We start from the raw sequence: 55,271 nt of genomic DNA, 5'->3' as shown, positions 1-55,271 counted from the left end.
CGGCCCCCTCTGTCGTCTCGGCGGGCGAATCCGCGCCGGCCTGCGCCTACAGCGCCGGCAGGTTCTTCCGCAGCTCGAACGCCGTGACCTCCGAGCGGTACTCCTCCCACTCCTGCCTCTTGTTGCGCAGGAAGAAGTCGAAGACGTGCTCGCCGAGGGTCTCGGCGACCAGGTCGCTGCGTTCCATCAGGGTCAGGGCCTCGCCGAGGTTCTGCGGGAGGGGTTCGATGCCCATCGCGCGGCGTTCGGCGTCGGAGAGGGCCCAGACGTCGTCCTCGGCGCCCGGCGGGAGTTCGTAGCTCTCCTCGATGCCCTTGAGGCCGGCGGCGAGGAGGAGGGCGTAGGCCAGGTAGGGGTTCGCGCCCGAGTCCAGGGAGCGGACCTCCACCCGCGCCGAGCCGGTCTTGCCGGGCTTGTACATCGGGACGCGGACCAGCGCCGAGCGGTTGTTGTGGCCCCAGCAGATGTACGAGGGGGCCTCGCCGCCCGCGCCCGCCGTGCGCTCCGCGCCGCCCCAGATGCGCTTGTAGGAGTTGACCCACTGGTTGGTGACCGCGGAGATCTCCGCCGCGTGCCGCAGCAGGCCCGCGATGAAGGAGCGGCCCACCTTCGAGAGCTGGTACTCCGAGCCCGACTCGTAGAAGGCGTTGCGGTCACCCTCGAAGAGCGACAGGTGCGTGTGCATGCCGCTGCCCGGGTGCTCGGAGAACGGCTTCGGCATGAAGGTCGCCTGCACGCCCTGCTCCAGCGCCACCTGCTTCATGACCAGGCGGAACGTCATGATGTTGTCGGCCGTGGAGAGCGCGTCGGCGTACCGCAGGTCGATCTCCTGCTGGCCCGGGGCGCCCTCGTGGTGGGAGAACTCGACCGAGATGCCCATCGACTCCAGCATGGTGATCGCCTGGCGGCGGAAGTCCATGCCGACGTTCGTCGGGGTGTGGTCGAAGTAGCCGGAGTTGTCGGCGGGCGTGGGACGGCTGCCGTCCAGCGGCCGGTCCTTCAGCAGGAAGAACTCGATCTCCGGGTGGGTGTAGAACGTGAAGCCCAGGTCGGAGGTGCGGGCCAGGGCGCGCTTGAGGACGTAGCGCGGGTCGGCGAAGGACGGGGAGCCGTCCGGCATAAGGATGTCGCAGAACATCCGGGCCGTGCCCGGGGCCTCCGCACGCCAGGGCAGGATCTGGAAGGTCGAAGGGTCCGGCTTGGCGATCATGTCGGACTCGTAGACCCGGGCGAAGCCCTCGATCGCGGAGCCGTCGAAGCCGATGCCCTCGTCGAAGGCCTGTTCCAGCTCGGCCGGGGCCACGGCGACGGACTTGAGGAAGCCCAGCACGTCCGTGAACCACAGGCGTACGAACCGGATGTCGCGCTCCTCCAACGTCCGGAGCACGAACTCCTGCTGCTTGTCCATCTTCCGCTTCCCCATCCTTGCTGGTCAGGCCGCCTTCTCTTCCGTAGCCGGGAGGCGGTCGGGCACGTGAGCATCCCACCACACCACCATTTCGTACGCGTTGCGCACCATGATCGCCCGGCCGGCCCGGGGCCGAACGCCTCACGTACGGCAGGTGAACTGCTCTTCTGCCCATAGTGCCTGTTCGCGGCGACATCCGTAACGGCCGGTCCGCTTCGCCGCCCCACCCAGTTAATTTGCATCTCAGATGCAACTTTAAATACGGTGCGCGCAGTCGAGCACCGAGGAGCCCCGATGCTGTCCGAGCAGTCCGCCGCCACCGTCCGCGCCACACTCCCCGCCGTCGGCGGGGCCCTCGGCGCGATCACCGAGCGCTTCTACGCCGGCCTGTTCGCGGCCCGTCCCGAGCTGTTGCGGGACCTGTTCAACCGGGGCAACCAGGCCGCCGGCACCCAGCGGCAGGCGCTCGCCGGTTCCGTCGCCGCCTTCGCGACGCACCTGCTGGAGCATCCGGAGCGGCGGCCGGACGCGATGCTGCACCGCATCGCCCACAAACACGCCTCGCTCGGCGTCACGCCCGAGCAGTACGACCTCGTCCACGAGCACTTGTTCGCCGCCATCGCCGAGGTGCTCGGCGACGCCGTGACGCCCGAGGTCGCCGCCGCCTGGGACGAGGTCTACTGGCTGATGGCGAACGCCCTGATCGCCGTCGAGAAGCGGCTGCGCGAGGAGAGCGGCGGGCCCGGCTGGCGGAGCTGGGAGGTCGTCGAGCGCGTCACCGAGACCGCGGACGTCACCACCTTCCGGTTGCGGCCCGCCGACGGCTCTCCCGTGCGGGACTTCCGCGCGGGCCAGTACGTCTCCGTCCGCGTCGCCCTCCCGGACGGCGCCCGGCAGATACGGCAGTACAGCCTCTCCGGTGCGGCGGGACCACTCCGGCAGATCAGCGTGAAGCGCGTGCACGGGGACGGCGCCCCCGACGGCGAGGTCTCGAACCACCTGCACGCGCGCGTGCGCGAGGGCGACGTCCTGGAGCTGTCGGAGCCGTACGGCGACCTGGTCCTGGAGGCCGGCCCCGACACTCCGCTGCTGCTGGCCTCGGCGGGCATCGGCGTGACCCCGATGACCGCGATGCTGGCGCACCTCGCCGGCTCGGGACACCGCGCCCCGGTCACCGTCGTACACGGCGACCGCTCACCCGCCACCCACGCCCTGCGCACCGACCACGAGGCCTACGCGGCCAAGCTGCCGGACTCGGCCGTCCACCTCTGGTATGAGCAGGACGCCCCTGCGGGCACCCGCTCCGGGCTGGTCGATCTCACCGGCGTCCCGGTCGCGCCGGGCACGCGCGCGTACCTGTGCGGGCCGCTGCCGTTCATGCGGGCGGTACGGGCCCAGCTGATCGCGAAGGGCGTGGCCCCGGCCGGCATCCACTACGAGGTGTTCGGGCCGGACCTGTGGCTGGCGGGACGGTCGTAGGGGCGTCGTAGGGCCTGCCCGGCGCCGGCCTCTAGCTTCCCCGGGAGATGCCCAGCAGCAGCGCCCCGGTCGGCTCCGCCACGATGTCGCGGACGGTGACCGGGTCCAGCGAGGCGAAGAACGCCTCCTGGGCCCGGCGCAGGGCGCCGCGCAGCCGGCAGGCGGAGTTCAGGGGGCAGGGGGTGGCGCCCTCGCAGTCGACGACGTCGCCGTCCCCCTCGAAGGCGCGCACCACGGCGCCCACCGACGCCGTGCGGCCCTGCTCCGTCAGGGTGAGGCCGCCGCCGCGGCCGCGGCGGGCGTCGAGCAGCCCCATGTGCTGGAGCTCGGCGACGACCTTCGCCAGGTGCGTGTACGGCACGTCCATGCCGTCCGCGACCTCCCGGGTCGTCGGACTCGACTCGCCCGCGACGGCGAGCCGCATGAGAACCCGCAGGGCGAGGTCGGTGGAGCGCAGCAGCCGCATGCACGCAGCGTAGGTAATGGGAATCTGCGGTTCAAATTATCCGGAGGGGCGAGTGCGGAACGGACCCCCGAAGCTGTCGGGCACCTGTCGGTGCCGTATCGATTCAGCCCATTCCCTCCGCCGCTCTACGAGGCGCCCTGTTCCCCCCATTACGATCAGCTCACCCGACCGTCCCACCTTTCCCACGAAGGACACCTCATGGGCTCCGCCAACAAGAGCAGCACGGCACGCAAAGCGCGGATAGAGGAGATGCGGCGCGCCGAGCAGTCCCGTGAGCGTCGCAACCGGATCCTCGTCATCGCGGCCAGCGTGGTGGTCGTCTGCGGTCTCGTCGGCGGCGGCGTCGTGCTCGTGCGGTCCCAGTCCGGCGACGGTGGCAGTGACACCGCGGCGGCCGACTCCTCGGCCAAGGGGAAGTTCGTCACGGGCAAGGACGGCGTGAAGACCTGGGAGGGGAAGCTGTCCCGCAACCACGTCACCAAGGCCGTGAAGTACGCCTCCGAGCCGCCGGTCGGCGGCGACCACAACCAGGCCTGGATGAACTGCAACGGGGACGTCTACACCAAGCAGCTCGACAACACCAACGCCGTGCACTCGCTGGAGCACGGCGCGGTGTGGGTGACGTACAACGCCGACGCGAAGAAGGCCGACATCGACGCGCTCGCGGCGAAGGTGAAGAAGACGCCGTACACGCTGATGAGCCCGATGGACGACCAGAAGGACCCGATCATGCTGTCGGCGTGGGGCCACCAGCGCGCGGTGAAGGGCGCGAGCGACCCGGACGTCGACGCGTTCTTCGAGAAGTTCGTCCAGGGCGAGCAGACGCCCGAGCCGGGTGCCGCCTGCACCAACGGGCTGTCGCAGTGAGGCACGTCGGTCTGATCGCCGGGGCCGCCGTGACGGCGCTCGTCGCGGCCGGTGCGATCAGCTACGCCGTCGCCGGGGACGACGGCAGCAGCCGGACCCCCTCCGCCGAGTCCGCGGACGCCGGGTTCGCGCGGGACATGGCGGTGCACCACCAGCAGGCCGTGGAGATGTCGTACATCGTGCGCGACCGCACGAAGGACGAGGACGTGCGGCGCCTCGCGTACGACATCGCGCAGACGCAGGCCAACCAGCGCGGCATGATGATCGGCTGGCTCGATCTGTGGGGGCTGCCCAAGGTGTCCTCCGAACCGATGGCCTGGATGGACATGGGAGGCATGGCCTCCGGCAAGGACGGCGCCCTGATGCCGGGCATGGCGACCAACACCGAGCTGAAGAAGCTCGGCACGCTGAACGGCAGGCAGGCGGAGATCTTCTACCTCCAGCTGATGACGGAGCATCACAAGGGCGGCGTCCACATGGCCGAGGGCTGTGTGGAGAGGTGCACGGTCGGCGTCGAGAAGCGGCTCGCCCAGGGCATGGTGGAAGCGCAGCAGTCGGAGATCGGCCTGATGGCGGACATGCTGAAGGAGCGGGGCGCCGCGCCGCGCTCGTAGCGCACGGATCCCTTGGGGCGTAAGCCTCAAATCGCCCTGCCTTGCGGCGCCTTGGGCACTTCTTGGCCTGCGCAGGGCGCTTCTTGGGTTTCGCATTCCCCTGACATGAACGGTTCGTCGCGAGAGTGGCGACCGTCGAGTGATCACTCGCGACGAACCGCACAGGGGGTTCCATGAGATCCAACCGCGCCAAGGCGCGCGCCGGAGTGAGCATCGCGGCGACACTGCCGATGCTCGCCGGTGCGCTGGCGCTCGGCATACCCGCGGCGCACGCCGCCGACCACCCGCTCCGCGACCTGCTGGCCGGGACCCGGCCCGCGTGGGCCACGGCCAAGGCCGACAAGGGCGCCACCTCCGACGGCGCCCGGATGTCGGCCCGGGTGTATCTCCGAGGCCGCGACGCCGCCGGTCTCGCCGCCTACGCGAAGGCCGTGTCCGACCCGGCGTCGGCCTCGTACGGCAAGTATCTGACCGCCAAGAAGGCGCAGGCGCGCTTCGGCGCGACCAAGGCCCAGGTGGCGGCGGTGACGTCCTGGCTGACGGCTGCGGGCCTGAAGGTCACCGGGGTCACGCGGCACTACGTCTCCGTGACCGGTGACGTGGCCGCCGCCGAGAAGGCGTTCGGCACCCAGCTGCACGACTTCGCCAAGGGCGCGAAGACCTACCGGGCCCCGGCGGGCACCGCCTCCGTCCCGGCGGGCCTGGCCGACGCCGTGCTGACCGTCACCGGCCTGGACAACGCGCCGCACATGGTCACGCACGACGACCAGCTGCCGCCGCCGGACACCGTGTTCCGCAACGCCGGGCCGTTCTCCTCGTACTACGGCTCCAAGACGGCGAGCACGCTGCCGGACGCCTACGGCACGAAGATCCCGTACGCCGTCAAGGGCTACACGGGCAAGCAACTGCGGGCCGCCTACGGCGCGGGCGAGCGCACCGGCAAGGGCGTCCGGGTCGCCATCACCGACGCGTACGCCTCGCCGACCATCGCCTACGACGCCGGCACCTACGCCAAGCGCAACGGCGACGCGGCGTGGAAGACCGGCCAGCTGCACCAGGTGCTGCCCAAGCACTACACGAACACCAAGGACTGCTCGGCCTCCGGCTGGTACGGCGAGGAGACCCTGGACGTCGAGGCCGTGCACGCGGTCGCGCCCGCCGCGGACGTCACCTACGTGGGCGCCGCGTCCTGCACCGACGCCGACCTGCTCGACGCGCTCGGCAAGGTCGTCGACACCCACCTGGCCGACATCGTGTCCAACTCCTGGGGTGAGGTCGAGGCCGCGCAGACTCCCGACCTCGCGGCGGCCTACGACCAGGTCTTCCAGCTGGGCGCGGTCGAGGGCATCGGCTTCTACTTCTCCTCGGGCGACGACGGCGACGAGGTCGCGAGTTCCGGGACGAAGCAGGTCGACTCGCCGGCCAACTCGGCGTGGGTCACCGCCGTCGGCGGCACCTCACTGGCCGTCGGCAAGGGCGACCAGTACCTCTGGGAGACCGGCTGGGGCACCGAGAAGGCCAATCTGTCGGCCGACGGCAAGAGCTGGACGGACTTCCCCGGCGCCTTCACCTCCGGCGCGGGCGGCGGCACCAGCAAGACGGTGGCGGAGCCCGGCTACCAGCAGGGCGTCGTACCGGACGCGCTGGCCAAGGCCGAGAACGCGGCCGGCAACCGTGTCGTCCCCGACATCGCGGCGATCGCCGACCCCAACACCGGCTTCCTGGTCGGCCAGACGCAGACCCAGCCGGACGGGAAGACGCAGGCGTACAGCGAGTACCGCATCGGCGGCACCTCGCTCGCCGCGCCGACCGTCGCGGCCGTCCAGGCCCTGGCCCAGGAGGCCCGGGGCGGCGAGCCGATCGGCTTCGCCAACCCGGCGATCTACGCCAAGGCCGGCTCGAAGGTCTACCACGACATCACCGACAACCCGACGGGCTCCGGCCTCGCCGTGGCCCGCGTCGACTTCGTGAACGGCTACGACGCCGCGGACGGTCTGGCCACGTCCGTGCGCAGCCTGGGCAAGGACAGCTCGCTCGCGGCCGTGAAGGGCTACGACGACGTCACCGGCGTGGGCACGCCCGCGAGCGGCTACGTCGAGTCGTACCGGCGTCGCTGATCTCCGACAGTGGACGGGTGGTGTGGGGTCACTCACACCACCCCATTGCGTCGCTCTGACGATTACACTGGGCCCGTGCCTCAACTACGTCTCGCCCTGAACCAGATCGATTCGAGCGTCGGCGACCTCGCCGGGAACACCGAGTCGATCGTCCGCTGGACCCGGCACTCCGCCGAGCAGGGAGCGCATCTCGTGGCGTTCCCCGAGATGGTGCTGACCGGGTATCCCGTCGAGGACCTGGCCCTCAGGTCGTCCTTCGTGGAGGCCTCCCGGGCGGCGCTGCGCGCTCTGGCCACCCGCCTGGCCGACGAGGGCTTCGGGGAGCTGCCGGTGATCGTCGGCTATCTCGACCGCAGCGCGACCGCCCAGCCGAAGTACGGCCAGCCGGCCGGCGCGCCGCAGAACGCGGGGGCGGTGCTGTACGGCGGCGAGGTGGTCCTGAACTACGCCAAGCACCACCTGCCGAACTACGGCGTCTTCGACGAGTTCCGCTACTTCGTGCCCGGCGACAGCATGCCGGTGCTGCGGGTCCACGGCGTGGATGTCGCCCTGGCCATCTGCGAGGACCTCTGGCAGGACGGCGGCCGCGTCCCGGCCGCGCGCTCGGCGCGGGCGGGCCTGCTGGTCTCGATCAACGCGTCCCCCTACGAGCGCAACAAGGACGACACGCGTCTGGAGCTGGTCCGCAAGCGCGCCCAGGAGGCCGGCTGCACGACCGCGTACCTGGCCATGATCGGCGGCCAGGACGAGCTGGTGTTCGACGGCGACTCGATCGTCGTCGACAAGGACGGCGAGGTCGTGGCGCGGGCGCCGCAGTTCGACGAGGGCTGCGTGGTCCTGGACCTGGACCTGCCGGCGGCGTCGGCGGACGCGCCCACCGGTGTCGTCGACGACGGCCTGCGGATCGACCGGGTGGTCCTGTCGGAGGAGCCGCTGGCTCCCTACGAGCGGGAACTGCCCGGTGGCTACGCGGACCGCCTGGACGACGACGAGGAGGTCTACTCGGCGCTGGTCGTGGGCCTGCGGGCGTACGTCGCGAAGAACGGCTTCAAGTCGGTCCTGATCGGCATGTCGGGCGGCATCGACTCGGCGCTGGTCGCGGCGATCGCCTGCGACGCGGTGGGCGCGCAGAACGTGTACGGCGTGTCGATGCCGTCGAAGTACTCCTCGGAGCACTCCAAGGACGACGCGGCGGAGATGGCCCACCGCACGGGCCTGAACTTCCGGACCGTGGCCATCGAGCCGATGTTCGACGCGTACATGGGTTCGCTGGGCCTGACGGGCCTGGCGGAGGAGAACCTCCAGTCACGCCTGCGCGGCACGCTCCTCATGGCCATCTCCAACCAGGAGGGCCACATCGTCCTGGCCCCCGGCAACAAGTCGGAACTGGCGGTCGGCTACTCGACGCTCTACGGCGACTCCGTCGGGGCGTACGGCCCCATCAAGGACGTGTACAAGACGTCGATCTTCCGCCTGGCCGAGTGGCGCAACAGGGCCGCCCGGGAGCGCGGCCAGACCCCGCCGATCCCCGAGAACTCCATCACCAAGCCGCCGAGCGCGGAACTCCGCCCGGGCCAGGTCGACACGGACTCGCTCCCCGACTACCCGGTGCTGGACGCGATCCTCGATCTGTACGTCGACCACGACAAGGGCGCGGACGAGATCGTGGCGGCCGGCTTCGACCGGGAGCTGGTCACGAAGACGCTGCGCATGGTCGACACGGCGGAGTACAAGCGGCGCCAGTACCCGCCGGGCACGAAGATCTCGGCGAAGGGCTTCGGGAAGGACCGACGGCTGCCGATCACGAACGGGTGGCGGGAGTCGGTCTGACCTGGTGGGGGTCCGGTTTCACAGCGCGGACTCCCCCAGCTCAGCCGAAGATGAGCCCGACGTCCTTGTCCAGACAGAGTTTCATGACGACGATCAGTTGGCGGGTGTCATCGATGCGCCGCTGGAGGACCGGGTCGCTGCCCCCGTGTTGCCGCTGGTCGATGATCGCTTCCAGTCGGGGCGGCATGGCAGCGCATTGAGCGGGCGTGAGGTCGGGCCCGTCGTCGTCGGGATGGTCGAGCAGCGGTGCCGGCGTCGTGGAGACGCTGCTCCACGGACGGTCTCCGCCGAAGCCGTGCATCTCCGCGAGGGTGAATCCCTCGGCCTGGGCCAGCCACTCCCTGCACATGCTGAAGCCGGTGCAGGACCGGGAAATGTCCGGACCGGCCACGTCGCCGTCCCCAGGTCAGAGCATGAGCCCCATCTGTCCTCCTTGACTGCCCGGCCTTTCGCGCGGCCGCGTCGGTCGGACAGCGTCTCGTCTCCGAGCCCGATACGCCGCCGCCTTGACGCGATTGCCGCACTCCTCCATCCCGCACCAAGCGCGCCGCGCACCCCGTGAGCGGTCGAGGTAGACGCGGGTGCAGGCAGGGCGGCCGCACTCCTTGAGGCAGGCGTGGGGGTCGGCCAGCAAAGTGATGCCGCTTCGGGCCAGTTGGGACAGTGCCGCGGGGAGGTTCCCCGATACGCGCAGGCCCCGGTCGCTGAGTTCGAGCGCGCAGGCCGGCCCGGCAGCCGTGCCATTGACGATGTCGAGACTGCCGGGGTCGAAGGGGCGCTCGAGCACGCGGTCGAGGGCCAGTCGGTAGAGCGCTTCTCGCAGGGAGAGTGCCGACTCGAAGGTCGTCGCGTCGGCCGACACCCGGTCCGGGAGCCCGGCACACGCGGCCACCCACCGCTCCAGATCTGCGGGCGCTGACAGGAGGTCGACGGGCTCGTCTCGGCGGGACAGCACGGTGCCGGTCAGGTCGAGGGCCGGGTCGCCGCTCACGAAGGTGAAATCCACGTCACCATCTTGACCGGTGACGAGGCAGGTGGGCAATATCGTCACCTGCTGAAGTGGTGACGACCGAGCCGAGGGCGGGAGAACGCATGGGCGAGATCCGTGGCGTCGAGGCCGTCGTCTTCGACGTCCTCGGAACGCTCGTCGATGAGTCCAGCGGGCTTCGAGCGGCGATTCGCGAAGCAACTCCCGCGTCCGACGAGGCGGCTGTCGGCGACCTGGTCGCCCTGTGGCAGCAGCACGGTGAGCTGGAGGGGCGACGCATCCAGCAGGGGCACCGCCCCTACGCCAACACCGAGGTCATCGACGCGGAGGCCGCCCGGCGCGTCGCCGAGCAGGCCGGGATCGACGATCCGGCGGTCATCGAGCGGCTGGCCACGGCGGGGCAGCGCCTGCCCCCGTGGGGCGACTCCGTCGCCGGTCTCGGGAGGCTCGCGCGGCGGTTTCCCGTGATCGGGCTCTCCGACGCCAGTCGCACCGCCCTGCTGCGGCTCAACGCGCATGCGGGGCTGCGCTGGCATCAGGCCCTGTCCGCCGAGGCCGTACTCGCCTGCAAACCGGCGCCGGAGGTCTACCGGCTCGCCGTCGAGACCGCCGGATGCCCACCGGAACGCGTCCTCATGGTGGCCGCCCACGCCTGGGACCTGCGCGGAGCGCGGGCGGTGGGCCTGCGGACCGCCTACGTCCATCGACCGGTCGGGGATCCGCCGACGAGCTCCGACGACTTCGACGGACGGTTCGACGGACTCGATCAACTGGTCGGCGCGCTGACAGCGGGTCAGGTGGCGTCAGGCTCACCCTGACCATCAGCACCAGCCGGGTCGAGACCAGCCCGGACGGGCATCACGCGTGCGGGCCGCCGAGCCAGTCGACGAGAGCGCGAGACACACGCGACGGCGTTTCGACAGGGGCAAGATGCCCGACCTCGCCCAGCAGGGTCACGGGGGGACTTCCGGGGAGCAGGTCTCGCAGGCGAGCTGCCTGGTCGACAGGAAGCCAGGGGTCCTGCTCACCCCAGCCGATCGTCACCGGGCAGCGCACCTGCCGCAGGCGTTCCGCGACCGGGCGAGTGTGTTCAGGCCGGAGCGCGGCGATCTGACGGTAGAACGCCGGCTGACCCGACGCCCCCAACCACGGCTGAGTCAATGCGTCCACCCAACCGGCTGTCATCTGGTGACGTGCCGCGCCGGCGATGTACTCCCTGACCAGGGCCGTGTGGAGCGCGGCCGGGAGTTCCGCGAACACGTCGGCGTGGTCGGCGACCAGACGGAAGAACGGCGACCCCCAGGGATCGAGTGTCAGCGCGTCCCAGAGAAACAGACTCGCGTACTCACTGCCGTGAAGCAGGTGAGACCCGAGTGCCACGGCTCCTCCGATGTCGTGTGCGACGACGTAGGGCCTGTCCGAGCCCCAGTACGTGAGCAGCTGAGCGAACCGTGACATCTGGGAGGCGAGATCGACCGGCACTGCCGGATCCTTCGGCGATCGGCCGTAACCAGGCATGTCCCACAGGAACACCCGATGACCGCTGCTCAGGTGCCGTGCGGCGTCCGCCCACACCTGTGACGACCACGGCGTGCCGTGGCAGAACACCACGTCCCCCAGCGGAGCCCGCCCCTCGGGAGCCAGTACGTAGGTCGCGACGCTTGTCCCGTCGACGGTGACGTGGACGGGATCCGGCAGCTGCACATCACTCGTGTTCATACGGTGAAGCTAGAACCTCAGGTCGACCTGAGGTCAAGGGGGGACAATGGCCTCATGAAGATCGGAGAGGTCGCTCACCGTCTTGGAGTGGCGGTGCATGTGCTGAGGCACTGGGACGACGTGGGCGTCGTCGTGCCCGACCGCACACCATCGGGCCTGCGCGACTACAGCGAGGAGCATCTCCACCGCTTGCGGGTCCTGCGGGCATGCCAGGGCGTCGGCATGAGCCTGCCGGAGATCCGGCAGGTCCTGCACCGAGGTGAACCCGAGCGGCAGGGCGCGATCGAGCGGCAACTCCACCGGATCCGGACGCAGCGAGCGCAACTCGAGGATGCCGAACGCTTCCTCGTGCACGTGATCAACTGCGAGCACGATCTGCTCACCAGATGCGATGCGTGCACGAGCTACGCCGAAAGCGTCCCCCTGCACGAGAACGAGCACGCGACGCCGTCAACAACGCCCTGACAGTTCACGGACACACAGAGCGGCAGCCCGTGGGACCAACCCCACGGACTGCCGCCCGAGTCACAGCACCGGCGTACCGGCAACCGTCAGTAGTGCACCGCCTCCGCCTCCTGCGGGACATGGCTCGCCACGATCCGCTCGCGTCCGGCGGTCGGCGCCCTGCGCCGGTCCACCGTGTAGGCCAGCGCCGCCACGGCCAGGCCCAGGACGGCCAGGGCCGCGCCGGCCAGGGCCGGGGAGGTGACCCCGAAGCCCGCGGCCAGGGCGAGGCCGCCGATCCAGGCGCCGCCCGCGTTGGCCAGGTTGAAGGCGGCCTGGTTGGCGGAGGAGGCCAGGGACGGGGCCGACGAGGCCTTCTCCATGACCATCAGCTGGAGCGGGGAGCCGGTGGCGAAGGCCGCCATGCCGAGCAGGATCACGGCCACGGCCGCGGTCAGCTCCGTACGCATCAGCAGCGGGAAGAGCGCCAGCACCACCACGAGGGAGGCCAGGCCGCCGAACAGCGTGCCCCGCAGGGAGTGGTCGGCCAGGCGGCCGCCGAGCAGGTTGCCGGCGGTCGCGCCCACGCCGAACAGCGCCAGCAGCAGGGTCACGCTGGCACCGGCGTAGCCGGCGGCGTCCGTGAGCATCGGCGTGATGTAGCTGTACGCCGAGAAGAGGGCGCCGAAGCCGGCGACCGTCGTGCCGAGCGACAGCCAGACCGGGAGGGAGCGCAGAGCGGCGAGTTCGCCGCGCAGGCCCTGTGCGGTGGTGTGCTCGTGGTCGTGCGGGATCAGGAACGCGAGCGCGGCGATCGCCGCCAGGCCGATGGCGCTGACGCCGAGGAAGGTCGCCCTCCAGCCGAGGTTCTGGCCCATGAGGGTCGCCACGGGCACGCCCGCGACGTTCGCGACCGTCAGGCCGAGGAACATCAGGGAGACCGAGCGCGCCTTGCGCTCGGGCGCGACCATGTTCGTCGCGACGACGGCGCCCACACCGAAGAAGGCGCCGTGCGGCAGGCCGCTCAGGAAGCGGGCCGCCAGCAGCCAGCCGTTGTCGGGCGCGAGGGCCGACAGGGCGTTGCCCGCGACGAACAGCCCCATCAGGCTGATCAGGACCGTGCGGCGGGACATCCGGGCGGTGACCGCGGCCAGCAGTGGGGCGCCGATGACGACGCCCAGCGCGTACGCCGACACCAGATGGCCGGCGCTGGGTATCGAGATGTGCAGGTCGTCCGCGACATCGGGCAGCAGCCCCATCATCACGAACTCGGTGGTACCGATGCCGAAGGCGCCCACGGCGAGGGCGAGCAGGGCCAGGGGCATGAGGAAGCCTTTCGAGTCTTGCTGGGGGATCCGTACTTTGTATGTTCAAGTACGGAACAAAGTCTCTCAGGCCTGCTATTCCGCCTACGGCCGCACTCAGCCGTCTGTGGCGACCTTCACACGAGCGGCGATCGGCAGATGGTCACTGCCCGTCTCCGGGAGGGTCCAGGAGCTCTCCGGCTTCAGACCCCTGACCATGATCTGGTCGATGCGGGCCATGGGGAACGACGCCGGCCAGCTGAACCCGAAGCCGTTGCCGGCCGCGCCCTGCGTGGAGCGCATCTGGGAGGTGACGGCGTTGAGCGCGCGGTCGTTCATGGTGCCGTTCAGGTCGCCGAGCAGCACGACGTTCCTCAGCGGCTCGTGGGAGATGGCCTCGCCCAGGAACTCCGCGCTCCGGTCGCGCTGCCGGGCCGTGAAGCCGGCCTCCATCTTGACGCGTACCGACGGCAGGTGGGCGACGTAGACCGCGACCTGCCCGGACGGGGCGGTCACGGTGGCGCGCATCGCCCGGGTCCAGCCCATGTCGAGGTCGACGGCCCGTACGCCGGTCAGCGGGTACTTGCTCCACACCCCGACCGTGCCCTCCACCGCGTGGTAGCGGTAGGTCGACGCCAGCGCCTTCTCGTACGTCGGGACGGCGGACGCCGTCAGTTCCTCCAGGGCCAGCACGTCCGCGCCGGAGGCGGCCACGTCACGAGCGGTGCCGGACGGGTCCGGGTTCTCGGCGTTGACGTTGTGCGTGGCCACGGTGAGGTCGCCGCCGGTGGCGGTCTTGTCGCTGAGCTGGCCGCCGAAGAGGTTCAGCCAGACCAGCGACGGCAGCAGCAGCGCGATCAGCGCGGTCGCCGACCTGCGGACCACGGCGAGCACGAGCAGCACCGGGACGAACAGCCCCAGCCAGGGCAGGAACGTCTCGATGAGGCTGCCCAGGTTGCCGATGGTGTTGGGGATGTGCGAGTGCACCAGCATGACCACGGCCAGCAGCACCGCGCAGAGGGCCACGAACAGACCGCGCCGCCACATCCTCGGGTCGCCCCGTCGGCCGCCCGCCATACGGTCGAACAGGCGCCGAAGCCGGTTTCCCCGGCGCTCGGGCCCCGAGCCGCCGTTGTCCGTCTCCGTCATGTACGCCTGCTGCGCCATACCGTCGCCTCACTGCCTGCCGTGCACACCATCGCCCCCGTGTCATTACGACCCTAGGGGATGATCCGTTCCGTTCCCGCCGTCCGTCGACGGCCGTACGGGGGCGAGGACGAACGAGTCCGCGCGGCGAGTTCCGGTCACCGCCTGTGAAAGCGCCCTCTGTGACGAAACGCGCACACTAGGACGACCGCGAGCCGGAACTGACGGACGGTGAGCCATCAGGACGCACGCCGGGGCGCAGCCCTTCGAGCAGTGTGTCGACGACCTGTTCGGCGAGGCCCTCCGGCAGGTCGGCGTCCGGGTGCAGGACGGCGCGCAGCAGCAGGGGGCCGACGAACAGGTCGTTGAGCAGGTCGAGGTCGACGTCCGTGCGCAGTTCGCCGTTCTCCTGGCCGCGGCGCAGCACCTCCAGGCCGAGCCGGCGGCGCGGTGCGACGACGATGGAGTGGTACGCCGCCCAGATCTTCGGGCTGCTCTTCATCTGGGCGTGCGCGTTGTGCAGGATCGCCGAGGAGCGGCTGGCCACGCCGCGCCGCCGTACCTGCTCCAGCAGGACCACGAGGTCGTCACGCATGGAGGTGCCGGGCAGCGGCGGGTCGGGGGGTTCGGCGGCGCGCAGGACGTCGACGAAGAGTTCCTCCTTGCCGCTCCAGCGGCGGTAGATGGTGGCCTTGCCGACGCCGGCGGTGCGGGCGACGCGTTCGATGGACAGCTCCGCGAGGGGCACGCCCTCCTCCAGGAGCCTCATCACGCCCTCGATGATGGCGCGTTCGACGGCCTCGCTTCTGGGGCGGCCCCTCGGGGGGCCGTCGTTCGGGGGGTGCCGTTCGGCGAGGCTCACGTCGCTCCGTCCTTTGCTGGCTGGTGAGATGCATTGTCGCGCAGGTCACGACCGCGTGTCCGACAACTCCTTCTCCTCCTCCCCCTGCTGGGGCGCCGGGGGCTTCCCGGGCAGGAACAGCGCCACGACGACCGTGCCGACGAGGGCGACGCCCGCGCCCCACAGGGCGGTGATGTGCATCGCGTGCAGGAACGCGTCGTAGGCGGGGGTGACGAGGGCCTTGCCCTCGGGGCCGAGCTTCGCCGCGACGCCGAGCGTGGCCTCGATGGACTCGCCGGCGCTGTGGCGTACGGCGGGTGGCAGCGCGCCGAGCTTGTCCTCGACGCCGGTGCGGTACGCCGTGGACAGCACCGAGCCGAGGACGGCGATGCCGAGGGCGCCGCCGACCTGCCGGAAGGTGTTGCTGAGCGCGGAGGCCGAGCCGGCCTTCTCGCGGGGCAGGGCCTGCATGATGACGACGCTGACCGGGGTCATGATGTGCGCCATGCCGGTGCCCATGAGGAAGAAGATGACCTCCAGGATCCAGATGGGCGTGTCCGCGTCCAGGGTGGCGAAGGCGGCCAGCATCGCGGCGATGACCAGCATTCCGGCGGTCGTGGTGGCCTTGTTGCCGAAGCGGTCGACCAGCAGCCGGGCCCGTGGCGCGAAGATCATCTGGGCGGCGGCCAGCGGCAGCATCAGCAGGCCGGTCTGCAGCGGCGAGTAGCCGCGCACGCTCTGCGTGTAGAAGACCGAGAAGAAGGTCACGCCCATCAGTGCGAAGAACACCAGCGCGATGGCGGCGATGGCGGACGAGAAGACCTTGTTCTTGAAGTACGTGACGTCGATGGACGGGTGGTCGCTGCGCTTCTCGAACACCACGAAGGCGACGAGGACGGCGAGACCGGCGCCGATCGTCGACAGCACGGTGGCGTCGGTGAAGTCGGCGAGCTGGCCGCCCTTGATGATGCCGTAGACGAGCAGGACCAGGCCGACGACGGAGAGCACGACGCCGACGGGGTCGACACGGCCCGGCTTCGGGTCGCGGGAGTCGGGCACCAGCCACAGCATCAGCGCGAGGGCGAGCAGCACGATCGGCACGTTGATGAGGAAGACCGAGCCCCACCAGAAGTGGTCGAGGAGCACGCCGCCGGTGATGGGTCCGATGGCGATGGCGAGGCCGACGCCGCCGGCCCAGATGCCGATGGCCTTCGGCTGCTCCTCGCGCTCGAAGACGTTCATGAGGACGGCGAGGGTGGCGGGCATGACGAACGCGGCACCCAGGCCCATCACGGCCCGGAAGGCGATCAGCTCCCCCGGCGAGCCGGAGAACGCGGCGAGCGCGGAGCCGATGCCGAACACGGCGAGGCCGCCGAGCAGCACCTTCTTGCGGCCCAGCCGGTCGCCGAGCAGCCCGGCGGTGAACAGCAGGCCCGCGAAGACGAGGGTGTAGGCGTTGATCGCCCACTCCAGCTCGCTCTGCGTGGCCCCCAGGCCGGTCGGGGCCGGGGTGGAGATCGTCTTGATGGCGACGTTCAGGATCGAGTTGTCGAGGACGACGATCAGCAGGCTCAGCATCAGCGCACCGAGGATCGCCCAGCGGCGCCGGTGCACCGCTTCCGGTATCCGGGGGCCGGTGGGGGCGGCGCGGTCGGCAGGAGTAGTCATGCCGACGAGCGTAGAACCATTTCGATACGAGACCGTCTCGTATTGGAATACCTTTACCGAGCTCTTACGCGCGCTGTGCCTTGGGGCGCCGACGGAACTCACAGGGGCTCCCCTAGCCCTGACTGACACGAGGTGCCACCATGGACGTGGTCCGGGGACGCCGTCAGGGCGCCTCGAGATGACGTGTGAGGAGCCGTGCAATGACGCAGCTTTCGGCTGCCCAGAGCGCCAAGACGCTGTACGGGGGCAAGGGCACCCGCCGTATCACCGTGCGCGACATCGCCGCCGCCAAGGAGCGGGGCGAGAAGTGGCCCATGCTCACCGCCTACGACGCGATGACCGCGTCCGTCTTCGACGAGGCCGGCATCCCGGTCATGCTCGTCGGCGACTCGGCGGGCAACTGCCACCTGGGGTACGAGTCGACCGTACCCGTCACCCTCGACGAGATGACCATGCTGTCGGCGGCGGTCGTACGGGGCACCTCGCGCGCCCTGATCGTCGGCGACCTGCCCTTCGGCTCCTACCAGGAGGGTCCCGTGCAGGCGCTGCGCTCGGCGACCCGGCTGGTGAAGGAGGCGGGCGTGCAGGCCGTGAAGCTGGAAGGGGGCGAGCGGTCGCACGAGCAGATCCGGCTGCTCGTCGACTCCGGCATCCCGGTCATGGCGCACATCGGCCTGACCCCGCAGTCCGTCAACGCGATGGGCTACCGCGTGCAGGGGCGGGGCGAGGAGGCGGCCCAGCAGTTGCTGCGGGACGCGAAGGCCGTGCAGGACGCGGGCGCGTTCGCGGTGGTGCTGGAGCTGGTCCCGGCGGAGCTGGCGGCCGAGGTGACGCGGGTGCTGCAGATTCCGACGGTGGGGATCGGAGCCGGCCCCGAGACCGACGCGCAGGTGCTGGTGTGGACCGACATGCTGGGTCTGACCGGCGGGCGCGTCCCCAAGTTCGTGAAGCAGTACGCCGACCTGCGTGAGGTCATGAGCGGTGCGGCGAAGGCGTTCGCCGAGGACGTCGTCGGCGGAACGTTCCCGCAGGAGGAGCACTCCGTCCACTAGAGCCACAGCGGTACCACGGACAGCCCGTCGATCTTCCCCCAGTCGACGGGCTGTCCCCTTGCCGGGGCACCGTCGGCCGGCTGTAGGCGGCTTGTCGGTGGTTTGTCGGTGGGCACTGAGACTGTCTGTCTCATGACGCGAATCGACACACAAGCCGGCGGCGCCGCGGTCACCGTGCGGGGGCTGGTGAAGCACTACGGCGAGACCAAGGCACTGGACGGGGTCGACCTGGACGTGCGGGAGGGCACCGTCATGGGGGTGCTCGGCCCGAACGGGGCCGGCAAGACGACCCTGGTGCGGATCCTGTCCACGCTGCTCGCTCCCGACACGGGCCGGGCCACCGTCGTCGGCTACGACGTCGTACGCCAGCCCCGGCAGCTGCGCCGGGTCATCGGGCTCACCGGGCAGTACGCCTCCGTGGACGAGAAGCTCTCGGGCTGGGAGAACCTGTACATGATCGGGCGGCTGCTCGACCTGCCCCGCAAGAGCTCCCGGGCCCGGGCCGACGAACTGCTGGAGCGCTTCTCGCTCACCGAGGCCGCCAAGCGGCCCGCGGCGACGTACTCCGGAGGCATGCGGCGGCGGCTGGACCTGGCCGCGTCGATGATCGGCCGGCCGGCCGTGCTCTTCCTTGACGAGCCGACCACCGGGCTCGACCCGCGCACCCGCAACGAGGTGTGGGACGAGGTCAAGCGCATGGTCGGCGACGGCGTCACCGTGCTGCTCACCACCCAGTACATGGAGGAGGCCGAGCAGCTCGCCACCGAGCTGACGGTCGTCGACCGCGGACAGGTCATCGCGGGCGGTGCCATCGAGGAGCTGAAGGCGAAGGTCGGCGGCCGTGCGCTGCGGATACGCCCGGCCGATCCGGTGCACCTGCGGCCCCTCGCCGCCGCGCTGGACGAGCTCGGGATCACCGGGCTCGCCACCACGACCGTGGACACCGACCGGGGCGACGTCCTCGTGCCGATCCTCAGCGACGAGCAGCTCACCGCCGTGGTCGGCGCGGTCACCTCGCGTGGCATCACGCTCTCCTCCATCACCACCGAACTGCCCAGCCTGGACGAGGTGTTCCTGTCCCTCACCGGCCACCGCGCCAGTGCGCCGCAGGACACCACGCCCGCCGACGACCGTCAGGAGGTCGCCGTATGAGCGCCGCCACCGCAACCGTCCACACAGCCGAGGCGGACGCCCGTATCTCGCCGCGCGCCCACCTGCGCCACACCGGGGCCCTGATACGCCGCAATCTGCTGTGGATCCGCAAGGACCCGGAGTCGATGGCCGACGCGCTGCTGATGCCGGTCATCTTCACCCTGCTGTTCGTGTTCGTGTTCGGCGGCTCGATCGGGCAGGCGCTGGGCGGCGGGCAGGACCAGTACGTGCAGTACGTGATCCCCGGCATGATCGCGATGATGAGCATGACGCTGTCCCAGGGCGTCGGCACCGGCTTCAGCCAGGACTTCAACTCCGGTGTCATGGACCGCTTCCGGTCCCTGCCGATCGGCCGCGGCTCGGTGCTCTTCGCGAAGATCTCGGTGGAGCTGCTGCGGATGCTGTTCGCGACCGCCGTGCTGATGATCGTCGCCGTCGCGGTCGGGTTCGAGATCACCAACTGGGCCGGTCTGTTCGCGACCGTGGCCCTGTCCACCGCGTTCGCCTCGTCGATCATGTGGGTGTTCCTCACCCTGGGCGTGATCATGAAGAACGCGCAGTCCGTGCAGGCGATGGGCTTCCTGGTGCTGTTCCCGCTCCAGTTCGGCTCGTCGATCTTCGCGCCGACGACCTCGATGCCGGGCTGGCTGCAGGCCTTCACCGACTACAACCCGCTGTCCACGCTGGCGGACGCCGCGCGCGGTCTGATGGTCGGCGGGCCGGTCGCGCACGACCTGTGGGTGACGCTCGGCTGGTCGGTGGCGATCACTGCGGTGGTGGCTCCGATCGCGATCCACAAGTTCCGTACGAAGAGCTGAGCGGACGGTCCCGGCTCGCGTCAGACCAGGGCGGTGGCCTCCTCGACGGAGAGGCCGCCGCCTTCCGCGTACGCGGTCTCGTACGCCCGGTCGCCGAGTACCGCCCGGGCGCGCCGTTCCGCCTGCCCGTGCGCCTCGCGCTCCTGCCGCGCCGCGACGTGGCCGGGCGGCAGCAGGGCGGCGGCGGCGCCGAGGCAGCGGGCCGCGTCCCGGGCGCGGTGCCCGCCGTCGAGGGCGGCCAGGGATCCGGCCGCGATGGCCAGGTACACCGAGCGCATATGGGGTGCGATGGCCGTGGAGAGCGGGTCGCCGGCCCGTTCCAGCGCCTTGCGGATCCGGTCCAGGCACTCCTCGTGGCGCTCCTCCAGGGAGTCCAGCCAGGCCTCCGCGCCGAGGATGAACGCGTCGAAGACGATGAACTTGGCGATACGGAAGTCCTGGCGCAGCCGCCGCAGGTGCTCGCGTGCCTCGGGTGCCCGGCCGGTCATGCCGAGCCAACCGGCCAGGAACAGACGGGCGGCGGGCATGGCCTCGCTGTGCGTGTCCTCGCGCTCGGCGATCACCTCGCGCAGCAGCCGCTCGCCGCGCTCACCCTCGCCGGCCTCCAGCAGGGCGCTGCCCAGCCGGGCGCCGAGGACGGCCGCCTGGGCACGGGCGCCGACGCCTTCCGCGTGCCCGATGGCCTCCTCGTAGTCGGCGGCGGCCAGGGTGTAGTCGCCCTTGCGCTCATGGGCCTCGGCGCGCGCGGAGAGGGCCTCGGCGGTGCCCCAGGCGTCGCCGAGGCTCCGGTAGATCTCCAGCGACTCGTCGGCGTCCCGGGCGGCGTCGCCCGCCCAGTCGGTGCGGTTGGCGAGGAAGTTGGCCCGCATCTGGAGGCCGGACGCCAGCTCCCACTCCAAGCCGGGCGTCTCCCGGCAGGTGCGGACGGACGCGTCCATGATGACGCGCAGCCGGTCCATGTCGCCGGTCAGCATCACGGCGAAGAACCAGAGCAGGCCGGGGAGCCGGCAGGTCTGCGGGAGGCCGGGCTCGTAGGTCTCGGCGATGGTCCGCAGCTTCCGCTGGGCCCGCGGGGTCTGCCAGGCGTCCAGTTCGGTGTCCATGCAGGCGAGATGGGCCAGATGGATCCCGCGCCGGGCCTCCTGGAGGACCTCGCCGGTCATCGGGGGCGGTGCGTCGGTGCAGCGCTGCCAGACCGGAGCGGCGCGGCGGACGGGCTCGGTGAAGGGGTCGGGCCCGAGGGCCATGACCTCGCGGCACCAGGTGCGGGCCTCGATGCGCAGGTCGCGCATCTGCCAGTACCAGACGAGGGACAGCGCCAGGCAGAGCGCCTCCTGCTCGTCGCGCAGGGCGACGGCGTGGCGCAGGGCGGTGCGCAGGTTCTCGTACTCCCGCTCCAGCCGGTGGATGGCGGCGAGCTGGCCGGGTCCGTGCAGCAACGGGTCCGTGGCGCGGGCGAGTTCGCGGAAGTGCGTCAGGTGGGCGCGCTCGGCCTCGGCGCGCTGTCCGGCCTCGTCCAGCCGCTCGGCGGCGTACTCGGCGACGGTCTCCAGCAGCCGGTAGCGCATCTCGCCGTCGGCCGACTCGCGGGGCGGGGCGGCCACGACCAGGGACCGGTCGACGAGCGAGCCGAGCGCCTCCAGGGCGACCGGCCCGCACACCGCCTCGGCGGCGGGGAGGTCGCAGCCGCCCGCGAACACCGACAGCCGCCGCAGGACGTCCCGTTCGTCCTCGTCGAGGAGGTCCCAGGACCAGTCGACGACGGCTCTGAGGGTCTGCTGGCGGGGCAGGACGGTACGACTGCCGGAGGTGAGCAGGCGGAAGCGGTCGTCGAGCCGGTCGGCGATCTGGCGGGGCGTGAGCATCCGCAGCCGGGCGGCGGCGAGTTCGATGGCCAGGGGCAGGCCGTCGAGACGCCGGCAGATCTCGGCGCACGCCTCGGGGTCGTCCTGGACGCGGAAGCCGGGCCGGGCCGCCGCGCCCCGGTCGGCGAACAGCCGCAGCGCGACCGGCTCGGGCAGCGGTTCCACAGGCCGCAGCAACTCCCCCGGTACGCCCAGGGGTTCGCGGCTGGTGGCGAGAACGGTGAGCCCCGGGCAGCGCTCCAGCAGTTCCTCGGTGAGCCGGGCGGCGGCGTCGGCGACGTGCTCGCAGTTGTCGAGGATCAGCAGCATGCCGGGGCGGGAGCAGTGCTCGGCGAGCCGCTCGACGGGGTCGTCGAGCCGGTCGGCCACGGCGGCCCGGATGCCCTCGGCACCGGCACCGTACAGCACGGTCTCGCGGGCGCCGACGGCGGTGAGTACGGCTTCCGGGACGGCGGCGGGGTCGTCGACCGGGGCGAGTTCGGCCAGCCAGACGCCGCCGGACATGGCGGGCCGTACGGTCTCGGCGGCCTCCTGCGACAGCCGTGTCTTGCCGGCCCCGCCGGGCCCGAGCAGCGTGACCAGCCGGGCGGTGGTGAGATCGCCGCGGATGGTCTCGATGTCGCTCTCGCGACCGATGAAGGAGGTCAGCCGGGCCCGCAGGTTGCCGACGGGCCGAGGCTCGGCGGCAGGCTCGGCTACGGGCCTGTCCCGCCTGTCCCCCGGGCTCAGCAACTCCGCGTGCAGGGAGCGCAGTTCCGGCCCCGGGTCGGCCCCCAGCCGGTCGGCGAGCAGCCGCCGGACCTCCTCGTAGGCGTCCAGGGCCCCCGCCGTGCGGCCGGCGTCGCGCAGGGCGCGCAGGCGCAGGGCCTGGAGGGGTTCGTCCAGAGGGTGGCTGTCGCACAGGGCGGTCAGCTCCGGCAGGGACTGCTCGGCCTGGCCGAGGGCGAGGGCGGCGGTGTGGCGGGCGCGCAGGACGTCCAGGCGGCGGGTGTCCCGGCGGGCCGCCTCGGCGGTGCGGTCGGGCAGGTCGGCGAGGGCCGGGCCGCGCCACAGGGCGAGGGCGTCGTCGAGGATCACGGCGGCCTTGGCGGCGTCATCGTCGGCCAGGGCCCGCAGTCCCTCGCCGGCCAGCCGCTCGAACCGGTGCAGGTCGACGTCGTCGGGCGCGGCCGTGAGCCGGTACCCGCCCTCGGCGGAGGCGACCGCGTCCGCCCCGAGCGCCCGCCGCAACCGCCCGACCAGCGCCTGCAGCGCCGCCGGCCCGTCGGCGGGCGGGGCACCGTCCCACACCTCGTCGACGAGCAGCCCCACGGGCACGGTACGGCCGGCCCGCAGAGCGAGCACGGTCAGCAACGCACGCAGCCGCGCCCCGCCCACCGAAACGACCGTGCCGTCGGTGCGGAGCGCCTGCGTGGTGCCGAGGATGCGGTAGCGCACGGGGTCCATTGTCTCCGGTGGTGCGGGAGACGGTTACGGAATTACGGCGGCGTGCCTTGGGTGGCCAGGCCGGAAGGCTCCATGTCTCGCCGTCGCCACGAAGAGCGCGGGCTGCCTGCGCCCGCCGACGTGTATCGGCGGAACAAGTCCGGCAAGGACTTCGTGTGGTATCCCCGCACGCTCAAGGGAATCCTCACGTCCCCCACCCTGCTGGGCTGGAAGACGCGCAGCGAGGATGTCCCCGGCAAGGCGTACAAGAAGCGAGTCTTGGTGCACGACCAGGACGGCCGTCCCGTCCGCGTAGCCGACGCGGTGCTGGACCAGGGAGTCTTCGACCGCCTTCAGGATGCCCTGGCCCGCTCCGCCTCGCCGGTAGCCCAACGGTCCGCGACGCCCAGGACACCGCTCCTCGGCGTGATCAAATGCGGCGGGTGCGGCAAGAACCTTCAGCTTCACACATCCAGGAAACGGCGCAAGGACGGGACGTACCGGGTGACCGAGAAGATCCGTTGCCTGTCCCGGATCGGCTCCCCGGCGTGCCCCGGTTACGTGTTTCTGCCCGACGAGGAGATCGTCACCCCCATCCGGAGAATGCTGGTCCAGGCAGTCGGAAACGTCGTCGTCGCTCACCGCGTATACGTCCAGCGCTCCGAAGCGAGGGACGAGTCGAATCCGTCACACGACGTCGATGAGGATCACTGGCGATTCGCACCTCTCGGTACCACGTTCGCGGAGCGATGGCAGAGCATGGGAACCTCCGAATTCGGCGAGGATCTGGTCCGCGCCGGCATCACCGTCCGATGCCACCCGCGAGAAGGCGGCGGCCATGTTCCGAAGATCCCCGAGGACTTCCGGGAACGCCTTGCGAAGTTCCTGAGGTAGACGAGCCCCTACGGCGGCCGGGACCCGCACTCTCCGCGCCTCGCCGCTCTGGGAAACTCGCACTGCACGTTCGCCATCACCCACCAGGAGCCCACCCATGACCACCGCCTCTCGCACACGCGATCAGCGGATCAGCCCCGTTTTCCTAGGAATCACCGCTGTTACCGCGGTCACCGGGTGGGCGGTGTGGACGGACTTCGCCGCGTCTCCGGGGCTCGCTGTCTTCCTCTTCGTGACCTCGGCCTGGGTAGTTTCACTATGTCTCCACGAGTACGCGCACGCTCGTACCGCATTGCACTCGGGCGACATCACCGTAGGAGACAAGGGCTACTTGAGCCTCAATCCCCTCGCTTACACGCATGCGCTGCTCAGCATCGTGCTGCCGGTGATCTTCGTGATCATGGGTGGGATCGGCCTGCCCGGTGGCGCGGTGTTCATCGAGCGGGGGCGGATCCAGGGGCGCTGGCGGCACAGTCTGATCTCGGCGGCGGGTCCGCTGACGAACGTGCTGTTCGCGATCGTGTGCACCGCCCCGTTCTGGCTGGACGCCCTGGACGGCGTGCCGACCGACTTCCGGTTCGCCCTGGCCTTCCTCGCCCTGCTCCAGGTGACGGCAGCGTTGCTGAACTTCCTGCCGGTGCCGGGCCTGGACGGCTACGGCGTCATCGAGCCGTGGCTGTCGTACAAGATCCGGCGCCAGGTGGAGCCGTTCGCGCCGTTCGGCCTGCTGTTCGTGTTCGCGCTGCTGTGGCTGCCCGCGGTGAACGGCGTGTTCTTCGACGTGATCGACACGATCCTGAAGTCGCTCCAGATCAGCGACATGGAGACGTACTGCGGTCAGGAGCTGTACCGCTTCTGGCAGGGCGGCAGCGAGTTCTGCTCGGTCAGCCCGTGACCGACTTCTTCTGCGCCCTGGCGCGCTTGAGGTAGTACCAGGTCATGTTCGACGACAGTCCGGCGAGCAGCACCCAGACGATCCCCAGCCAGCTGCCCTCCACGAAGGAGACCACGGCCGCCGCCACGGCGAGGACGCAGACGATCAGGGCGTAAACAGCAAGGCGGGGCATTTCGGTCGACTCCTGTCGGGGGACACTGCTACGACGACCAGTGTCCCCCATGCACCTCACCGGCTCACACGTCGGTGACGCGCAGCCCGGCGTGCGCCTTGTAGCGACGGTTCACGGAGATCAGGTTCGCCACCAGCGACTCCACCTGGTGGGCGTTGCGCAGCCGCCCCGCGAAGATGCCGCGCATCCCGGGGATACGGCCGGCCAGCGCCTGGACGATCTCGACGTCCGCCCGCACCTCGCCGAGCACCATCACATCGGTGTCGATCTCGTCGATCTCAGGGTCCTGGAGCAGCACGGCCGACAGGTGGTGGAAGGCGGCCGTGACCCGGGAGTCCGGCAGCAGGGCGGCGGCCTGCTCGGCGGCGCTGCCCTCCTCGGGCTTGAGCGCGTAGGCGCCCTTCTTGTCGAAGCCGAGCGGGTTGACGCAGTCGACGACGAGCTTGCCGGACAGTTCCTCGCGCAGGGATTCGAGGGTCTTGCCGTGGCCGTCCCACGGCACGGCGACGATCACGATGTCGCTGCGGCGCGCGGTCTCGGCGTTGTCGGCGCCCTCGACGCCGTGCCCGAGTTCCCCGGCCGCCGCCTGGGCGCGCTCGGCGGCCCGCGAGCCGATGATCACCTTCTGGCCGGCCCGGGCGAGCCGGTAGGCGAGGCCCTTGCCCTGGGGCCCGGTTCCGCCGAGCACACCGACGACGAGTCCGGAGACGTCGGGCAGGTCCCAGGGGTCCTTGGCGGGGGCCTTCTGGGCGTTGTCGGTGGCAGCACTGTCGGTAGAGGTCATGGCCCCGACTCTACGTCCGCGCCGGTGGGCCCGATGTCTCCCCCGGCCGTTCGCCTCTGGCACGGGTGAGCGACCCAACTGCCCGGGCCGGGCGAATCCGTGGCGACTTCCTCCTCGTGCGGGGCAGGCTCGGGCAGGATGCGGTCGCATGGATGCCGTACGGGTCGCGCTGCTGCGGGAAGTGCTCGCCGGGACCGAGTGGCTGGGCGCCACGCGGCGGTTCGCCGGGGCTCTGCGGGGGTCGGTGGTGTCGCACGGGGGCGGGCTGCTGCTCGTCGGCACGCCGGAGTACGAGCCGTGGCATCTGGCCGCGCACCTGGTGGACGAGGCGGCGTGGTCGGGCACGCCGGAGCTGGCCCCGACACTCGTACGGCACGACGCGCACCCCTGCGACCCGGCGCACCTGGCGGTCGGCCTCGGGCGGCTGGAGGCGGCCCGGCGGGGCGAGACACTGCTGGTGGTGTCCCCCGAGGGACCCGGACCCGCCGCGCCACTCCTTGAACGGGTGTCCGACGCCCGCCGCGCCGGTGCGACGGTCCTGGCCCTCGGCCCCGACGCGGGCGAACTGCCGGCGATGGCCCACGAGACCCTGGCCGTCCCCACCGGCTCGGAACTGGACCTGGACACGGTCCAGCACCTGGTCAGCGCGGCGGCCGGCGAGAACGCCCTTCCGACCCCGCGAAGCCGCCACCGCTTCCGGGACAGGGTGTCGAGACTGGCGGAGCATCTGACGGCCCCACCGCCCGCGCGCTGGTGAGTCCGGGCCCGGGAGGGCCTGGCTCGGGAAGCCCCGGCTCGGGAGGGCCCGCCGCACGCACGGTGCGGGGGGGGGCGCGGCCGACGCGTTCCCGCGCCCTCACGCCGGCTCGGGCCGGCCGCGCCGCACCGTCGCCGTCTGCCGACCTGTCGCGGGGAACACCGTCGCGCGCCGCCCCAGGGGGAACCGACGCCGAGCCACCCGGCCCGCGGCGAGCAGCCGGAGCCGGTCGATGGAGGGTGTGCCGTGCGGCCGGTGCCCGGCCGGAGCGCACCGGCGTCCGGGGGCGGCAGCTGCTGCCGCCCCCGGACGCCGGTGTAGATGCTCAGGCGGTGTCGTCCCGGCCGCCCGCCGGGGCGTCGTGCCACTTGGGGTCGTTCTCCCACTGGAGGTTGCGCTCGCGGGCGGTCGCCATCGCGTGTTCGGCCTCCGTGCGGGAGGCGTACGGCCCGAACCGGTCCTTGTTGGGGCACTCCGGCCCCTCCTCGACCTTCTTGTGCTCCAGGCAGTAGTACCACTCACCCGGCTTGCCGACCGTGCGCTTCTTGAACAGGGCCATGACCAGCTCCTCTCGCCATCGACATGTTCCCCCATGGGCGCTGGTTAGACTCGCTGGCATGTCTGGCCAGTCGCTGCTCGCACCGGGGGAGCTGTCCCCCACCCGTTCCGTGCCCGGAAACATCCGTCGCCCCGAGTACGTCGGCAAGCCCGCGCCGACGCCGTACACCGGACCGGAGGTGCAGACCCCCGAGACGATCGAGGCGATGCGCGTCGCCGGCCGGATCGCCGCCCGGGCGATGGCGGAGGCCGCGAAGCTGATCGCCCCCGGGGTGACCACGGACGAGCTGGACAAGGTGGCGCACGCGTACATGTGCGACCACGGCGCCTACCCCTCGACGCTGGGCTACCGCGGCTTCCCGAAGTCGCTGTGCAGCTCGGTCAACGAGGTCATCTGCCACGGCATCCCGGACTCCACCGTCCTGCGCGACGGCGACATCATCAACCTCGACGTGACGGCGTACATCGGCGGCGTGCACGGTGACAACAACGCGACGTACCTGGTGGGCGAGGTCGACGAGGAGTCGCGGCTGCTGGTGGAGCGGACGCGGGAGTCGCTGAACCGCGCGATCAAGGCGGTCCGGCCGGGCCGGCAGATCAACATCATCGGCCGGGTCATCGAGTCGTACGCCAAGCGCTTCGGCTACGGGGTGGTCCGGGACTTCACCGGCCACGGCATCAACAGCTCGTTCCACTCGGGCCTGATCATCCCGCACTACGACTCCCCGCACGCGACGACGCTCATCCAGCCCGGGATGACGTTCACGATCGAGCCGATGCTGACGCTCGGGACGCACGAGTACGACATGTGGGACGACGGCTGGACGGTCGTCACGAAGGACCGCAAGCGGACGGCCCAGTTCGAGCACACGCTGGTGGTGACGGACACGGGCGCGGAGATCCTCACGCTGCCGTAGCACCACCGCACGCACACCGCCGTACGGCCCGCTCTCCTCGGAGGGCGGGCCGTTCCTCATGTCCGCAGGTTTTTACCGACGCCGCGTCGGGAAGTTTACCGACAGCAGGTCGGCAAGGTCATTGACTTAGGTTAGCCTAACCATAGAAAGTATCGCCCATGGATTCCTTCTCGACCCTCATTCGGACCGCTTCCCGAGAGCAGCACGAGGAGGTCAGGGGCTCGACCTTCATGAGCGACCTGATGGGGCACAAACTGGGCGTCGACGCGTTCGCGCGCTACACGGAGCAGCTCTGGTTCGTGTACGGGGCGCTGGAGTCGGGGGCCGCGCAGCTGGCGGCCGACCCGGTGGCCGGCCCGTTCGTCCGCCCGGAGCTCTTCCGTATGGCCTCACTGGAGCAGGACCTGGAGTATCTGCGCGGCCCCGGCTGGCGGTCGGGGATCAGCGCGCTGCCCGCCACGCTGGAGTACGCGGAGCGGATCACCGAGTGCGCCCGCGCCTGGCCGGCCGGCTATGTCGCGCACCACTACACCCGCTACCTCGGTGACCTCTCCGGCGGGCAGATCATCCGCGACACGGCCGAGAAGGCGTGGGGTTTCCCGAAGAAGGGCGACGGGGTCCGCTTCTACGTCTTCGAGCAGATCCCCAACCCGGCCGCCTTCAAGCGGAGTTACTGCGCGCTGCTGGACGCGGTGCCCGGTGACGAGCTGGAGCGGCAGCGGGCCGTGGCCGAGTGCAAGCGGGCGTACGCGCTGAACAACGCGGTGTTCCAGGCGCTGGGCGCGGAGTTCCCGTTGTCGGCGTAGGACCGCGAGACCTCCGTCCGTTCAGCGTTCGAGGTGGACCCGGCCGCCGACCTCGGTCCAGCCGCCCGGCTGGGGCGCGGTCAGGAGCTGGGAGCCGGCGCCCTGGGTGATGTTGAGGGCCCGGCCCAGCCGGTCGGTGAGCAGCAGGGCGGCCGCCCCGGTCGCCTCGTCCTCGTCGATGCCGTCGCCGCGGCCGGGGAAGGCCCGGGCGCGGACCCGGCCGGCGGGCTCGTCCTCCCAGGCCCAGGCGTAGACCCACTCCCCCGGCGGCGGTACGGCCAGATCGTCGACCTCGGCGGCGCTGCCGTACTGCCGCAGGGTGCGCGGCGGCACCCACTCCGCCCGCGCCTCGATCCAGCAGAACTCGCCGTCCTGCCGGGCACCGACCACCCCGGCGGGGACGACCAGTTCGGGCACGTCGAGCAGCCACGCCGTCCCGACGCAGGGATGCCCCGCGAAGGGCAGCCGCAGGGTCGGCGTGTAGATGTCGATCACGCCGCGCTCGGGATCGTCGACGAACACGGTCTCGCTGAAGCCGAGTTTCGCGGCGAACTCCTGCCGCTCGCTCTCCTCGGGCAGCACCGAACCCTCGCGAACGACCCCGAGTTCATTGCCGTATCCACCGCGCGGCCCGCAGAAGACACGGAGTACGTCGTAGTCAGTCACGAGGGCATTCTGCCTTGAACTTCTCACCGCCACGACGACCGACAGAGAGCGCAGGCAAGGCTGGATGACCGTCCTGGAGAGGCCCACCACGAGCGCCCCGGGGGAGAGCCCGCCCCGAAGACGCCGTACGACGACGTGACTGCTGACCGCCGGTCTGGTCGCGGCCCTTCTCGTCCTGGTCCCGGTCGCCGCCGGCACCGGGCTGTGCCGGTCAAGGGCGCACGCCGGTGACGCGGTGGTCGTGGTGGTGCACGACCTGGGGCTCGCCGCTGCCCATGCGCACCGGGTCGCGCTTCTGTACGCCGGTCGCGTCGCGGCGGACGGTCCGCCTGCCGAGGTCTTCTCCGAAGGACTGCTGTCCGAGGTCTACGACCAGCCCGTCGAGGTCCTCCCACACCCCCGGACGGGAGCGCTCCTGGTGACCCCCCGACGAGAGCCTTGACCTCTCCTTGACTCATTCTTGAGGGCGATTTTGAGCCACTTAGGTAATCCTTATGTGGCCCTTAGGTGAGCCTCACCTTCCCTTCCTTGGAGCCCTCATGCGACCCGCCAGACCCGCTTCCCTCGCGATCGCCGTCGCGGCGGCCCTGACCGCCGTCACCGGCTGCACCGAGAAGAGCAACGCCAAGGACGGCGACCAGGTCGTCCACGTCACGGCGACGGACGACAAGTGCGAGGTGTCGAAGAAGGAGTTCCCGGCCGGGCACGTCGAGCTGGCCGTCGAGAACAAGGGTTCCAAGGTCACCGAGGTCTACGTCCTCTTCCCCGACGACCGCGTGGTCACCGAGCGGGAGAACATAGGCCCCGGCACCAAGCAGCGCGTCACCGCCGAGGTGAAGGCCGGCGACTACCAGATCGCCTGCAAGCCCGGCATGAAGGGCAAGGGCATCCGCCAGGCCGTCAAGGTCACCGGCGGCAAGGCCGTCCAGCGCGACCCGCGCCTGGACAAGGCCGTCGCGGCCTACCGCGCCTACGCCCAGACCCAGGCCGACGAGACGCTGCCCAAGGCCGAGACGTTCGCACAGGACGTCAAGGACGGCGACCTCGACGCCGCGAAGAAGGCGTACGCCCCCTCCCGCATCGGCTGGGAGCGCACCGAGCCGGTCGCCGAGTCCTTCGGCGACATCGACCCGAAGGTGGACGTCCGCGAGGACGGTCTGGAGGACGGCCAGGACCCGGCCACCGACTGGACCGGCTGGCACCGCCTGGAGAAGGCCCTCTGGCAGGACAAGAAGATCGGCGACCGCGAGAAGGAACTCGCCGATCAGCTGATCACCGACCTGAAGGACTGGCAGAAGCGGGTCGGCAAGGCCGAGATCACCCCCACCTCCATGGCCAACGGCGCCAAGGAACTCCTCGACGAGGTCGCCACCGGCAAGGTCACCGGCGAAGAGGAGCGCTACTCGCACACCGACCTGGTCGACTTCAAGGCCAACGTCGAGGGGGCGCAGCAGTCGTACGAGCTGCTGAAGCCGGTCGCCAAGGAGAACGACGCGGCCCTCGTCACCGAACTGGACAAGCAGTTCGGGGCCCTGAACACCCTGCTCGACAAGTACCGCCCGAACACCACGTCGTACGACTTCACCTCGTACGACAAGGTCGGCAAGGCCGACCGCAAGGAGCTGTCGGACGCGGTGAACGCCCTGGCGGAGCCGCTCTCGAAGCTCGCCGCAGCGGTCGCCGAGTAACGGGACGCCACCATGACGGACACCAACACACAGCCCCCTTCCCGCCGTTCGCTGCTCGGCTGGGGCGGCGCGGGCCTCGCGCTCGGTGCCGCCGCGGCCGGCGGAGCGGTCGCGATGGCCCGCGACGACGACGAAGCCCCAGCAGGCCCCGGAGCCGCGGTCCCCTTCCACGGCACGCACCAGGCGGGCATCGCCACCCCGGTACAGGATCGCCTGCACTTCGCCGCGTTCGACGTGACGACCGACGACCGCGCGCAGTTCGTCCAGTTGCTGAAGGACTGGACGGACGCGGCCCGGCGGATGACGGCCGGACACCCGGTGGGCGAGGGCGCCTACGGCGGTCTGCCCGAGGCGCCCCCCGACGACACGGGCGAGGCCCTGGGCCTCAGGCCCTCCCGCCTGACGCTCACGATCGGCTTCGGCCCGTCCCTCTTCAAGAAGTTCGACCTCGCGGATCACCGCCCCGAGGCCCTGGTCGACCTGCCGAAGTTCGCGGGCGACAACCTCGACGAGGCCCGCAGCGGCGGAGACCTGTGTATCCAGGCCTGCGCGGACGACCCCCAGGTCGCCGTGCACGCCGTCCGCAACCTGGCCCGTATCGGATTCGGCAAGGTGGTCATCCGCTGGTCGCAGCTCGGCTTCGGCAAGACGTCGTCGACGACGCCCGAGGCGCAGACCCCGCGCAACCTGATGGGCTTCAAGGACGGCACGCGCAACATAGCGGGCACGGAGACGGACCGTCTGCGCAAGCACGTCTGGGTGTCCGAGAAGGCCGGCCCGGCCTGGATGACAGGCGGCTCCTACCTCGTCGCCCGCCGCATCCGTATGCACGTCGAGCCATGGGACCGCACCTCTCTCCAGGAGCAGGAGGACATCTTCGGCCGCGACAAGGGCGAGGGAGCCCCGGTCGGCAAGGCGAAGGAGCGCGACGAGCCGTTCCTGAAGGCGATGAAGCCCGACGCGCACGTCCGGCTCGCGCACCCCGACTCCAACCAGGGGGCGACGATCCTGCGCCGGGGCTACTCCTTCACCGACGGCACGGACGGTCTGGGCCGCCTGGACGCGGGCCTGTTCTTCCTGGCCTACCAGCGGGACGTCCGCGAGGGCTTCATCCCGATCCAGCGCAACCTGGCCACGGACGCGCTCAACGAGTACATCCAGCACGTGGGTTCGGCGCTCTTCGCGGTCCCGCCGGGAGTCCGCGACAAGGACGACTGGTGGGGCCGGACGCTGTTCTCCGGGGAGGCGGCGTAGACCCGATGTTCTCCAACTATCTGATCGGCCTGCGTGAGGGGCTGGAGGCGAGCCTGGTCGTCTGCATCCTCATCGCCTACCTGGTCAAGACGGACCGCAGGGACGCCCTGAAGCCGATCTGGACCGGCATCGGCGTGGCGGTGGCCCTCGCGCTCGGCTTCGGCTGCGTGCTCGAATTCGGCTCCCAGGAGCTGACGTTCCAGGCCCAGGAGGCGCTGGGCGGCTCCCTGTCGATCCTCGCGGTCGGCCTGGTGACGTGGATGGTGTTCTGGATGCGCCGCACGGCCCGCCATCTCAAGTCGGAGCTGCACGGCAGGCTGGACGCGGCCCTGGCGATGGGCACGGGCGCGCTGGTCGCCACGGCCTTCCTCGCGGTCGGCCGGGAGGGCCTGGAAACGGCCCTGTTCGTCTGGGCCTCGGTCCACGCGGCGAGCGACGGCACGCCGCGGCCGCTGGTCGGTGTGGGTCTGGGCCTTGCGACAGCGGTCGCTCTGGGCTGGCTGTTCTACCGGGGCGCGCTGCGCATCAACCTGGCGAAGTTCTTCACGTGGACCGGCGGCATGCTCGTGGTCGTCGCCGCGGGCGTCTTGGCGTACGGCTTCCACGACCTCCAGGAGGCCGACTTCCTGCCCGGCCTCACGAACAAGGCCTTCGACATCTCCGGCACGATCCCTCCGGACAGCTGGTACGGCACGCTCCTCAAGGGCGTGTTCAACTTCCAGCCCGACCCGACGGTCCTCCAGGTGACGGTGTGGCTCCTGTACCTGATCCCGACCCTGGCACTGTTCCTGGCGCCAACGGGCCTCCGACAACGCCGGACGCCGACAACGGCGGCCCGCGACAGCTGAGGCCGGGTGGGTGCGCAGCTCGGCGCGACGAGGTGCCGCTGCGCCCACCCGTGCCGCCCCTAGCGGCACGCATGCCCGCAGCGGCGGGGGGGGGACTACGCAAGGGGACGTGTCGGGGGGTGTCCGCCCGCAGCGGTTGGCGCGTCAACGAACAGTCAGTCGGCGTCCAACCCCATCGCGCCGTTCCGAGGACGGACACCCCCCGGCGCGGCCCCGACCCACCACCGGCGAGCAGGCGCACCCACCCCGCCCCGACCGCCGGAGGCACCCGGTAGGGTTCGCCTCCGGAAAGGGGAAGGTGAAGGCACCCGATGATCAGGGATCGCGACCCTCGAACACTCCGCACGCTTGGCCGGAGGACCCTCATATCGGCCTCGGTGACCGCTTTGTCGTTGACGGCGAGCGGATGCGTCGTCGTGCACGGCGAACGGGAGATCCTCCCGGCGACCACCCGCGCCGAAGCCGCCAAGGCGCTCCAGGAGTTCACGACCGCGTACAACGACGCCGACAAGGCCTACGACGCCTCCCTGGACGCCGAGCACACCACCGGCGCCCTCGCCGACATCGACTCGGCTCGTCTGGAGGCCGGCCAGAAGAACAACCCGGGCGGCAACCCGAACCACTCGCCGCTGAAGCTGACGGACGCGAAGTTCACGATCCCGAAGAAGGCCGGCTGGCCCCGCTGGTTCGTCGTCGACGCTGCCGGCAACAAGGGCGGCACCGCCCGCTGGCTGCTCGTGTTCACCCGCAGCAGCCTCGACGACCCGTTCCAGGTCGCGTACCTGACCCTCGTCGCCCCCGGCAAGGTCCCGGAGTTCAAGAAGGACGCGGACGGCTGGGCCGAGCCGGTCCCCGTGAACTCGACGAGCGTGGCGGCGAAGCCGGGCGATCTGAGCCAGACGTACACGACGTACCTCAAGAACGGCGGGACCGCCTTCGCGGACGGCGCGCACACCAGCCAGTGGCGTGCCCTGCGCGAGAAGAACACCAAGAGGCCTGGCCTGGTCACCCAGTACATCGACGAGCCGCTGACGAACGGCGACTACGGACCGCTGGCGCTGCGCACGACGGACGGCGGCGCACTGGTGTTCTTCACCACGCGGCACTACGAGAAGCAGACTGCCTACGCGGGCACGACGTTCCCGACCCCGAACAAGGACGTGCTCGCCCTGACGAAGGGCGAGATCAAGCAGTCCCTCACGCTGGAGTTCGTCTCCAACGAGGTGGCGCTGGATCCCAAGGGCCAGGGCAAGGTGACGATCCTGGGCCGGATCCAGGGAATGACCTCCGCGGAGGGCTCGTAGCGCAGGGCCTAGGGCGACTCAGGGCCTCAGCGTCGGGAAGGCCACGCCGACCCCGCGGAGTCGGCGTCGACGTACCGGCCGCAGACCTCGGTGAGCACCTCCAGCAGGCTCAACGGGTCCGGCAGCTCATGCTCGGGCCCGCGCACCCACCGCACCGCCCGGCCGTCGCCGGGCAGCCGGGCCGGCGGCACGAGGACGTAGGAGCCACGGCAGTGCCAGCGCAGCCCGGGGTGCTCGTCCGCCGTCTCGGGGTGGCAGTCCAGCTCGCACGGCCACCACTCGTCCTCGTCCTCCGGCGTCCCGCGGGTGAGGGTGAAGAAGAGCATGCGGCCGTCGTCGCTCTCGGCGACCGGACCGACCTCGACACCCTCCGCGAGCAGTCGCTCCAACGCGTCGCGACCGGCATCCAGGGGCACGTCGAGGACGTCGTGCACCATGCCGGTCGCGGTGATGAAGTTGGCTTCGGGCTGGTGGCGGGCCCAGCGCTCGATCTGGGCGCGGTCGGTGGTGGACTGCGTCTGCCAGGCGAAGGACACGGGGTGCCGGGCCGGGGTGGGACAGCCGACGCGGTCGCAGGAGCAGCGGTAGCCGGCCGGGTGGGCCGCGGGCGCGAGGGGCAGTCCCGCCCCGGCGGCGGCGAGCAGCAGGGCCTCACGGCCGCCGTCACCGGCGGTCTCCTTCGGCCGGCGCCCGGCGCGCAGCCACTGGGTGAGTTTGCCCTGCAGGCCGGTCCGACCGCCGAACTCCGCGCTCATCTATCCCCTCGCCTCGCTGTCGTGCGGAACAGCATGCCCTATGGTCCCATCTTCCCGCGCACCGGGGGGCCAGTGCCCACATCCGGGGCAGGAGCTATGAGACGGGTACCGGTGGGGCGAGCGAGGCATATGCCGCACCGAGATCGGTGTCATTGCCCGCTTTGACCTGATATGGCGACCTACCGTATCGCCATGGGCACAACGATCGCGCTGACGGGCCTGGCCACCGCGGCTTCCGTGGTCGCGCTGACCCTCACGGCACACGACACCGCCCCGATGCCGCTGGAGTGGGGCACCGGCCCGCTGACGGTGGCGGCACTCCCCCGGATCACGTACGTCGCACACCGCGGCGGCGCCCACGAGGTCCCCGAGAACAGCATGTCGGGGCTGATGTCCGCCTACGGGCGCGGTACGGCGCAGGTGCTGGACTTCGACACGCGGCTGCTGCGCGACGGCACGCCGGTGGTGTTCCACGACGAGACCCTGAACCGCACGACCTACCTGGGCGGCGAGGTGCGCGGCCTGGACGCCCGGGAGTGGCAGGGCGTACGGCTGCGCCCGAGGGACGTGCTGCCCGGGAGCTGGCGGTCGGAGCGGCCGCCGACGGTCGCGGAGGTCCTGGACCGTTTCGGCGGGCGGATCGTGCTGATGCTGGAGGCGAAGGATCCGCGGAGCCTGAACCGGCTGGCCGGCCTGATCCGGGCCCGTGGCCTGGCCCGCTCGGTCTTCGTGAACTCCAACGACCCCGGGGTGGCCCGGCGCGCCCACCGCCTCGGCCTGCTCACCCAGCTGTGGCGCTCGGCGCGGCAGCTGCGCACGGACCGCCCGGAGCGCTGGCGGTCGTACGTCGACCTGCTGGACGTGGACCACCGGGCGCGCGACGCGGACCTGACGCGGGCGGTGAACTCGGGGATCGCGCGGGTGTGGGCGCACACGGTGGTGACGGACGCGCAGCGGGACCGGGTGCTGGCGCTGGGGTGCACCGGGGTGATCACGGACGCGCCGGGGCGGCTGGCGCGCATCGCCGAGCTGCAGGCCCGGCAGGCCCGGGAGGCCAGGCAGGACGCCCAGCGGGACGCCCGGAGGGCCCTTCAGCGGGGCGCGAGGCCGTGGAGGGCGTAGTCGACGAGGGTGTCGGTGTACTCGTAGGAGATCGGGCCGGTGTACTGGAGCCAGCGCTGGGCGAGGGGGGAGACCCAGAGTTCGAGGGCGATGCGCGGGTCCACGTCCGGGCGGACCTGGCCGGCCTCCTGCGCGGAGCGCACCCGGTCGGCGTACATCTGGAGCGACGGTTCGAGGAGCTTGGCCACGGCGATGCGGCCCAGCTGCTCGTCGACCACTCCCTCGGCGGCCAGGGCGCGGGACGGGCCCTCGAAGCGGGGGTCCCGGAGCTGGTCGACGGTGAGGCGCAGGACGGCCTTGAGGTCGGCGGCGAGGTCACCGGTGTCCGGGATGGCGAACTCGTACTCCGGGCCCGCGTCCCGGGAGGCCTGTTCGCTCAGGTCGAGGAAGGCCTCCAGCAGGACATCGGCCTTGGAGGACCACCACCGGTAGATCGTCTGCTTGCCGACACCGGCCCGGGCGGCGATGCCCTCGATCGTGGTCTTGGGGTAGCCGACCTCCGCGACGAGCGTGAGGGCGGCGTCGTAGATGGCGCGACGGGACCTCTCGCTGCGCCGGGTGGAGTCGGGGGCGGGCTGCGCGGGCTTCTTCAGGCTCATGGCTCGAACTTATCAGGTTGACAAGACGGTGCGTCTCGCCTGACAGTGGTGAAGGTAAGCCGCGAGACGAAACGTCTCGTTACATCGTCATCGTACTCAGGAGAGGAGCCTCGACATGACCCGAGGCGGAGCCGGAAACATGCTGGGCGTCGGCGGATCTCGCAAGAACCTCGGCCGCAACGCGCTGCGCGGCGGCGGCCGGGGCGGCCGGATCGGCGGCGGTCTCGACCCGCAGGCCCAGAAGCGCGAACTGCTGCGCAAGCTCCAGGAGAAGCGACAGCAACAGCGCGAAGGACAGGAGGGCGGTACGACCGACCGGTCGTCGTGAGCCTCCCCCGCCCGGGGGAGACCGTCCCCTCGCGCGCGGGATCCTCCCGGGACGTCCGGCGGATGTACTGAAGCGGTCGTGACACCGCGACGGAACCGCGACCGACGGACACCCGGGAGGAAACACGATGGGCGTGTGGACGAGACGACGGCTGCTCACCTCGGCGGTCTCTGCGGCGGGCCTCGCCGCCACGGCGGCCGTACCCGCGCGGGCGGCGGCCGGAAGACCCGGGCCGGGGGACGCCGACATCGCGGACACCCTGCGGGCGCTGCCCGGACTGCGGCTGATCGAGGAGCGGCAGGACGCCGAACCGGGGTACCGCCACTTCGTCCTGGGCCTGCGCCAGCCGGTCGACCACACCGACCCCGCGGCCGGCACCTTCGAGCAGCGCCTCACCCTGCTCCACACCGCCGCCGACCGGCCCACGGTGCTGTTCAGCACCGGCTACCACGCGGTCCTCACCCCTCGGCGGACCGAGCCGGCGACGCTGCTGGGCGCCAACCAACTCCAGGTGGAACACCGCTACTTCGGCACCTCACGCCCGGCGGAAACCGGCTACACCCACCTCACCATCCGCCAGGCCGCCGACGACCACCACCGCGTCGTCCGCCTCTTCCGCCGGGTCTACCCGGGCGCGTGGCTCTCCACCGGCAGCAGCAAGGGCGGCATGACGAGCGTCTACCACCGCCGCTTCCACCCCGCTGACGTGGACGGCACGGTGGTCTACTCGGCCCCGAACAACGTCGACGACCGCGAGGACTCCGCCTGCCTGCGCTTCCTGGAGACGGTCGGCGCCGCCCCCGACCGTGAGGCCGTCAAGGCCGCCCAGCGTCGAATGCTGCTGCACCGGGCCGAGTTGGCCGCCCGCTACGAGGCCTGGGCGTCCGCCACCGGCGACACCTTCCGTATCGTCGGCAGCGCCGACAAGGCGTTCGAAATCGCCGTGCTGCGTGTCCTGTTCATGTTCTGGCAGCGCGCGACGCCGGCCGGCATCGCCGCGATCCCCGGCCCGCAGGCGACGGCCGACGAGCTGTACACGTGGCTGGACCGCTGGGCGGGGCTGTCCCTGTACGCCGACAACTCCGCGCGGAACTACATCCCGTACTGGTACCAGATCGGCACACAGCTGGGGTACGGCGATGTCCCCACCGCCCACCTGAAGGATCTGCTGCGCCACCCGGGCGGCATCGAGGCGCGCAACTTCGTCCCCCGGGACATCCCGCTGCGTTTCGACTCCGCCGCGATGCCGGACATCGACCGCTGGGTCCGCCGCCGCGGCAGCCGGCTGCTGTTCGTCAACAGCGCCCAGGACCCGGCCGTGGCCGAGCACTTCCGGCCCGGGGGCCCCGACGCGCGGATGCTGTGGGTGCCGGGCGGCAATCACAGCGTCGACATCGCGGACCTGCCCCCCGCCGACCGGTCGTCGGCGGAGGACACGTTGCGCCGCTGGGTCGGTCAGGAGTACTTCACGCAGACGTTGGGCACGTAGCCCACGGTGCCGCGGTAGTTGACCTTGCGCCAGTAGTGGTAGCTCTTGATCCCGCAGGCGTCCTTGTACGAGCCGCCGTCGACACCCTTGATGTCACAGCCCTTGGTGCCCTTGTACCAGAGGCGCAGGATGGTCGACTTGGTGCTGGCCGACTTGCGGACGTTGACGTTCGACAGCGCCGTGAGGCTCTTGCACTTCGCGGTGGCCGCGACGGTCGTCATGTCGTCGCTCTGTACGGTCGCCGTGCCGGAGGCACTCGGCACCAGCCCGGCCAGGGCCAGGGTCGCGACCGCCACCGGAGCGATCAGAAGCTTCTTCAAAGGGTTCTCCCGTTTTTGGTACGTCATGCTCACGCCCATGGGCGCGAGTTGATCTTAGGCGTACCTGACAGGGGGCCGATGATCAGGGTGCGGGCGGCCAGGCGTCACCCCAGTGAGCGTCGCGTGCGGCCTTGTACAGGTCGCCGTGGCGCTTGGTGACGGTGGCGCGGTTCAGGGACGGCTCGGTCTCGCAGAGCTCGAGGAGGACCTGGCCCTTGCGGATCTGGGGCTTGCGTACGACGCGTGCGGGGGCCGCTTCGACGGGGAAGCGGGCGGCGGCGACGTAGCTGAACTTCTCGTCCTCGTAGGGGAGGGAGCCGCCCTTGACCTGGCGGTGCAGGGAGGAACGGCTGACCCGGGCGGAGAAGTGGCACCAGTCCGTGCCCGGGGCGATGGGGCAGGCCGCGCTGTGCGGGCAGGGGGCGGCGATGTGGAAGCCGGCGGCGATCAGCCGGTCGCGGGCCTCGATGACGCGGGCGTAGCCGTCGGGGGTGCCGGGTTCGACGATCACGACGGCCTGCGCGGCGGTCGCCGCGGCGTCGACGAGGGCGGTGCGGTCGGGGGCGGTCAGCTCGTTGAGGACGTAGGAGACCGTGACGAGATCCGTGCTCTCCAGGGTGAGCGCCGTTCCGATCCGAGAGCGCTGCCACCGCACGTCCCGCAGGGCCGGGTTGGCCGCGGCGATCTCCCGGCCGAGGGCCAGCGCGGGCTCGGCCCAGTCGAGCACGGTGACGGGCCGCTCCCCGTCCCAGGTCGCTGTCACGGCCCAGGCCGCGGCGCCGGTACCCCCGCCGACGTCCAGATGCCCGCCGGGCGCCCACTCGGGCACGGCATCCGCGAACCCCTGGAGCGCCGACCGCACCGCCTCGAAGGTCGCGGGCATCCGGTAGGCCGCGTAGGCGGCGACATCGGCCCGGTCCCGGAGGATGGGAGCGTCGGTGGGGGTGGCCCCTCGATAGCTGGCGATCAGCCGCTCGACCGCCCGCGCGGCCTGCCGGGGCGGCAGCCCGTCGAGCAGACCGGCGAGAGCGGTGCGGAGGGTTTCGGCGGCCGGGGGTGCGGGGGCGTTCACCCGGTGATTCTACGAGGGGCGGGGAGGGAGGGAGAGAGCGGTGCTCGTGCAGGAGGACGGGGCTCGCGCGGCAGGGGGCTCGCGCGAAGAAGACCGGCCGAGCGGCCAAGCGGCACCCGCCAGCCGAGCGCCCACCGGGCCGAAGAACCGACCTCACACACCGGCCCACCGCCCGCTTCCGCGGCCAGCGCCCTCCACACGCGGGAGAACGGACGTGGAGAGCGAGGCTCGCGCGGAGAACACCGGCCGAGCGGGCAAGCGGCACCCGCCAGCCGAGCACCCACCGGGCCGAAGAACCGACACGCTCGTTTCCAGAGGCACCACTATCCACACGGCGTGGGAGCGGCGCTCACGCTCGCCGTATGAGAGCACTGCCCTCCCGGGAGAGCAGCGCTCTCATATCCCCCGTACCGCCCGAGCCACCCGCGCCCCCGCAGCAGCCCTGGGCGCGTTGTCCGGGCGGCGGCGGCGCGGATGGACCGCGTTCGTCAGGAGGATCAGGAACGTGTCCGTCGCCGGGTCCAGGACGAGGGACGTGCCGGTGAAGCCCGTGTGGCCGGCCGCGCCCCGGCCCGCCAGGTCACCCATGAACCACGGCTGGTCGAGGGAGAAGCCGAGGCCGGGCGGGGTGAAGAGGAGCTCGACGAAGTCGGGGCCGAGGATGCGGGCGGGGCCGTGGGAGCCGCCGGCGAGGAGGGTGCGGCAGAACACCGCGAGGTCCCGGCCCGTGGAGAACAGGCCCGCGTGACCCGCCACGCCGCCCAGCGCCCAGGCGTTCTCGTCGTGGACCTCGCCCCGCAGCATCCCCCGGTCCGCCTTGGCCCACGGCCGCCGCTGGTCCTCCGTCGCCGCCGCCCCGGGGCACGGCCCGAACTCCGTCGCCGTCATGCCCAGCGGCCGGGTGATGCCGTCGCGGACGAGGACGTCGAGCGTGCGGCCGGTGACGCGTTCCAGGACGTACTGGAGGAGGAGCATGTTCAGGTCGGAGTAGCAGTACGTGCCGGGTACGCCGACCGGCGCCTCCGCCTGGAGCATCGCCAGCCGGTGCGCGGCGTCGGCGCAGTCGTACAGCGGGAGTTCGGGCCGCAGCCCGGAGGTGTGGGTGAGCAGCTGCCGTACGGTGACGCCGTGCCGGGCCGCCCCCGTGAAGTCGGGCAGATACGCCCCCACCTTCGCGTCGATGCCCAGCGTGCCGCGCTCGATCTGCTGCACGGCGGCCACGGACGTGAACAGTTTCGTCAGGGACGCCAGGTCGAAGGGTGTGCCGACGGTCATCGGGACCCGGTCCTCGGCGGGGAGCTCCACACCGGCGTCGGCGTCCTCGTCGTAGGCCGAGTACCGCACGGCCCAGCCCGCCGCCTCCTCCACCGCGATCACCGGGCCGCGCCCGACGACCAGGACCGCGCCCGGTGCCCAGGGACGCTGCCCGGTGGTGAGGACGTGGACCTCCCGGACGAGATGACGCAGTTCCTCGGGGTCGAGTCCGGCCCGTTCCGGCGTGCCGTCGCGCAGTCTCGGTGCGCTCAGCTGTCCGCTCCCTCCGCGCTCGCGGTCCTGCTCTCCGTCTTCGAGGACTTCGAGGTCTTCGAGGTCCTCCAGGGTCGGCACATTCCCATGAAGCAGGCCACTGCCACCAGTGCGGCGGCCAGTTGGACGACGGCCATCGGGACGGCAGTGTCCTCGCCTGCGACGCCGACGAGCGGGGAGGCGATCGCGCCGATGAGGAACGACGACGTGCCGAGCAGGGCGGACGCGGAGCCCGCGTTGTGCTTGGTGCGCATCAGGGCGAGAGCCTGGGTGTTGGGCAGGGTGATGCCCATCGCGGACATCAGCACGAAGAGCGCGACGGCGACGGGGGCGAGACCGACCTCGCCGAACACGCCCGTGGACATCAGCAGCAGCGCGGTCGCGGCGGCGATGACGATCGTCAGGCCGATGCCCAGCACCCGGTCCAGGCTGACCCGGCCGACCAGGATCTTGCCGTTGATCTGGCCGACGAGGACAAGACCGACGGAGTTGACGCCGAACAGCAGGCTGAACGTCTGCGGGGAGGCGCCGTAGATCTCCTGGATGACGAAGGGGGACGCCGAGATGTAGGCGAAGAGCGAGGCGAAGGCGAAGCCGCCGGTGAGGGTGTAGCCGGCGAAGGACCGGTCGGCGAGCAGACCGCGCATCGCGCGCAGGGCCTCGCCGACGCCGCCGCTGTGGCGCTCGGCGGGCGGCAGGGTCTCGGGCAGCTTCGTCCAGACCAGGACGCCGATCGCGATGCCGATGACGGTGAGGACGACGAACACGCCCCGCCAGTCCGTCACGCGCAGCACCTGTCCGCCGATCAGCGGCGCCACGATCGGGGCGACCCCGGAGATCAGCATCAGGGTGGAGAAGAAGCGGGCCATGGCCATGCCGTCGTAGAGGTCGCGGACGACGGCCCGGGCGATGACGATCGCGGCGGCGCCCGCGAGGCCCTGGGCCAGCCGGAAGGCGACCAGGAGCTCGACGGTCGGGGCGAGCGCGCACAGGACGGTGGCGACGACGAAGACGGCGAGCCCGGCGAGCAGCGGGCGGCGGCGCCCCCAGCGGTCACTCATCGGCCCGACGACGAGCTGGCCGAGCGCCATGCCGGCCAGGCAGGCGGTGAGCGTGAGCTGGACGGTCGCGGCGGGCGCGTGCAGGGAGCGGGTGACCTCCGGCAGCGACGGGAGGTACATGTCCATCGCCAGCGGCGGTACGGCCGTCAGGCTGCCGAGGAGGAAGGTGACGAGGAGCCCGGTGCGGCGGTGCGGTGTGAGGTCGGGCCGCTCCGTCCCGGCTGCGGCCCCCTGCGCGGTGTTCGATATGGACGCCCCACCCTCGGGCATGAGTCCCTCCCTGTTCGATTCGATCGCCCCCTATGCTCTCAGCTCGTACGGACTGCTCGGGGTCACAAGGTGAAGGCGGGTCGGGAATGACGGCGGACACGGTGCGGTGGGGCATCCTGGCGACCGGTGGGATCGCGGCCGCGTTCACGGCGGATCTGATCGACCTGCCGGACGCGGAGGTCGTGGCGGTGGCGTCGCGGTCCGAAGAGTCGGCGAAGGCGTTCGCGGAGCGGTTCGGGATACCCCGTGCGTACGGCGACTGGAACGCGCTCGCGCGGGACGAGGACATCGATGTCGTCTACGTGGCCACGCCGCACACGGCGCACCGGACCGCCGCCGGTCTGTGCCTGGCGGCCGGGCGGAACGTGCTGTGCGAGAAGCCGTTCACGCTGAACGTCGGCGAGGCGGCGGAACTCGTCGCGCTGGCGCGGGAGCACGGGCGCTTCCTGATGGAGGCGATGTGGATGTACTGCAATCCGCTGGTGCGGCGGCTGAAGTCGCTGGTGGACGACGGTGCCATCGGCGAAGTGCGCAGCGTCCAGGCCGATTTCGGGCTGGCCGGCCCGTTCCCGCCCTCGCACCGGCTGCGGAACCCGGAGCTGGGCGGGGGCGCGCTGCTCGATCTCGGCGTGTATCCGGTGTCGTTCGCTCAGCTGCTGCTCGGGGAGCCGTCGGACATCGCGGCGCGAGCGGTGCTCTCGGAGGAGGGCGTCGACCTCCAGACGGGTGCCCTGCTGTCCTGGGAGAGCGGCGCTCTCGGCTCGGTGCACTGCTCCATCGTCGGCGGTACGGCGACCTCCGCCTCGGTCACCGGCTCACGGGGCCGGATCGACGTCCCGGGCGGGTTCTTCTTCCCGGACCGTTTCGTGCTGCACCGGGACGGCCGTGACGCCGAGGAGTTCACGGCCGATCCGGCGGACGGGCCCCGCAACAGCCTGCGCCACGAGGCCGCCGAGGTGATGCGCGCCGTGCGCGCCGGCGAGACCGAGTCGCCGCTCGTCCCGCTCGACGGCACGCTCGCCGTGATGCGGACGCTCGACGCGATCCGGGACCGCGTCGGCGTCCGCTACCCCGGGGAGACGGGCGAGCCGCGCCTCACGCCGGCTTGAGCCCCTGCTCCCCCACCTCCGTCACGAAGGACGCGGCCGTCGTGACGAGCGCCCCCTTCGTGGTCACGTACGGCACGGTCTTGAAATCGGCCCGCGCCGACTCCCGCCCCAGCGCGACCGTCACATAGCCGCGCCGTCCGTTGAAGAACTTCAGGTGCGGGTTGGCGCCCATGTAGGTGTCCCAGGTCGGGGGCTTCTCGGCGCCGTCCCGGCCGCTGGAGATCGAGGTCGCCACGATCTCCGTGCCGAGCGTGGCCGAGGACTGGTCGGCGAAGTCGTCCTTGATGTCGAAGGCGTACGCCGAGTGGACGTCGCCGCTGAGCACCATCAGGTTCTCGACGCCGGCGGCCTTCGCCCCGTCGAGGACGCGCCGGCGTGAGGCGCTGTAGCCGTCCCAGGCGTCCATCGACACTCGTGACGGGGTGGTCGCGTCCATGTGCCGCCGGGCGAACATGACCTGCTGCGGTACGACGTTCCACAGCGCCCGCGAGGAGCGCCAGCCGTCGAGCAGCCAGCGTTCCTGCGTCGCGCCGGTCATGGTGCGCGCCGGGTCGTCGGACTCGGGTCCCGGGACGTGCGCCCGGTCGCCGTAGGCCTGGTCGGAGCGGTACTGGCGGGTGTCCAGGACATCGAACTGGGCGAGCCGGCCCCAGGTCAGGCGGCGGTAGAGCCGCATGTCCGGTCCGGCGGGGCGCTGCGGGCTGCGCAGCGGCTGGTTCTCCCAGTAGGCGCGGTAGGCGGCGGCGCGGCGCAGCAGGAACTCCTCCGGCGGGACGTCGTTCTCGGGGATCTCGTCGGCGTAGTTGTTCTCGGTCTCGTGGTCGTCCCAGGTGACGACGAAGGGGTGCGCGGCGTGTGCGGCGCTCAGGTCGGGGTCGGACTTGTAGAGGGCGTACCGCAGGCGGTAGTCGTCCAGGGTCAGCGTCTCGCGGTTGAAGAGATCGGGCAGGGTGCGGTCGGTGTACTTGCGCTGCCCGCCGGCGGAGTCGACGGCGTACTCGTAGAGGTAGTCGCCGAGGTGGAAGACGAGGTCGACGTCGTCGGCGGCGAGATGGGCGTACGGCGTGTAGTAGCCGTCGTGGTAGGCCTGGCAGGAGACGGCGGCGAGGGTGAGCTCCGAGACGCGGCTGCCGGGGTCCGGGGCGGTGCGGGTGCGGCCGGCCGGGCTGACCCAACGGCCGACGCGGAAGCGGTAGTAGTAGACGCGGCCTGCTTCCAGGTCGCCCGCCTCGACGTGGACGGTGTGGTGGAACTCGGGGTGCGCGGTGACGGTGCCGCGCCGGGCGATGCGCCGGAACCGCTCGTCGTGGGCCAGCTCCCACTGGACGGTGACGCGCTCGGCGGGCAGTCCGCTGTCGGCCTGGAACGGGGCGGGCGCGAGGCGGGTCCAAAGGATCACGGAGCCGGGCAGCGGGTCACCGGAGCCGACGCCCAGTGTGAACGGGTTCTCGGTGATCCGCGCGGCGTCGAGTTCGGCGGCGGCCGCGACTCCGGCCGAGGGCAGATTGGTCGCGAAGGCCAGCGCGGCGGCGGCCCCGGTGGTGGTGAGGAAGCCGCGTCGGCCGATGTGCCGGGCGGCCGCGCGGAGTTCGGGGGCGTGCTGGGACGGGCGTGCTGCGGGTGTCATCCGGTCCTCCCCTGGCGAATGGCTGCACAGGGCATTGGAGTGGCCGGGGTCGACACCCGGACGACGTGTACACCGCACGCACGTGACGGACGGATGAGTTCCGCATGGCGGGGCCTCCCGTACGCTGCGGGCCCATGAATGCCAAGGAAAATGCGGTCGCGGTGGTGACCGGGGCGGGTTCCGGTATCGGCCGGGCGGTGGCCGTGGAACTGCTCCGCGCGGGCTGGTCGGTGGCGCTGGCGGGCCGGCGCGTCGAGACACTGGAGGAGACGGCGGCCCTGGCGCCCGAGGGCGCGGCTCTCGCCGTACGGACGGACGTCTCACGCCCCGAGGACGTGTCCGCCCTCTTCACCGACACCGTCAGGCGCTTCGGGCGGGTCGACCTGCTGTTCAACAACGCGGGCACGTTCGGGCCGGGCGGCGTACCGGTCGAGGAGCTGCCCTACGACGCGTGGCGGCATGTGGTGGACACCAACCTCAACGGGGCGTTCCTGTGCGCGCAGGCGGCGTACCGGCAGATGAAGGAGCAGGACCCGCGGGGCGGGCGGATCATCAACAACGGGTCCATCTCGGCGCACACGCCCCGGCCGCACTCGGTGGCCTACACCGCGACCAAGCACGCGCTGACCGGCCTGACCAAGGCGCTGTCGCTGGACGGGCGGCCGTACGGGATCGCGGTGGGGCAGATCGACATCGGCAACGCGGCGACCGACATGACGTCCCGTATGCGGACGGGAGCGCTCCAGGCGAACGGGGAGGTGGCTCCGGAACCGGTGATGGACGTCGCCGATGTGGCCCGCACGGTGCGGCACATGGCGGAGCTGCCGCTGGAGGCGAACGTGCAGTTCGCGACCGTCCTCGCCACGGCGATGCCGTACATCGGGCGCGGCTGAGCGCCGGACCCGCGGTCGTCAACTCGTCAACCTGCACAATCGGAATTGCAACGTCCGCGCTATTGCGGCCGGTCGGGCGCTTATGCTCAACTCTCCTACACCAAAGCTTCACAGTTGGAGCAAAGAGTTTCCATCGGCCACCTTCTGGGGGGAGGCGGCAGTCGTTCCACGGTCCGGGTGGGGGTGGACCCCGCGAGGGACCGCGGGGTACGCACCGGTGCGTGGAACGACTGCCGCACAGCTCGACGACGGTTACCGCACGAGCAGCCGGTCGATCTGGGCCAGTTGCTCGCCGGTCAGTGCTCCCTTCGCCATCGCACCCGCGTTCTCCTCCGCCTGCGCGACCGAGCGGAAGCCCGGGATGGGGACGGTGGCGGGGCTGCGGGCCCACAGCCAGGCCAGGGCGCCCTGGGCCAGGGTCCGGCCCTCGCTGGTGAGGATGGAGCGGACGGCCTCGACGCGGGCGAGCCACTCGGGGTCGGCGCCTGATCCGTCACCGAACCCCTGGAGCCAGGCCGGCGGCCTGCTGCGGATGTCCCCGCTCTCCAGCGGCTGACGGGCCCGGCGTTTCCCGGTGAGCAGCCCCATGGCGAGCGGACTGCGGTTGATACTGGCCAGGCCCGCCTCCTCGCACAGCCGAAGCATCTCGGGCGCGTCCTGGAGGATGTTGAGGGCGTGCTGGACGGCGGCGCAGTGCGGGCCCTCGGCGAACACCGCGGCGCGGGCGGGGTCGTCGGTGCTCCAGGCGTAGGCGCGGATCAGCCCTTCGCGCACCAGTTCCTCGCAGGTGTCGCGGAGCCGGGCGGCCTGCTCGGGGTCCGCGTCCCCGATGTGGAACTGGTACAGGTCCACATGGTCCGTGCCGAGGCGGCGCAGGGACGCGGTCAGCGCGCGGCGCAGGTGTTCCGGGGAGTCGTCGCTGCCGTCGGCGGTCCGCGTCCGCTCGTCGAAGAGATAGCCCCACTTGGTGGCGACGACCACGTCGGCCCTGCGCTTGCCGAGGGCCCGGCCCAGCACACGTTCGCTGTGCCCGGTGCCGTAGTTGTCGGACGTGTCGAAGAAGGTGACACCCAGGTCGAGGGCGTGTCGCACCGCCCGTACGGACTCCTCGTCATCGACCTTGCCCCAGCCGAACGGCTGCCCGTCGGGCCCTTGCCACTCCCCGCCGATCGCCCAGCAGCCGAAGCCCAGGGCGCTCACCTCGATGCCGCTGCGTCCCAGTGTGCGTGTGGTGTCCATGCCCGGGGACGCTATGAGTTGGAGCCCACGCGAAGACAAGACCCCGGGGTACGGGCTTTACGGGTCTTTCAGGCCTGCCCGGTCTCGAAGCGGGAGATCCTGCCGTCGTCGTCGACCGTGAAGCTCCACCGGGTGCGCATCTCGCCCCAGGTGTCGTTGTTGTAGTGGGCGACGAGGGAGCGGCCGTCGTTGGACTCGCTGTCGACCTGCATATGGCCGTGGGACAGGAAGATCTCCCGGTCCACCCAGTCGGCGAGGTCGCGGTCGGAGCCGTCGTCCGCCATGGTCGCGCCCGGCGCGAGGAGCTCCATGAAGCTCTCGCGGTCGTGGTTGTTCACGGCGGTCACGAAGGCGCGGACGGCCGGGTCACTGAGGCGCGTGATCTGAATCGTCATGCCAGTCAGCCTCGTACCGGTCGGCGGACCCCGCCACCCGTGCCACCCGAACGGCGTCCCGGGCGGCTCCGCCGGGTGTCGCGGAAGGTCAGGGGTGCGACGGTGGAAGCACGACGAGGAACACCCCTTCGCTGTGCCGTCCGCTCCGGGAGACGACGTGAGCCGTTACGACCGACGTGATCTGGGCCTGCTGCTGCTCCGGCTGGGGACGGGGGGTGTGCTGGCGGCCCACGGCACGCAGAAGCTGTTCGGCTGGTTCGGCGGGGGCGGCATCGAGGGCACCGGGCAGTTCATGGAGTCCGTGGGCTACGTCCCGGGCAAGGTGAGCGCGACGGCCGCGGGCCTCGCGGAGACCGGCGGCGGCACGCTGCTGGCCCTGGGCCTGGCCACTCCGGCGGCCGGTGCCGCGGCGGTCGGTGCGATGGCCGGGGCGGCCGCGGTGCACACGCCGAACGGGTTCTTCAACCAGGGCGGCGGCTACGAGTACGCGGCGACGCTGGGCCTGACGGCCGCCGGCCTGGCCGTCACCGGCCCGGGACGGCTCTCCCTGGACCATCTGCTCGGGCACGCGGTGAACCGGGGCTGGATGATTCCGGCGGCGTTCGCCGCGACGGCGGCCGGGACCGTGCTGGTCGTGGGGGCGCGCACCAGGCGGCTGCGGAAGGCGAGGGAAGGCGAGCAGGACCCGCTGTTCGACGAGGAGTACCTGGAGTAGGGCGGCGGACCGGGCGTTGTCAGACCCTCGTGGCAGGCTGCCGCCCATGAACGATCAGACAGCGCCCGGACCCGATCTGTGGGCCGCCATCGACGCCCTGTGGGAGTGGCTCGACACCAACCGCCCCGTCGAGGGCCGCGAGGGCGTGCTCCTGCGCATCCTGAAGCTGTCCGAGGAGGTCGGGGAGGTCGCCGAGGCGGTGATCGGCGCGACCGGCCAGAACCCGCGCAAGGGCGTGACCCACGGCTGGGACGACGTCCGGTCGGAACTGTGCGACGTGGTGATCACGGCCCTGGTGGCCCTGCGGACCCTGAGTCCGGACGCGCGCGAGGTGTTCGCCCGGCATCTGGAGCGGGTGACGCAGCGGTCGCTCGCCTCGCCGGGCTGATGACCCGATACTCCACAACACCCCGCCCCCGCCGCTTCGTCGGGCTACGCTTCGAACGAATATGCCGAGCGGCCGAATCCTGGCCCTGCCGGGTTGAGGAGTTTGGTGACGGGGGTGCACTTAAGGTTCCGGTCCCTGGTGGTCGCACACGCCGTGTCGGCCTACGGGACCTACCTGAATCTGATCGCGCTCAGCCTGTTCTCGTACGAGGTCACCGGTAGCGCCCTGGGCGTGGGCGCGGTGATGGCGGTGCGGCTGCTGTCCGGTGTCACGGCCGGTCTCACCGCCGGTGCCGTGACCGCGAGGCTCACACGCCGGACCGTCATGGTGGCGACGGACCTCGCCCAGACCCTCGCCATGGTGGTGCTCGCCCTCGGGGCGTCGCGCACGCCCCTGTGGGTGCTGCTCGGGGCGGTGGTCGTGCTGGGCGCGGGGAACACGTTCTTCAACGTCGCCCTGCGCAGCGCGGTCCCGGTCATGGTCGGGCAGGAAGAGCGCGCCCGGGCGAACGGGGTGCTGGTCACGGCCAGGTCCGTCGCCACGGTGCTGGGCTTCGCTTCGGCGGCGCCGGTCATCTCGCTCGGCGGTTTCGGTGTCGCGTTCGGGGTCAACGCGGCGAGCTTCGCGGTGTCCGCCGCCGCGGTGCTGCTGCTCCGGCCGCGTACGGACAGTGACGGCGAGAGCGACACCGGCGGCGACGCGGGCGCCACGGAAGACGGCGGGGACGGGTCCTCGCCGGGGCGTGGCGGGCGGCTGCGGCGCCGAGTGGCGGGCCTCGCGGGCCCGTTGCTCGCCCTGATCGCGCTGCGGGGGCTCGACGCGCTGGCGTCCGCGTCGCACAACGTCGCCCTGCCGCTGGCGGCGCACGCGGCCGAGCCGTCCGACCCGGCGGTGTTCATGGCCCGGTTCTGGGCGGCGTGGGCGGTGGGCACCCTGCTCGCCCACCAGGTCCTCAAACGCCGGTCGCACGGGACGTCCTGGGGCGAGCGCGCGTTCGCCGTCGGCACCTGCGCGATGTCGTTGTGCTTCGTGGCCGCGTTCACCGGACCGCCCGCCCCGGCCCTGATCGCGGCGGCCGTGGCGGCCGGGTTCGCGGACGGCTGGACCGAGATCGTCTACACCTCGCGCCTCCAGGCGGCCCCCGACCGGCAGCGCGGCCGGCTGTTCGGACTGTCCGCCACCGCCGAGCAGTCCGGGTTCGCCCTGGGCACGATCGCCGCCGCGGCCGCGCTCGAGGCCCTGCCCGCGCTCGCCGTCGTGGGTGTCTTCCACGGGGCGGCGGCGTGCGGGGCGCTGATTCTGCTGCTGCTCACCGTCCGGCGGCGCGACGCGCGTAGAGACCGGGGCCCCTCAGACCGTTCGTCCACCAGCGGGGAATCGGACCGTTCGTCCACCAGCGGGGAAAAGGGAGAGGACACGCATGGAACGTCTACGGGGGCACGCCCTCTGCCGGGGCCCTGAGCCCGAGCGCACCGAGGCCGATCCGGTCGACGCCGTGCGGGCGCTGCTGAGCGCCGCCCGGTCCGCCTCCGGCGGGGCCGTCGTCACCGTCGCCGCCGACGGCACGACCACCTCACGGTCGTATCCCGAACTGCTGGACGCGGCCCGCCGTATGCTCGCCGGCCTGCGGGCCCACGGGCTGCGGCGCGGCGACACGGTGGTGCTGTGCGGGCTGCCGCTCGCCGAGTTCTTCCCCGCCTTCTGGGCCTGTGTGCTCGGCGGCGCCCTGCCGGTGGCCATCGCCGAGCATCCCGCGCCGGGCTCCCCGGCCTTCGAACGGCTGCGGGAGGCCTGCGCGTTACTCGACCGGCCCCTGGTCCTGACCGACGCGCCCGGCGCCGCCGCGCTCGCCCACGCCACGCCCGCGCCGCGCGTCGCCCTCGCCGGGGACTGCCTGAACGCGTCGGCCGGGGACGCCGACGACGACCACGTCACGCCGGACCCGTCCGACACCGCCCTGCTGATGCTGTCCTCGGGCAGCACCGGCGTACCGAAGGCGGCCCGGTTGACGCACGCCGGGCTCGCCGACTTCGCGGCGAGCAGCCGGCGGATCCTCGACGTCCGCCCGGACGACACCATGGTGAACTGGCTGCCGGTCGACCACAGCGGCGCCTTCCTGCTCTATCACCTGCTCGCGGTCTTCACCGGCTGCACCAACGTCCACGCGCCCACCGAGCATGTGCTCGCCGACCCGCTGCGCTGGCTCGACCTCCTCCACGAACACCGGGCACGGCACAGCTGGGCGCCCACGTTCGCCTACCGGCTGGTCGCGGACGCGCTCGCCGAGCGGCCCGACGGCCACTGGGACCTGGGCGGTCTCAAGTCGCTGCTGTGCGGGGGCGAGCGGGTCGTGCTGCCGGTGCTGCGCCGCTTCCTCGACGCGACGGCCCCGTACGGGGTGCGCGAGGAGCACCTCACCCCGGCGTGGGGCATGGCGGAGACGGTCACGGCCGTCACCTACGGCCGGCTCGACCGGCCCGGGACCGTGCACCGCCTGCTCAAGAGCAGCCTGGGCGGGGACCTGGTCCCGGCGGGTGCGGACGCCCCGGACGCCGACTGCGTCACCTTCGTCGCCTCCGGCTCGCCCGCGCACGGCGTCACCCTGCGGGTCGTCGACGACCAGGGCGACCTCGCCCCGCCGGGCCGGATCGGGCGGCTCCAGGTCCACTCCCCCGCGCGGCTCACCCCCGGCTACGTCGACAACCCCGAGGCGGACGCCGCGGCCTACCCCGCCGGGCGGGACTGGCTGGACACGGGCGATCTGGCCTTCCTCGACTCCGGCCAGGTCGTCATCACGGGCCGGCGCAAGGACCTGATCATCCTCAACGGCCACAACGTGTACTGCCACGAGGTGGAGGAGACCGCCACCGCCGTCGACGGTGTCCGGCAGGGCGAGATCGCCGCGTGCGGCATCCCGCATCCGGAGCGGGGCACGGAGGAACTCGCGGTGTTCTTCGTCAGCCGCGGCGCCCCCGAGGACACCCGGATCGCCACGGAGCTGAAGGCGGCGCTGTTCACCCGCCTCAGGCTCACCGCCGCGTACGTCCTGCCCGTCCCGGCGGGCGAGTTCCCGCGCACGCCGGCGGGCAAGGTGCGCCGCGCGGAACTCCAGAGCAGATTGATCGACGGTGGCTTCGGCGACACGGCTGCCCCGGACGCCCGGCCGGACGCGGACACCGTGACCCGAGCCGTCCGGGAGGAACTGGGCGCCCTGCTGGGCCGCCCGGTCGACGTGGACGTGCCGTTCTACGAACTCGGCCTGACCTCCGTCCTGCTGGTGCGCCTGCGGAACCGGCTGGCGGAACGTCTCGGCATGCCGATCGCGCAGACCGCGTTCTTCGAGCATCCGACGGTCACGGCGCTCGCCGCGCATCTCACGAGCGGGCCGGCGGACAAGACGGGGCCCGAGACGGTCACCGACAAGGGCACCTCCCCCGAACGACGGGTCGCCGTCATCGGACTGGCGCTGCGCTTCCCCGGCGCGAACACGGCGGAGGAGTTCTGGGGCAATCTGCGGGACGGTGTGGACAGCGTCCGGGTCTTCGGCGAGCCGCAGCTCACTGCCTCCGGCCACGTGCCCACGCCCTCCGGCCATGTGCCCGTCGCCGGAGTCCTCGACGGCCTCGAGGAGTTCGACACGGACTTCTTCGGGCTGAGCCCCAAGGAGGCCGGGCTCACGCATCCCGCGCACCGGCTGTTCCTGGAGTGCTGCCACCAGGCGCTGGAGGACGGCGGCCACGCGGCGACCGCGCCGGGTGTCAGGGTCGGGGTGTTCGCCGGGTCGGGCATGAACCTCTACGACCACCAGCAGCCGTCCGCCACCGGCTCGCCGTACGACCCTGCCGACCCGGCCGCCGGCATGCAGACGGCCATCGGGCAGGAGCCGGACTTCCTCGCCACCCGGGTCGCGTACCGGCTCGGTCTCACCGGCCCGGCGATCGGTGTGCAGACGGCCTGTTCCACGTCGCTGGTCGCGGTGCACCTGGCGGTCCAGGCGCTGCTGACCGGTGACACGGACCTGGCGCTGGCGGGTGCCGCGGCCGTGCATCTGCCCCAGGAGAGCGGCTATCACAGCCACCCCGGGTCGATCCTGTCCCCCACCGGACGGTGCCGTGCCTTCGACGCGGAGGCCGACGGCACGGTCGGCGGCAACGGCGTGGCCGCCGTCCTGCTCAAGCGCCTCGACCGGGCGCTGGCCGACGGCGACACCGTGCACGCGGTGATCCTGGGGTCCGCGGTCAACAACGACGGCGCCGCCAAGGTCGGCTTCAGCGCCCCCGGAGTCGAGGGACAGGCCGACGTCGTACGGCAGGCCCTGCGCAGGGCCGGCGTACCCGCGGGGACGATCTCGTACGTGGAGGCGCACGGCACGGGAACGCGGCTCGGCGACCCGGTGGAACTCACGGCGCTGGCACGGGTGCTGGGCGAGGACGCGGGGCGCTCGGGCCGTTCCGGCGGTTGCGTCGTCGGCTCGGTGAAGCCCAACATCGGGCACCTCGACAGCTGCGCCGGAATGGCCGGGCTCATCAAGACGGTCCTGATGCTGCGCCACCGCACCCTGGTACCGACACCGCATCTGAACCGGCCCAACCCGGAACTCCCCTTGGCAGAAGGCCTGTTGACGCTGGCCCTGGAGCTGCGACCCTGGGCGGTTCCGGACGGGGTGCCCCGCCGGGCCGGGGTGAGCGCGCTCGGCGTCGGCGGCACCAACGCCCATGTGGTGCTGGAGGAGGCCCCGCCCGCTCGTCCTCGTTCCGCTGAGGAACGGCCCGTCCTGGTCCCCGTGTCGGCTCGCGACACCGAGGCCCTCGCCGAGCTCACCGCCGGGCTCCGCGACCGGCTGCTGGCCCGGCCCGACCTCCCGGCCGCCGACGTGGCCGCCACCCTGGCCCTCGGCAGGCCGCACCGCACGGCACGTACCGCCGTGGTCGGCCGCACGGCCGGCGAACTCGCCCGCGCGCTGGAGGAGGACCACCGCGCCCGCGCGCTGGAGGGAGACCACCGCCCCGAGGCCTCCCCTCCGGGCCCGGTCGCCTTCGCCTTCCCGGGCCAGGGCAGCGCCCGCCACGGCATGGCGAGCGGCCTCTACTCCACGCACCCGGCCGCACGGGCGACGCTCGACCGGTGCGAGAAGCTCTACGCCGGGGAGTTCGGCGGCAGCCTGCTGGAACCGCTCCTGGCCGCCCCCGGTCCCGCCGGTTCCTCTGTGGAAGACGGCACCTGGCCCACCGAGACCGCGCAGGCCGCCCTCTTCGCCCATCAGGCGGCGCTGGCGGACGCCTGGCGGGCTGCCGGTATACGCCCCGGGCTCCTGCTCGGCCACAGCGTCGGCGAGTACGCCGCCCTGTACGCGGCCGGCGCCCTGACCCTGGAGGACGGGCTGCGGCTCACCGCCTGGCGCGGGCGCCTCATGCAGGCCCGCTGTCCGGCCGGGGGCATGCTCGCCGTCCGGGCCGACCAGGCCACCGCCCGACGTGTCGCGGACGCCGCCGGTGCGGAACTCGCCGCGGTCAACGGCCCGCGCGCCCAGGTGCTCTCGGGCCCGCCGGGGGCCCTGAAGGAGGCGGCACGGCTGCTCGACCTGGACGGCCTGAGCTGGCGTGCGCTGCCGGTCGA

At 71.7% G+C, this 55,271-nt stretch carries 51 protein-coding genes and 1 pseudogene (1 of these 52 cut by a window edge); 29 read left to right on the top strand and 23 right to left on the bottom strand.

Annotation, left to right across the window (positions count from 1 at the left end; translation table 11 throughout):
- Positions 1-46: 46 nt before the first annotated feature.
- Positions 47-1,408 (bottom strand): type I glutamate--ammonia ligase, encoded by a 1,362-nt coding sequence (glnA, locus tag ACZ58V_RS17445; RefSeq protein ID WP_215121869.1) that lies wholly within the window; start codon positions 1,406-1,408, stop codon positions 47-49.
- A 294-nt stretch (positions 1,409-1,702) separates the two neighbouring features.
- Between glnA and ACZ58V_RS17440 the strand changes: the two genes are divergently transcribed.
- A complete protein-coding gene (locus ACZ58V_RS17440) occupies positions 1,703-2,887 on the top strand; it encodes a globin domain-containing protein (protein WP_468190719.1) in 1,185 nt (394 codons plus the stop codon).
- Between the two features lie 31 nt (positions 2,888-2,918).
- Here the strand turns inward: ACZ58V_RS17440 and ACZ58V_RS17435 are convergent, their stop codons facing one another.
- Positions 2,919-3,353, bottom strand: a complete 435-nt coding sequence (locus tag ACZ58V_RS17435; protein ID WP_471290649.1) for an RrF2 family transcriptional regulator — start codon at positions 3,351-3,353, stop codon at positions 2,919-2,921.
- Between the two features lie 198 nt (positions 3,354-3,551).
- On the opposite strand from ACZ58V_RS17435, the gene ACZ58V_RS17430 reads away from it, so the two are divergent.
- From ACZ58V_RS17430 to ACZ58V_RS17415, 4 genes are all read left to right on the top strand, one after another.
- Positions 3,552-4,220: a DUF3105 domain-containing protein gene (locus ACZ58V_RS17430; RefSeq protein WP_468190723.1), complete on the top strand. Its 669-nt coding sequence runs from the start codon at positions 3,552-3,554 to the stop codon at positions 4,218-4,220.
- Positions 4,217-4,834 carry a DUF305 domain-containing protein gene (locus ACZ58V_RS17425; protein WP_471290648.1) on the top strand — a complete coding sequence of 206 codons (618 nt, stop codon included), beginning with the start codon at positions 4,217-4,219 and terminating at the stop codon, positions 4,832-4,834. Before ACZ58V_RS17430 ends, ACZ58V_RS17425 begins: the two co-directional genes overlap by 4 nt.
- Positions 4,835-5,007: 173 nt before the next feature.
- Entirely contained in the window at positions 5,008-6,951 is a 1,944-nt protein-coding gene (locus ACZ58V_RS17420) for a S53 family peptidase (protein WP_471290647.1), read from the top strand.
- A gap of 75 nt (positions 6,952-7,026) precedes the next feature.
- Positions 7,027-8,781, top strand: a complete 1,755-nt coding sequence (locus tag ACZ58V_RS17415) for an NAD+ synthase (RefSeq protein WP_471290646.1) — start codon at positions 7,027-7,029, stop codon at positions 8,779-8,781.
- A 40-nt stretch (positions 8,782-8,821) separates the two neighbouring features.
- Here the strand turns inward: ACZ58V_RS17415 and ACZ58V_RS17410 are convergent, their stop codons facing one another.
- Positions 8,822-9,172: a hypothetical protein gene (locus ACZ58V_RS17410; RefSeq protein WP_471290645.1), complete on the bottom strand. Its 351-nt coding sequence runs from the start codon at positions 9,170-9,172 to the stop codon at positions 8,822-8,824.
- A 15-nt stretch (positions 9,173-9,187) separates the two neighbouring features.
- On the bottom strand, positions 9,188-9,787 hold the full coding sequence (locus ACZ58V_RS17405) for a CGNR zinc finger domain-containing protein (protein ID WP_471290644.1): 600 nt from the start codon (positions 9,785-9,787) through the stop codon (positions 9,188-9,190).
- An 86-nt stretch (positions 9,788-9,873) separates the two neighbouring features.
- On the opposite strand from ACZ58V_RS17405, the gene ACZ58V_RS17400 reads away from it, so the two are divergent.
- A complete protein-coding gene (locus ACZ58V_RS17400; RefSeq protein ID WP_471290643.1) occupies positions 9,874-10,587 on the top strand; it encodes a haloacid dehalogenase type II in 714 nt (237 codons plus the stop codon).
- 40 nt (positions 10,588-10,627) lie between these two features.
- Here ACZ58V_RS17400 and ACZ58V_RS17395 read toward each other — a convergent pair whose 3' ends face one another.
- Positions 10,628-11,473, bottom strand: coding sequence for an alpha/beta fold hydrolase (locus ACZ58V_RS17395; protein WP_471290642.1), 846 nt, complete (start codon positions 11,471-11,473; stop codon positions 10,628-10,630).
- 69 nt (positions 11,474-11,542) lie between these two features.
- On the opposite strand from ACZ58V_RS17395, the gene ACZ58V_RS17390 reads away from it, so the two are divergent.
- Positions 11,543-11,953: a helix-turn-helix domain-containing protein gene (locus ACZ58V_RS17390; RefSeq protein WP_468190739.1), complete on the top strand. Its 411-nt coding sequence runs from the start codon at positions 11,543-11,545 to the stop codon at positions 11,951-11,953.
- An 86-nt stretch (positions 11,954-12,039) separates the two neighbouring features.
- Here the strand turns inward: ACZ58V_RS17390 and ACZ58V_RS17385 are convergent, their stop codons facing one another.
- The 4 genes from ACZ58V_RS17385 to ACZ58V_RS17370 form a co-directional block, all read right to left on the bottom strand.
- Entirely contained in the window at positions 12,040-13,257 is a 1,218-nt protein-coding gene (locus tag ACZ58V_RS17385) for an MFS transporter (protein ID WP_471290641.1), read from the bottom strand.
- Between the two features lie 96 nt (positions 13,258-13,353).
- Positions 13,354-14,313, bottom strand: a complete 960-nt coding sequence (locus ACZ58V_RS17380; protein WP_468191736.1) for an endonuclease/exonuclease/phosphatase family protein — start codon at positions 14,311-14,313, stop codon at positions 13,354-13,356.
- 268 nt (positions 14,314-14,581) lie between these two features.
- The gene (locus ACZ58V_RS17375) at positions 14,582-15,244 is read right to left on the bottom strand and encodes a TetR/AcrR family transcriptional regulator (protein ID WP_468190743.1); all 663 of its coding nucleotides are present in this window, start codon (positions 15,242-15,244) and stop codon (positions 14,582-14,584) included.
- A gap of 45 nt (positions 15,245-15,289) precedes the next feature.
- Positions 15,290-16,891: an MFS transporter gene (locus tag ACZ58V_RS17370; RefSeq protein WP_471290640.1), complete on the bottom strand. Its 1,602-nt coding sequence runs from the start codon at positions 16,889-16,891 to the stop codon at positions 15,290-15,292.
- Between the two features lie 200 nt (positions 16,892-17,091).
- Here ACZ58V_RS17370 and panB point away from each other — a divergent pair, with 200 nt between their 5' ends.
- The 3 genes from panB to ACZ58V_RS17355 all read left to right on the top strand — a co-directional run bounded on the left by panB (position 17,092) and on the right by ACZ58V_RS17355 (position 19,913).
- Complete coding sequence (gene panB / locus ACZ58V_RS17365) at positions 17,092-17,943, top strand: 3-methyl-2-oxobutanoate hydroxymethyltransferase (protein ID WP_432959704.1); 852 nt, start codon at positions 17,092-17,094, stop codon at positions 17,941-17,943.
- Between the two features lie 132 nt (positions 17,944-18,075).
- Positions 18,076-19,095, top strand: a complete 1,020-nt coding sequence (locus tag ACZ58V_RS17360; protein ID WP_184596212.1) for an ATP-binding cassette domain-containing protein — start codon at positions 18,076-18,078, stop codon at positions 19,093-19,095.
- Positions 19,092-19,913, top strand: coding sequence for an ABC transporter permease (locus ACZ58V_RS17355; RefSeq protein ID WP_471290639.1), 822 nt, complete (start codon positions 19,092-19,094; stop codon positions 19,911-19,913). Before ACZ58V_RS17360 ends, ACZ58V_RS17355 begins: the two co-directional genes overlap by 4 nt.
- A 20-nt stretch (positions 19,914-19,933) precedes the next feature.
- Here ACZ58V_RS17355 and ACZ58V_RS17350 read toward each other — a convergent pair whose 3' ends face one another.
- A complete protein-coding gene (locus tag ACZ58V_RS17350) occupies positions 19,934-23,224 on the bottom strand; it encodes an AfsR/SARP family transcriptional regulator (protein ID WP_471290638.1) in 3,291 nt (1,096 codons plus the stop codon).
- Positions 23,225-23,296: 72 nt separating this feature from the next.
- Between ACZ58V_RS17350 and ACZ58V_RS17345 the strand changes: the two genes are divergently transcribed.
- The gene (locus ACZ58V_RS17345) at positions 23,297-24,097 is read left to right on the top strand and encodes a recombinase family protein (protein WP_471290637.1); all 801 of its coding nucleotides are present in this window, start codon (positions 23,297-23,299) and stop codon (positions 24,095-24,097) included.
- A 97-nt stretch (positions 24,098-24,194) separates the two neighbouring features.
- Complete coding sequence (locus ACZ58V_RS17340) at positions 24,195-24,992, top strand: site-2 protease family protein (RefSeq protein WP_471290636.1); 798 nt, start codon at positions 24,195-24,197, stop codon at positions 24,990-24,992.
- On the opposite strand, the gene ACZ58V_RS17335 is transcribed toward ACZ58V_RS17340, so the two are convergent.
- Positions 24,982-25,215, bottom strand: a complete 234-nt coding sequence (locus tag ACZ58V_RS17335; protein WP_468190754.1) for a hypothetical protein — start codon at positions 25,213-25,215, stop codon at positions 24,982-24,984. The two genes, ACZ58V_RS17340 and ACZ58V_RS17335, sit on opposite strands and share 11 nt — an antisense overlap.
- A 13-nt stretch (positions 25,216-25,228) precedes the next feature.
- Positions 25,229-25,948: an NADPH-dependent F420 reductase gene (gene npdG / locus ACZ58V_RS17330; RefSeq protein WP_468190756.1), complete on the bottom strand. Its 720-nt coding sequence runs from the start codon at positions 25,946-25,948 to the stop codon at positions 25,229-25,231.
- A 148-nt stretch (positions 25,949-26,096) separates the two neighbouring features.
- Between npdG and ACZ58V_RS17325 the strand changes: the two genes are divergently transcribed.
- Positions 26,097-26,705 (top strand): hypothetical protein, encoded by a 609-nt coding sequence (locus ACZ58V_RS17325; protein ID WP_468190758.1) that lies wholly within the window; start codon positions 26,097-26,099, stop codon positions 26,703-26,705.
- Positions 26,706-27,030: 325 nt separating this feature from the next.
- On the opposite strand, the gene ACZ58V_RS17320 is transcribed toward ACZ58V_RS17325, so the two are convergent.
- The gene (locus ACZ58V_RS17320; RefSeq protein WP_184596201.1) at positions 27,031-27,264 is read right to left on the bottom strand and encodes a hypothetical protein; all 234 of its coding nucleotides are present in this window, start codon (positions 27,262-27,264) and stop codon (positions 27,031-27,033) included.
- 58 nt (positions 27,265-27,322) lie between these two features.
- Between ACZ58V_RS17320 and map the strand changes: the two genes are divergently transcribed.
- Together map and ACZ58V_RS17310 are read left to right on the top strand one after the other, a co-directional pair.
- The gene (gene map / locus ACZ58V_RS17315) at positions 27,323-28,180 is read left to right on the top strand and encodes a type I methionyl aminopeptidase (protein WP_468190762.1); all 858 of its coding nucleotides are present in this window, start codon (positions 27,323-27,325) and stop codon (positions 28,178-28,180) included.
- A 158-nt stretch (positions 28,181-28,338) separates the two neighbouring features.
- A complete protein-coding gene (locus ACZ58V_RS17310) occupies positions 28,339-28,986 on the top strand; it encodes a biliverdin-producing heme oxygenase (RefSeq protein WP_471290635.1) in 648 nt (215 codons plus the stop codon).
- Positions 28,987-29,007: 21 nt separating this feature from the next.
- Here ACZ58V_RS17310 and ACZ58V_RS17305 read toward each other — a convergent pair whose 3' ends face one another.
- Complete coding sequence (locus ACZ58V_RS17305; RefSeq protein ID WP_399019440.1) at positions 29,008-29,652, bottom strand: PhzF family phenazine biosynthesis protein; 645 nt, start codon at positions 29,650-29,652, stop codon at positions 29,008-29,010.
- Positions 29,653-29,854: 202 nt separating this feature from the next.
- Here ACZ58V_RS17305 and ACZ58V_RS17300 point away from each other — a divergent pair.
- The 5 genes and pseudogenes from ACZ58V_RS17300 to ACZ58V_RS17280 all read left to right on the top strand — a co-directional run.
- A pseudogene (locus ACZ58V_RS17300) lies at positions 29,855-30,094 on the top strand (hemin ABC transporter ATP-binding protein); the annotation flags it as partial.
- A 97-nt stretch (positions 30,095-30,191) separates the two neighbouring features.
- Positions 30,192-31,340 carry an iron uptake system protein EfeO gene (gene efeO / locus ACZ58V_RS17295; RefSeq protein ID WP_471290634.1) on the top strand — a complete coding sequence of 383 codons (1,149 nt, stop codon included), beginning with the start codon at positions 30,192-30,194 and terminating at the stop codon, positions 31,338-31,340.
- 12 nt (positions 31,341-31,352) lie between these two features.
- On the top strand, positions 31,353-32,594 hold the full coding sequence (gene efeB, locus ACZ58V_RS17290; protein WP_471290633.1) for an iron uptake transporter deferrochelatase/peroxidase subunit: 1,242 nt from the start codon (positions 31,353-31,355) through the stop codon (positions 32,592-32,594).
- A 5-nt stretch (positions 32,595-32,599) separates the two neighbouring features.
- Complete coding sequence (efeU, locus tag ACZ58V_RS17285; RefSeq protein ID WP_471290632.1) at positions 32,600-33,442, top strand: iron uptake transporter permease EfeU; 843 nt, start codon at positions 32,600-32,602, stop codon at positions 33,440-33,442.
- 311 nt (positions 33,443-33,753) lie between these two features.
- Positions 33,754-34,746 (top strand): SCO2278 family lipoprotein, encoded by a 993-nt coding sequence (locus ACZ58V_RS17280; RefSeq protein WP_468190771.1) that lies wholly within the window; start codon positions 33,754-33,756, stop codon positions 34,744-34,746.
- A 26-nt stretch (positions 34,747-34,772) separates the two neighbouring features.
- On the opposite strand, the gene ACZ58V_RS17275 is transcribed toward ACZ58V_RS17280, so the two are convergent.
- Complete coding sequence (locus tag ACZ58V_RS17275) at positions 34,773-35,501, bottom strand: bifunctional DNA primase/polymerase (protein ID WP_189724703.1); 729 nt, start codon at positions 35,499-35,501, stop codon at positions 34,773-34,775.
- A gap of 192 nt (positions 35,502-35,693) precedes the next feature.
- Here ACZ58V_RS17275 and ACZ58V_RS17270 point away from each other — a divergent pair, with 192 nt between their 5' ends.
- Positions 35,694-36,623: a glycerophosphodiester phosphodiesterase gene (locus ACZ58V_RS17270; protein WP_468190774.1), complete on the top strand. Its 930-nt coding sequence runs from the start codon at positions 35,694-35,696 to the stop codon at positions 36,621-36,623.
- Here the strand turns inward: ACZ58V_RS17270 and ACZ58V_RS17265 are convergent.
- Complete coding sequence (locus ACZ58V_RS17265) at positions 36,593-37,222, bottom strand: TetR/AcrR family transcriptional regulator (protein WP_468190775.1); 630 nt, start codon at positions 37,220-37,222, stop codon at positions 36,593-36,595. The genes ACZ58V_RS17270 and ACZ58V_RS17265 overlap by 31 nt on opposite strands.
- Before the next feature lie 115 nt (positions 37,223-37,337).
- Here ACZ58V_RS17265 and ACZ58V_RS17260 point away from each other — a divergent pair, with 115 nt between their 5' ends.
- Together ACZ58V_RS17260 and ACZ58V_RS17255 are read left to right on the top strand one after the other, a co-directional pair.
- Positions 37,338-37,550 carry a DUF6243 family protein gene (locus ACZ58V_RS17260; RefSeq protein ID WP_193477643.1) on the top strand — a complete coding sequence of 71 codons (213 nt, stop codon included), beginning with the start codon at positions 37,338-37,340 and terminating at the stop codon, positions 37,548-37,550.
- 127 nt (positions 37,551-37,677) lie between these two features.
- Positions 37,678-39,039, top strand: a complete 1,362-nt coding sequence (locus ACZ58V_RS17255) for a S28 family serine protease (protein WP_468190777.1) — start codon at positions 37,678-37,680, stop codon at positions 39,037-39,039.
- On the opposite strand, the gene ACZ58V_RS17250 is transcribed toward ACZ58V_RS17255, so the two are convergent.
- From ACZ58V_RS17250 to ACZ58V_RS17235, 4 genes are all read right to left on the bottom strand, one after another.
- Positions 39,006-39,359 carry a hypothetical protein gene (locus ACZ58V_RS17250; protein ID WP_189724708.1) on the bottom strand — a complete coding sequence of 118 codons (354 nt, stop codon included), beginning with the start codon at positions 39,357-39,359 and terminating at the stop codon, positions 39,006-39,008. The genes ACZ58V_RS17255 and ACZ58V_RS17250 overlap by 34 nt on opposite strands.
- 82 nt (positions 39,360-39,441) lie before the next feature.
- Positions 39,442-40,431, bottom strand: coding sequence for a small ribosomal subunit Rsm22 family protein (locus ACZ58V_RS17245; RefSeq protein ID WP_471290631.1), 990 nt, complete (start codon positions 40,429-40,431; stop codon positions 39,442-39,444).
- 396 nt (positions 40,432-40,827) lie between these two features.
- Positions 40,828-42,030 (bottom strand): serine hydrolase domain-containing protein, encoded by a 1,203-nt coding sequence (locus ACZ58V_RS17240; RefSeq protein ID WP_468191738.1) that lies wholly within the window; start codon positions 42,028-42,030, stop codon positions 40,828-40,830.
- Positions 41,955-43,289 carry a multidrug effflux MFS transporter gene (locus tag ACZ58V_RS17235; protein ID WP_468190781.1) on the bottom strand — a complete coding sequence of 445 codons (1,335 nt, stop codon included), beginning with the start codon at positions 43,287-43,289 and terminating at the stop codon, positions 41,955-41,957. Before ACZ58V_RS17235 ends, ACZ58V_RS17240 begins: the two co-directional genes overlap by 76 nt.
- A gap of 86 nt (positions 43,290-43,375) precedes the next feature.
- Here ACZ58V_RS17235 and ACZ58V_RS17230 point away from each other — a divergent pair, with 86 nt between their 5' ends.
- Complete coding sequence (locus ACZ58V_RS17230) at positions 43,376-44,398, top strand: Gfo/Idh/MocA family protein (protein ID WP_468190783.1); 1,023 nt, start codon at positions 43,376-43,378, stop codon at positions 44,396-44,398.
- On the opposite strand, the gene ACZ58V_RS17225 is transcribed toward ACZ58V_RS17230, so the two are convergent.
- Positions 44,385-46,025, bottom strand: a complete 1,641-nt coding sequence (locus ACZ58V_RS17225) for an alkaline phosphatase D family protein (RefSeq protein WP_468190785.1) — start codon at positions 46,023-46,025, stop codon at positions 44,385-44,387. The two genes, ACZ58V_RS17230 and ACZ58V_RS17225, sit on opposite strands and share 14 nt — an antisense overlap.
- 134 nt (positions 46,026-46,159) lie before the next feature.
- On the opposite strand from ACZ58V_RS17225, the gene ACZ58V_RS17220 reads away from it, so the two are divergent.
- Complete coding sequence (locus ACZ58V_RS17220; RefSeq protein WP_468190787.1) at positions 46,160-46,918, top strand: SDR family oxidoreductase; 759 nt, start codon at positions 46,160-46,162, stop codon at positions 46,916-46,918.
- A 252-nt stretch (positions 46,919-47,170) separates the two neighbouring features.
- Here ACZ58V_RS17220 and ACZ58V_RS17215 read toward each other — a convergent pair whose 3' ends face one another.
- Together ACZ58V_RS17215 and ACZ58V_RS17210 are read right to left on the bottom strand one after the other, a co-directional pair.
- The gene (locus ACZ58V_RS17215) at positions 47,171-48,157 is read right to left on the bottom strand and encodes an aldo/keto reductase (protein ID WP_471290630.1); all 987 of its coding nucleotides are present in this window, start codon (positions 48,155-48,157) and stop codon (positions 47,171-47,173) included.
- A gap of 68 nt (positions 48,158-48,225) precedes the next feature.
- Positions 48,226-48,552, bottom strand: a complete 327-nt coding sequence (locus tag ACZ58V_RS17210; protein ID WP_468190791.1) for a nuclear transport factor 2 family protein — start codon at positions 48,550-48,552, stop codon at positions 48,226-48,228.
- Positions 48,553-48,709: 157 nt separating this feature from the next.
- Here ACZ58V_RS17210 and ACZ58V_RS17205 point away from each other — a divergent pair, with 157 nt between their 5' ends.
- From ACZ58V_RS17205 to ACZ58V_RS17190, 4 genes are all read left to right on the top strand, one after another.
- A complete protein-coding gene (locus ACZ58V_RS17205) occupies positions 48,710-49,267 on the top strand; it encodes a DoxX family protein (protein WP_468190793.1) in 558 nt (185 codons plus the stop codon).
- 46 nt (positions 49,268-49,313) lie between these two features.
- On the top strand, positions 49,314-49,655 hold the full coding sequence (locus tag ACZ58V_RS17200; RefSeq protein ID WP_471290629.1) for a MazG-like family protein: 342 nt from the start codon (positions 49,314-49,316) through the stop codon (positions 49,653-49,655).
- A gap of 138 nt (positions 49,656-49,793) precedes the next feature.
- Positions 49,794-51,116 carry an MFS transporter gene (locus ACZ58V_RS17195; RefSeq protein WP_471290628.1) on the top strand — a complete coding sequence of 441 codons (1,323 nt, stop codon included), beginning with the start codon at positions 49,794-49,796 and terminating at the stop codon, positions 51,114-51,116.
- On the top strand, positions 51,076-55,271 hold the 5' end (the start) of the coding sequence (locus ACZ58V_RS17190) for an amino acid adenylation domain-containing protein (protein WP_471290627.1). Its footprint extends 6,460 nt past the window's final position; only the first 4,196 of its 10,656 coding nucleotides appear in the window; the start codon lies at positions 51,076-51,078; the stop codon falls past the right edge of the window. Before ACZ58V_RS17195 ends, ACZ58V_RS17190 begins: the two co-directional genes overlap by 41 nt.

The organism is Streptomyces sp. NPDC040589 (assembly GCF_055594445.1).
Note: the sequence above shows the minus strand (reverse complement) of the source record. Positions and strands in the feature narration are given on the sequence as shown.

Excerpts from the sequence above, each read along its gene's own strand:
- ACZ58V_RS17435 (WP_471290649.1), bottom strand. The coding sequence starts at position 3,353 with ATGCGGCTGCTGCGCTCCACCGACCTCGCCCTGCGGGTTCTCATGCGG.
- ACZ58V_RS17340 (WP_471290636.1), top strand. The coding sequence starts at position 24,195 with ATGACCACCGCCTCTCGCACACGCGATCAGCGGATCAGCCCCGTTTTC.
- ACZ58V_RS17200 (WP_471290629.1), top strand. The coding sequence starts at position 49,314 with ATGAACGATCAGACAGCGCCCGGACCCGATCTGTGGGCCGCCATCGAC.
- ACZ58V_RS17390 (WP_468190739.1), top strand. The coding sequence starts at position 11,543 with ATGAAGATCGGAGAGGTCGCTCACCGTCTTGGAGTGGCGGTGCATGTG.
- efeO (WP_471290634.1), top strand. The coding sequence starts at position 30,192 with ATGCGACCCGCCAGACCCGCTTCCCTCGCGATCGCCGTCGCGGCGGCC.
- panB (WP_432959704.1), top strand. The coding sequence starts at position 17,092 with ATGACGCAGCTTTCGGCTGCCCAGAGCGCCAAGACGCTGTACGGGGGC.
- ACZ58V_RS17320 (WP_184596201.1), bottom strand. The coding sequence starts at position 27,264 with ATGGCCCTGTTCAAGAAGCGCACGGTCGGCAAGCCGGGTGAGTGGTAC.
- ACZ58V_RS17260 (WP_193477643.1), top strand. The coding sequence starts at position 37,338 with ATGACCCGAGGCGGAGCCGGAAACATGCTGGGCGTCGGCGGATCTCGC.
- ACZ58V_RS17345 (WP_471290637.1), top strand. The coding sequence starts at position 23,297 with ATGTCTCGCCGTCGCCACGAAGAGCGCGGGCTGCCTGCGCCCGCCGAC.
- efeB (WP_471290633.1), top strand. The coding sequence starts at position 31,353 with ATGACGGACACCAACACACAGCCCCCTTCCCGCCGTTCGCTGCTCGGC.
- ACZ58V_RS17385 (WP_471290641.1), bottom strand. The coding sequence starts at position 13,257 with ATGCCCCTGGCCCTGCTCGCCCTCGCCGTGGGCGCCTTCGGCATCGGT.
- ACZ58V_RS17355 (WP_471290639.1), top strand. The coding sequence starts at position 19,092 with ATGAGCGCCGCCACCGCAACCGTCCACACAGCCGAGGCGGACGCCCGT.
- ACZ58V_RS17275 (WP_189724703.1), bottom strand. The coding sequence starts at position 35,501 with ATGAGCGCGGAGTTCGGCGGTCGGACCGGCCTGCAGGGCAAACTCACC.
- efeU (WP_471290632.1), top strand. The coding sequence starts at position 32,600 with ATGTTCTCCAACTATCTGATCGGCCTGCGTGAGGGGCTGGAGGCGAGC.
- ACZ58V_RS17220 (WP_468190787.1), top strand. The coding sequence starts at position 46,160 with ATGAATGCCAAGGAAAATGCGGTCGCGGTGGTGACCGGGGCGGGTTCC.
- ACZ58V_RS17280 (WP_468190771.1), top strand. The coding sequence starts at position 33,754 with ATGATCAGGGATCGCGACCCTCGAACACTCCGCACGCTTGGCCGGAGG.
- ACZ58V_RS17430 (WP_468190723.1), top strand. The coding sequence starts at position 3,552 with ATGGGCTCCGCCAACAAGAGCAGCACGGCACGCAAAGCGCGGATAGAG.
- ACZ58V_RS17335 (WP_468190754.1), bottom strand. The coding sequence starts at position 25,215 with ATGGGGGACACTGGTCGTCGTAGCAGTGTCCCCCGACAGGAGTCGACC.
- ACZ58V_RS17225 (WP_468190785.1), bottom strand. The coding sequence starts at position 46,025 with ATGACACCCGCAGCACGCCCGTCCCAGCACGCCCCCGAACTCCGCGCG.
- ACZ58V_RS17380 (WP_468191736.1), bottom strand. The coding sequence starts at position 14,313 with ATGGCGGGCGGCCGACGGGGCGACCCGAGGATGTGGCGGCGCGGTCTG.
- ACZ58V_RS17255 (WP_468190777.1), top strand. The coding sequence starts at position 37,678 with ATGGGCGTGTGGACGAGACGACGGCTGCTCACCTCGGCGGTCTCTGCG.
- ACZ58V_RS17230 (WP_468190783.1), top strand. The coding sequence starts at position 43,376 with ATGACGGCGGACACGGTGCGGTGGGGCATCCTGGCGACCGGTGGGATC.
- npdG (WP_468190756.1), bottom strand. The coding sequence starts at position 25,948 with ATGACCTCTACCGACAGTGCTGCCACCGACAACGCCCAGAAGGCCCCC.
- ACZ58V_RS17270 (WP_468190774.1), top strand. The coding sequence starts at position 35,694 with ATGGGCACAACGATCGCGCTGACGGGCCTGGCCACCGCGGCTTCCGTG.
- ACZ58V_RS17400 (WP_471290643.1), top strand. The coding sequence starts at position 9,874 with ATGGGCGAGATCCGTGGCGTCGAGGCCGTCGTCTTCGACGTCCTCGGA.
- ACZ58V_RS17210 (WP_468190791.1), bottom strand. The coding sequence starts at position 48,552 with ATGACGATTCAGATCACGCGCCTCAGTGACCCGGCCGTCCGCGCCTTC.
- ACZ58V_RS17235 (WP_468190781.1), bottom strand. The coding sequence starts at position 43,289 with ATGCCCGAGGGTGGGGCGTCCATATCGAACACCGCGCAGGGGGCCGCA.
- ACZ58V_RS17370 (WP_471290640.1), bottom strand. The coding sequence starts at position 16,891 with ATGACTACTCCTGCCGACCGCGCCGCCCCCACCGGCCCCCGGATACCG.
- ACZ58V_RS17420 (WP_471290647.1), top strand. The coding sequence starts at position 5,008 with ATGAGATCCAACCGCGCCAAGGCGCGCGCCGGAGTGAGCATCGCGGCG.
- ACZ58V_RS17215 (WP_471290630.1), bottom strand. The coding sequence starts at position 48,157 with ATGGACACCACACGCACACTGGGACGCAGCGGCATCGAGGTGAGCGCC.
- ACZ58V_RS17310 (WP_471290635.1), top strand. The coding sequence starts at position 28,339 with ATGGATTCCTTCTCGACCCTCATTCGGACCGCTTCCCGAGAGCAGCAC.
- ACZ58V_RS17350 (WP_471290638.1), bottom strand. The coding sequence starts at position 23,224 with ATGGACCCCGTGCGCTACCGCATCCTCGGCACCACGCAGGCGCTCCGC.
- ACZ58V_RS17440 (WP_468190719.1), top strand. The coding sequence starts at position 1,703 with ATGCTGTCCGAGCAGTCCGCCGCCACCGTCCGCGCCACACTCCCCGCC.
- ACZ58V_RS17265 (WP_468190775.1), bottom strand. The coding sequence starts at position 37,222 with ATGAGCCTGAAGAAGCCCGCGCAGCCCGCCCCCGACTCCACCCGGCGC.
- ACZ58V_RS17325 (WP_468190758.1), top strand. The coding sequence starts at position 26,097 with ATGGATGCCGTACGGGTCGCGCTGCTGCGGGAAGTGCTCGCCGGGACC.
- glnA (WP_215121869.1), bottom strand. The coding sequence starts at position 1,408 with ATGGACAAGCAGCAGGAGTTCGTGCTCCGGACGTTGGAGGAGCGCGAC.
- ACZ58V_RS17360 (WP_184596212.1), top strand. The coding sequence starts at position 18,076 with ATGACGCGAATCGACACACAAGCCGGCGGCGCCGCGGTCACCGTGCGG.
- map (WP_468190762.1), top strand. The coding sequence starts at position 27,323 with ATGTCTGGCCAGTCGCTGCTCGCACCGGGGGAGCTGTCCCCCACCCGT.